We start from the raw sequence: 57671 nt of genomic DNA, 5'->3' as shown, positions 1-57671 counted from the left end.
GCAGCGCGTAAAAATTTCCGCCGATACGGAAGATGCCGATTTCCCGTCCCTCCACCTGCACGACGGCGAATCCTCCTTCCGGCACCTCTTCCTCGGCCAGCACATCATGGACGGCCACGTGATCCCTCCTTTGCTGGACTATTTCATCCGGCCGGTCTTCAGACAGACATCGGACTCGACCTTTCAGAGCGGCTTGCGGTCTTGGGGCGTCATCCACTGTATAAAATCCAGCTGGCCTCATGGCATATTGCTGGTTGCTGAATAATTGAATTCGTATCGGACATTGGATCCGCTATTGGACGGTTTTATCGAGTTTTGGAATCGTGTCGGACATTGGATCCGCTATTTGGCGATTTTATCGAGTTTTGGAGTCGTATCGGACATTGGATCCGCTATTTGGCGATTTTATCGAGTTTTGGAGTCGTATCGGACATTGGATCCGCTATTTGACGATTCCGTATCGGCATTGAAATAGAAACATGAAAATAACGGATCGTATGTCCGATAGCCTCCCCTTAGAGGCCAGATGGGCGGAAATAACGGATCGTATGTCCGATCCGAGATGCATCAGGAGCTTGACGCGATCACCTGGCCCCTACAATCCATACAGCCTCTTCGCATTGCCGTAGAAAATCTTGCGTCGCGCCTCCGGAGACAGCTTGCGCAAAATCATGTCCGGAGCGTCGAAATCCCAATGAGGGTAGTCGCTGGAATAGAGCAGCATATTCTCCGCATCGAACATTTCGAACAGCTCGGCCAGATGCTTCGGATTGTCCGGCTCCTCGATCGGCTGCGTGGTCAGAAAGCAATGGTCGCGGACATATTCGCTCGGAAGCCGCTTCAGCCATGGGACGGTGGAGCGAAGCGCCTTGTAGTTCTTGTCGAGACGCCACAGCAGCGGAGGCAGCCAGCCGACGCCGCCCTCGACGAGCACGAGCCTCAGCCCCGGATACTTCACGAACACGCCCTCGCAGACAAAGCTGACGAGATGGGCCATGAACGTCTGCGACAAATTCGTGTGCCACTCCAAGTACCGAGAAGGGTAGCCGGCGGCTGTAGGCGCCGTCGAGCTGCCGCCTCCTTCCGCTCCGGGATGGACGGCGAGAGGCAGGCCGCTGCGCTCCGCCGCTTCATAGATGGGATGATAGTTCCGCTGACCGAGAGGGGAACGGGCGGCGCTGGAAATGATCACCTCGACGATGTCCGGGTGGCCTCCGACCCGGTCGATTTCCCGCGCCGCCAGCAGCGGATCGAGCGTGGATACCGCCATCGCTCCCTTGAAGGCCGGATGCTTGCCAAGCCACTCCGCGATCAGGTAGTCGTTGTACGCCGAACAGACCGCCGCCGCGTAGTCCGGATCATGCGTCGAGGAAATGTTGTAGACGACTCCGGTCAGGATGGCCGCCTCGACATTGTACGGCTCGATCAGCTGCCGGATCATCAGCTCCGGATCGGACCCGGCCTTGCTGCCGTCGGCAGGAATGGAATCCTTCTTCATGACTCCTATCGGCGAATAATAACCGGAGCCGGAATAACCGATCCCGCTGCCCGCCACGCGGGATCGCCATGGCTCAGCCAAATAGGGCAGCAGAGCCGAATCCGCCTGCTCGTTATGGACATCCGCGTCGATGAGCGGGAGCTTTTCGTTCACGTTCACCCTCATCCTCCTCCTTTGAACGTCATGGCCTGCCACGCTTGTTCCGGCATTCAAGCCATGACGGATGCTGGCATGCGGTCCTGGTCATTCATCATCCGTGCATGCTGCTGCCGAGCATCCATCCGGCTTGCTCGACGAATGCGCATGACGCAGCCAATGTGTCCAGCCCGTCCGGATAGGCACCTTGCCTCCAGATGTGTCCACCACAACCCTGAAGGGCAATATGCCTTTCATTTATGTCATCGAGCTTTACGCCTTAAATCGTTGATGACACAGATCTTTACGCCACAGATCCTTTACGCCCTAGATCTTTACCATATAGATCCTTCACGCTCTCAGCGTCACTTCCCGCCGTAAGTCCGGGTATAAGCCTTCTCATACATGGCGAGCAGCTCGTCGGAGCCGAGCTTCTTGCACTGAGCGACGAACTGGTCGTAGCTCTCGTCGGTGATCGGCGTTTTGCCGGTCACGAATTCGGTCAGCTTCTGCTCCAGGTATTTGCTCAGGCTGCTCAGCTTGGATTTCTCCAGCTCCAGCTCCTCCTCCGTCTTGACGGCCTGCTTGGGAGCCGGAAGGACGAATTTCTCATACCGGGCGTTGATGTCCTTGGACTTGTCGCTCAGCCCCCGCTCCCAGGCGGCCCTGGATTTGGCGTTGTCGAGCGTAATCATGTCGTACCAGACGCCCCAGTCCTTGCGCAGAGTCGTGAACGGCGACGCCCCGAAGTCCTTGTTGTACATGGGAACGCCGTTCTCCATCGTGTAGGTTTTGCCCTCGATCCCGAGCGACAGATAGTTCGAGCCTTCCTCGCCGACGAGGTAGTCGAGGAACTTGACCGCACGCTCCTTGTCCTTGACCTTAGCCGAGATTGCGCGGCCGACGCCGCCGACGACCGGACGGGAGAACTGATAGTTCTTCACGCCGTCCGCGGCGAAGGAGGGAATCGCATCCAGCTCGTAGCCGGCCGTGCCCGCCTTGACGGCTTTGTCCGTCAGCGTCTCCAGGTCGGCTTTCCAGAAGTAGGTGACGAGCGACTTGCCTGTCAGAATCCGCTCCTCCCATTGGGCGTCCGTAAGCAGCGAATACTCCGGATCGAGCAGCTTTTCGCTGTAGAGCTTGTTCAGGAACAGGATCATGTCCTTGTAGCCCTTCTGATAAGGGGCGAACGCATACTTGCCGGTCTCGGGATCCAGGTTGTAGAAGCCGTGGATGCCCGTGAAAATCCGGCCGAATACCGTATACAAGCCCGTGTCCCCGACGATCGCGTTGGAGATGAGAGGATAGCTTTTCGGCTCCTTCTCCTTGAGGGCCTTGAGATAGCGGTAGAATTCGTCCAGCGTTTCGGGAGCCTTCAGCTGGTATTTGTCCATGAGGTCCTTGCGGCTGTACCAGATGAAGTTGAAGCCCTTGCCCTCCGCATCTCCCTCCAGCACCGGCACGGTGTAGATGCCGCCGTCGGCGCCCGTGGCCACCGCCTTGGCCTCGGGGTACTTGTCGTAGAAGGCCTTGAGATTCGGCGCCTTGTCGAGATAGTCCTTGAGGTTGAGGAACACCTTGTCCGGACCGTTGTCCCGGCCCTCCTGCGTGCTGACTTGGATGAAGTCGGTCACGGAGCCCGTCGCGATCATGATCTGCTTTTTCTCCGCGAGCCCTTCCTGGCTGACGACCTGGAACTCCGGCTTCACCCCGGTCTTGGCTTCGATTTCCTTGAAAATCTCCCAGTCCGGACGCACCTTGCCCTCGACCCGGTCATAAACGAGCCATGAATAGGTGATCGGCTTGCCGTCCCCCTTGCCTCCTTCTCCGCTCTCTCCTCCGTTGCTGCAGCCGGCTGCGACCGCTCCCGCTAGCGCCAGCATCATCCATGTTTTCGCCGCTCTCTTCTTTCGGATGTCCATGTTCATGAGCCTCCCTTTAAGGTTCCATATAAGACCGGTCTCCTCAGCCCTTCACGCCGCCGATCATGGCGCCTTGCACGAAATATTTCTGGATAAAGGGATACACGCACAAGATGGGCAGCGTCGCGATGACAATCATGGCGTACTTGAGCGTCTCCAGATGCGTCAGGTCGCCCTCCCCCTGCACGGTTTCGCCTGCGATGAGGATATTGCGCAGCATGATCTGCAGCGGATACAGGCTGCGGTCGTTCAGATAGATCAGCGCATCGAAAAAGGAGTTCCATTGGTTGACGGCGGTGAACAGCCCGATCGTCGCCATCACGGGCATGGACAGCGGCAGCACGACCCGCAGCAGCACCTGCAGCGGATTGCAGCCGTCGATCGTCGCGGCGTCCTCCAGCTCCTCGGGCAGCGCCTCGAAGAAGGTGCGCATGATGAACAAATACCAGGTGCTGACGAGCGAAGGCAGCACGATCGCCCAGATCGAATCCAGCAGGCCCAGCTTCTGCACGACGAGGAACGTCGGAATCATGCCTCCGCCGAACAGCAGCGTGAATGCGGCCATGAGCAGGATCGGCTTTCTTCCCGGCAGCCATTTCTTGGAGAGGGGATAGGCCATCCCCGCCGTCACGAGCAGCGTCAGCGCGACCTGCACGGCCGAATAGCGGATCGTGTTCCAATAGCTGATCCACACGTCGCGGTTGCCGACCAGCTGATCGTACGCCGCCGTCGTGATGCCCTTGGGCCAGAGCAGCACTTCGCCGCTCGCCACCAGCGCGTTGCTGGAGATCGACGCCGAGATGACGTAGATCATCGGATAGACCATGACGGCCATCAGCAGCAGCATGAACAGGATATTGGCGGCGTCGAACAGCCGGGAGCCGAAGCTTTCCTTGATTTTCACGGGGTGCAGCCTCCTTTCACCATAGGCTGGTGCCGGAATGCTTGCGCACGATCCGGTTGGCGGTCACGACAAGAACGAGTCCGATGACGGACTGGAACAGGCCGACCGCCGTCGCGAAGCTGAAGTCGGCGTCGAGAATGCCCCGCCGGTAGACGAAGGTGTTGATGACGTCCGAGGTTTCGTAATTCATGGAGTTGTAAAGGAGCAGAATCTTCTGGAAGCCGATCTCCATGAAGTGGCCGAGCGTCAGGACGAACAGCACGATCATGACCGGCACCATCCCGACAAGCGTAATATGCCGGACCTGCCGGAACCGGCTCGCGCCATCCATCTTGGCCGCTTCATACAGCGTCGGATCGATGCCCGATATGGCGGCGAGGTACAGAATCGTGCCCCAGCCGATCTTCTGCCAGATCTCGGAGCCGACATAGATCGTCCGGAACCAGCCCGGCTCGCCGAGGAACATGATCGGCTCCAGGCCGAACAGCCGCTCCAGCGCATGGTTGACGACTCCGGTCGACGGGGACAGGAAGGTGACGAGGATGCCCGCGATGACGACGGTCGACAGAAAATGCGGCATGTAGCTGATGCTCTGCACGAGCCGCTTGAACCAGGTGATGCGGATTTCATGGAACAGGATCGCCAGGATGATCGGAGCGGGAAAATGGAAGAGCAAATCGTATACATTGAGCAGGACCGTGTTGCGGATCAGCTTCCAGGCATCCGGCGTCACATAGAAGAACTCGGCAAAATGCTTGAAGCCGACGAACTTGCTGCCAAGAATGCCTTTGCCGACCGAGTAGTCCTGGAAGGCGATGATGATGCCGTACATGGGGACGTATTTGAAAAGAATGTAGTACAGGATGCCGGGAAGCATCAGCAGGTAAAGCGCCCTGTGCTTCCTCAGTGCCGGCAGCAGCCGGCGGCCGCTCGTCAACATGACCACCTCCTCGTGGATTCCGGAAGATGGCTCCACTATACGAAGCGGATCGCGGTGCCGTAAAGCATGCATCCTTGCGGCTTGTAGCCGTTTCCGCCATGCCCGTCGGGAAGGGAATCGGCAGCGTTGGCGGCGCAAAAAAGGACCCTCGGGGAAAAAACGGACCCTCAGGCGCCTGTACGGGCGCCGGGGCGGGAGGAGCGGTATTGCGCGGGCGTGACGCCCTCGTATTTGCGGAACACGCGAATGAAGGAATGGCGTCCCCAATAACCGACCTTGCCCGCGATGTCGTCGATCCGCAGGTCGGTGGACAGCAGCAGCTCCTTTGCTTTCTTCAATCGGTACATCGCCAGATACTCCACGTACTTCTCCCCGACCTCTTCCTTGAACAAGCGGCTGAAATGTCCGGCGGACATGCCCAGCTGGCAGGCGAAATAATCCAGGGAGAGCTCCTCGTCGTAATGCTCATGGATATAGTCCAGCACCGCGGCGAACTTCTTGGCCTTGCGATCCTCGCAAGGCTTAGGGAAGAGCACTCCGTGGATGAGCGTGAAGCATTTGCGGAGCTCGTCTCCAGTCATGCAGCGGCCCAGCTGCTCGTACAGCCCCGCATGGACATGGCCGGCAACGTCCCGTTCGGACGTCGAGGCGCGGATCCAGGCGTTCAGCAGATCGGCGCAGAGCGACTTCATCCGCACGGCCGTCATTCCCCCGACGGCTCCCTCGCCGATCAGAGAATAGGCGGCTTCGAGCAGTCCGTCGTAATCCTTGCTGCCGCACAGATTCGTCACCCGATTGAGCTCCTTGACGGGAAGGAATGCACGCGCGGCCCAGGCCGATTCGGCTCCGGATTCCGGGACGGCGCAAATTTCCACATCCGTGCCGAGACTTCTCTGCTGCAGGGAATCGATCGCCTGCCTGCACGAAGCCGGCAGCTCCTCGACCGTCGCGGCATCGCAGCCGACTCCGATCGTCGCGGTGTAGTAAGCGGCATGATGCAGGAGCGCGGCCCGGATTCTGCCGGCGCATTCGGCCGGAGAGATTCCCCCGGGAGCGGATTCGGCGACGCATGCCAGCAGTCCGGAAGGAAGCTCGGCGAGCCGAATCGGAGGAGGCAGCAGCTCCAGGATCCGTTCCTTCAGCTCCGTCATGAGAATGCGTCGGGACTGCCCGGAGAGCGGCATCTCCGGATAGGCTCCGTAATGGATCTCGATGCAGAACACGGTCATGGCCGTCCCCGAATCCCTGTCCGGCAGCAGGCCCAATTCTTCGGCCTCGTCCTCCGGAGCTCTGCCTTCGCCAAGCAGCAGCCGGGCCAGAAGATGCTCGCGCAGCATCGGCAGCAAGCCGTCCATCCGCTTGGACAGCTGCCGGTTCTCCGAGACGATCAGCCGGGAGTAGTCACGGATGGCATCGAGCTCGCTCCCTCTCGCCAGCCGCCAGCCGCTTGCCGGCTCCAAGGCTCGCTGCATTCCGAAGCTTTCCCGGATTTCCCGGATCGGCCGGTAGCTCCTCCGGCTCAGATGGTAGGATGCCAGGCCGCCCACGACGAGGAAGAACAGCAGGAACATCCAGCTGACGATCCGGATTGCGGTGACCGGCTTCATGAGCGCCGGCATGTCCACTACGCTCAGGTAGGCGAAGCCGTTGTCCAGCTTGGAAGGAACGAGCGAAATGCCTTTGTCCTCCGCCATGCGGAAGGAGGAGCCGGGATAGACGAGCGAGGACAGCCTGAGCGCCTCTCCGCGGTCCAGACCGCTTTGGCCGATGACCTCCCCTTCACGGTTCAGCAGCATCGTTCCCGCCGCCCACGGCTCCGGGATGCGCAGCAGCTCGCCGAATGCCCGCTGATTGAGCTGCACGACCAGATAGGCTTCAGGCGAGTCGGTATTGAAAGGATAGCTGATGACGGCGGACTGCTGCTCGGTGCCGGTCAGGACAAAGTCGAGCATCTTGCGTCCTTTGAGCCCTGCCGCCAGCTCATGCCGCATCCCGTCGCCCAGCGGGTAGCGCATGGTGAAATAATAGGATTTTCCGGTGTAGGCATCGGGATCGATCACCATGTCTTCCTTGGCCATGTACAGATAGACACGGGAAGCGAGAGGATCGGCCTCGACCTTGCCGAGCTGCTGCCTCAGGGAATGGATCATCTCGGAGCGCTCGCGGTCCTCCAAGGAACCGCCGGCGGTCCGGAGCAGCCCGGACAGACCGGAGCCGGACAGCATGCCGAGCATGTTGGCTCGCAGCGACTGGAAAGAAGCGTCCGTCTGATCGGATACGCGGGACACCATGACATCGCTCAGCTTGCGGGCGTCGTTCTCGATCAGGCGCACCGCCAGCACCTGGGCAAGCGCGCAGGCCGCGATGGCCGGAACGAGGATGAGCGCGAAGTAGCTGGCGAAGTACCTGCGGAATAGCGAGATGCGGAACGAGTGCTTGCCGGGAGAGGATGCCATAGCCTATACCACCTTTTTGGAAGGGTAGGTACCGCCTGTAACGGGACTTGGACAAGGACAGCGGGCGGATCGATGATGAGTAGTGATGGATGGTGACGGATCGATTGACGGATGGATAGACGGATTGCTGGTGATTGGTGATTGGTGATTGATGATTGGTGATGGATGATTGGTGATGGATGGATTGTTGAAAGACTGATGCAGGATTGATGAGTGACCTTGGACGGATGAAGGACGGATGACTTCGCATGGAGAGAATCAGACAGCAAGACAAGGAAAATTTATTTCCATACTAACACAATTTACTAAAATTTTATTTTATTTCTTTCGGATTAGAACCGGGTTGACGGTCTCGGCAAAAATGGAACGCCCCGTTCTGATCGCCCGCCTCTTTTCCTCTCCCGATGAACGTAGGGTAGAGGATGGAAACGCCTGACAGCTGCTGCTTCCAGCCGTTTTAAGTCAAGGACATGCCGCATCCCGTCGGGATCGAGCTGCCGCCATCAGTTGTTTGCTGCGCGTCAGTTCTAAGCTTTCACCGGAGCTGATTTAGGCTGTGGCACAGGGCTTCGCAGATTAGTTTATCGATAAAAAGCTTGGTTCTATCGTTCTCTTTTCCCGGAATCGGACATACGTTCCGCTATTTGTCCCTAGAAGTCCCTTTCGGCCTTGTATCGGACATACGATCCGTTATTTTGGATTCTTTATCATGAACGCAATAGGAATTGATAGAATAAGGGATCCTATGTCCGTTTCGCATCCCAAACTCCGCTTGTCCTCCAAATAGCGGATCCTATGTCCGATAACTCCTGGCCTATATGGATCCTACATCAAAAAGACCCCCTCGAATGGAGGCGGTCGCGGAAAGCGCCAAAGCGGAAGGTTCCTGCAAGGCGGATTGATGCAGGGATTTCGGAATGGCGCGGCGGGTCAGCATTACGGATCCTTGTTGCGGTTAGCGATAAGGTAAAGGGATTACTGATTCTGCTGCGGATCGGCATTGTAGTGCATTGCTGCGGATCGGCCTTACGGTTTGGATGTTGACTATCGTTGCTCTTCTCGGTCTTAAGGCCTCGCCTCAGACCGGGAACGAACTGGAATTGATAGAGCCTTGGCTCGCAGCCCCGTCCACATCAAGAGGGAGGGAAGAAGGAATAACCAGAACGTGCGGCCCGGCTCGGGGGAGAAACCAAAGGCTTCCGCCATCGGAAGGGAATGAATGTTGTACGCAAGGAAAATCATCCCGTTGAATCCCATCATTCCAGGAGAGCAGCCCATGGCAAACAGCAGAACCGTTCCCGGCAAGGACAATCACGTGGATAGCGAAAGACAACCAAATATCGCGTCTCATAGTTCCCCCTCCGCTTCAACAATTCCCTGTTAAAGGAAGCGATTCCAATTTATTATGAAACCTGGCTTTCACCCTAGAACTCTTTCGGAAAAAGCGGCTTCCATCTGTAACATTTTCCTGGCATCCCCCGTCAGAGGAGGATGAAAAGGGCGGCCTGCCGCCGCCAATTCATGACATGACAGGAGAGATGCATCGATGAACAAACATCCTAAAGGCAAGACAGCCTTGCTGTCCGCAGCCATTCTGTCCCTTACGGCCGCTTCGGTCATTCCCATGGCCTCCGCCGCAGCCGCCTCCGTGCCGGCCACGGCTGTTCCGATCAACGCTCCGATCAGCTCCCCGCAGCCTGAAGAGCAGCAGCCCGTCGCGGCCTTCGCGCCCGTGACCGGCAAGGTCAAGGAAATCGCCGACTTCGGCAAGACGGGAGACAAGCTCGTCACGGTCGTGAGCGAAGGCGACTCCATCACCAACTTCGTCGTCAGCAAGGACACCTACCAGTCCGGAACCGATCTGGTGAAGAGCGGCGCCGAGCTGACCGTCTTCTACGACACCCGCAAGCCGGCCATCTTGATCTATCCGCCGCAATACCCGGCCGAGGTCATCGTTCCCGCAGCCGACGGCGCTTCCTCTTGGAAGGTCGATCAGTTCACCACGAGCAAGGAAGGCGCTGAAGGCCTGCTCAGCCTGGACAAGATGCTCCTGATCCGTCCGTCCGACCAGACGAAGATCATTCTGGAAGACGGAACGCCGTTCACCGGCGAGCTGTCCGGCCGCTCCCTCGCGGTCAAATACGGCATCAGCACGAAGAGCATTCCTGCCCAGGCTGCGCCGGAAGAGATCGTCGTCCTCTTTGAGGAAGCCGTGCCTCCGATCGGCCAAGCGCCCGGAGACGGCGCAGATCCGGAAGCTCCTATCGACGTGACCGACAAAACCATCGTCGTGGAGGGCAAGATCCTGAAGGGATCTGCCGCCTACACGGACGCCGAAGGCACGGTAATGGTTCCGCTTCGTCCGATCGCTGAAGCGCTCAAGTACAAGCTTGTCTGGGACGCCAAAACCAAGTCGACCCTGATCGGCCCTGGGAGCAGCCTCCAGATCGGCAAAGACTATTACGTCTACAACCGCACCGCTCCGATCGAGCTCGGAACGGCTCCGGCTCTCGTGAAGGGAAGCACGTATGTGCCGCTGTCCTATTTTACGGAAGTCCTTCGCATGAACAACGCTTATGTGTTTGAGGACAGCATTGTCATCGACAACGGCGAGAAGATGCAATAACAGCAGCTCGGCAAGACTCCGTTCGTCTCGTTCATTCCGGTTGAAAATGGCGGCGTCCTGCTTCCGCGAAGAATGAAACGCAGATGAAGTGTTTAAAGGAAAGCCTCCCGTCAGAAGAAACTGACGGGAGGCTTTCCTTTTTTTGGAGTCCGCTTCCGGATCGGACGGCGACGCTCGCGCAGCGGGTCAGACGGTTGTCAGTTGACTATCCCTCAGGCAGGCAGCACAAGCAAAGAGGAGGCGCCGATGACGACGACCTCCTCTTTCCGACTCTTCTTAATCCTTCGACCGAATTCTCAGTCTCGCTGCGGAACCCCTTCAAAAGGATCCGCTAAGGGAAGCAGACTCAATGCGTATACGTGTAATGAACCGAATCGTATTGCGGTCCCGACTTCTCATAGGTGAACCACAGCTCGATCGACTGCCCTGCGGCCACCCCTTGGATCGTATGCGTCCAGTTGGTTCCGCTTTGGACCATGCGCACGTTCTGCTGGTTGGCCCCGTTGATCGTGTAATGGACATCGACGTAAGCCGCCGCCGTCTTGGGTGCGAACACAAGGGCTTCCGACGTGCCCGACTTGGTCACTGTCGCCGTATAATCGGCGGCTGTATAAGTCAGGACATTGCTGGCCGATGCGAACTGCAGCCAGTTGATATTGAACTGCGGACCGCTGATGTAGACGCGGAGCGTCTGAGGCCCTGCGGCCAGCTGAACCTGCGCCGATACGGTCGTCCAGGTCTGCCAGCCGCCTGTATTCGGCACCGTTACCGTCGCCAGCGTCGTACTGCCGGAGCGCAGCTGGAATTGTCCCGTCGCATTGGGACTCGCCACTCTTGCCTGCAGCGTATACGTTCCGGCCTGGGCGACGTTGACGCTGTAATCCATCCAATCTCCAGTATCAAGATAACCGACGCTCAGTCCGCCTCCGGTATCGGTTGTCGCCTCCGTCTGCACGCCGCTCATGGCCGCGTAGCTCTCGGCTTCGATCTTGCCCGGAATCGCTCCCGCTGACGGAGCCGGCGTCGGGGTCGGCGTCGCCGTCGGGGTTGGCGTCGGAGTCGCCGTTGGGGTCGGGGTTGGCGTCGGGGTTGGCGTCGGTGTCGTTCCGCCGGCCCCTTCCGTCGCCGAGCCGTTCGCAGGCACCGACATCGTCTTGCCGTCGGAGAAGGTGACTGTGATCGCGGAGCTGCCTGCATTGTAAGCCGTATACGTGCGGACGCCGTTCTTCACGAATACGGCGTAGAGCGGCGTATTGGCCGTCACGGTTCGGTCCTGGACGCCTATTGCATCCAGATTGTAGATCCAGTGGTACGCGAACGCCTTGGAGTTGCCCGCCTCGGCGGAGAGGGCGCTGCCGCGCGCGTTCCAGAAGCTTTTCGCTTCGGCCGGATTCGAGATCGCTCTGTACATATAGATCAGGTCTTCCCACGCGTCGAAGTTCGTGCCGCCGTTCTCGGATACAAGCGCATTGTAGTTCTTCGCGGCGTAATCCGGGTATTGGGTCAGATACAGCGACGCTCCCGTGAACGGCAGCCAGTTGATGCCGTGCACCTCCTCCGGGTTGCCGGTCCACCAGGTGCCGTCGCCTACCGTCTTGCCGCCCCAGACCATGCTGGCGGTAGAGCGGGTGAAGCCGGCCGGCCGGTTGCTGCCCGTGACGTCGAACCAGTATTCATTGATCGCGTTCATCTCGGTCGCGTACAGGGAGATGCCCGTATCGCGGATCGCGGTGTCGCCCGTCGCTTGGCCCCACAGAATCATGCCCGCCCAGGCGTTCATGCCCTCGGAGGACGATTCGTTGTTGTTGCCGTCCCCGAACCGCGCATGGCCGGAAGCCCACGAATGGCCGGCATAGGGATCGAAGTTCCTCAGGTAAGGGAACATCGTGTCCGTGCGGCTGCTGCTGGCGATGTCGCGGATCAGCAGGTTGACCATTGGTCCCCAGGCGGCGGCCCAGGCTTTGTCCGTCCGGGCGATTTCCGCAGCTGCCTTGATGAAATAGCCGTAGTGGAAATGATGGTCGTTGAGCTCATTGTTGGAACCGTAGCTGGCCGGATAGCCGATGACGGTTCCCCAGTTGCGGTTGTAATAGAAGACATTGCCGCTCTTGAGGTTGCCGGCGGCGTCGCTCGACTTGAACCAGCCCTGGAGAATGGTCTTGATCGAACTGCGGAACTTGTTCGCCGCCGTCGTGTCGCCGATCTGGTCGGCGATCGGAGCGAGCGAGGCCAGCTTGCCGAGCGTCTTGCCGACCCAGTAGGTGTCGGCGTCCCCGCTGTACGTCTCGGCTTCCGCCTGGTCCACGTACTGCTGGAGCAGCGCACGGTCGTAGGAGCCTTTGTCCGGCAGCGAAGGCAGCACGCCATTGAAGTTCATGACGGTCTGGAAAGAGCTCCCTTCCCCCGTCTTCATGAGGCCGCGCACCGAATTGTACGTGTAGGAGAGCAGCGGGCTCGAGCTGTTCTTCCATTGATGCGGGTAAAGGGCGAAGATCGTGCCCGTCTGCGTGCCCTGCTTGGCCTGCGTCGTGAAGGCGAAGGTCGACGTCACCTTGCTCGTCGAAGCGTTGTACGCATACGACACTTGAGTTCCCGTCACATGCGAGTAGGCGTACTGGGCGTATTTGTTCAGAGTCGCCTGCGTGTTGTCAGGAAGGACGGCCACCGAGAAATACGAGCTGCCGTTGTTCGTCAGAGTTTTGCCGCCGATGCCGCTCCAGGTGCTGCCGCTCGCGCCGAACAGCCCGTAATGCGCGCCCGCGACCGTGATGCCGAGAACCGGAGTGCTTGCGCTGCCGGACCAGACGGTCGGAGCGTCGTAAAAGTCCACCTTCGGACTGCCGCCCGCATACGTGAAGTACACATACGGAGAACCATGTCCGTAAGTGACGTTCATTTCGTTCGCGCCGCTCTTGTATTGGGCCTTCACGAACCAGTCGCTGAAGCCGTCGACCTTGGCGTCGGGGAAGCTCGAGACGGCCGTATGCCCGACCGTGAAGTCGTGGATATCGTTGATCCAGCCGCAGACGCAGCTGGAGTTGGCCGTGATCCGGTTGCCCGGATAATAGATGCGGATGCCTCCGGAGCCGTTTTTCATCGCCAGCGGATGCGGATATTGGGCTTCGGCATAGGTGTCCCAAGCAAGGTTGCTCCACCAGTCATTGGTAGGCATCGCTCCCGTGACGTTGGCCGTCTTGAAGATATTCGACTGGGTGTCCACCGCTCCGGCCGGCAGTACGGTGGAATACGAGCCGGAGCCGAGCGCGACTTCGCCGGTGAAGGCCGTCGCCTTGCCAGCCGGCAGCAAGGACAGGATAAGGGCCAGCATGAGCAGGCCCGCCGTCATTTTCTTCATTTTGTTCCTCCTCGAAATTTGATAACGCTTTCAAAAAACGAATTCGTCTATCCAGCTCCTTTCCCATCCATGCATTCATACAGGGACAACCCCGTATAGGATCATCGTACCAACACCGTACCGGCCGTTAAAGGCACCTTTTTTCGGGTTTGTTCCCTTTTTTTCACTTATTCGCGAAAATAAACGACGACGGCTTTTGCCGCCTGCCGGCCGTTGCTGTCGTTCGGGTCGGAATCATCCCGAAAATAAAAAAAAACCCGGCAGCATTCGGCCGGGGGCTTGCGCGCTCTTAGGCGGACGGTCCTCAAGCGGAACCGGCCGCCCGGTTGCCGGCCGGCAGAGCGGCGATCATCGTAAAGATGAACATGGTGCCGTCTCCGACCTGGGAGGTCGCGTAAATGGTTCCGCCCATCAGCTCGACCAGAGTCTTGCTGATGGACAGGCCGAGACCGGTCCCTTCCTGCTTGGAAGCGAACGGCGTCTGGAGCTGGATGAACGGCTGGAACAGCTCGTCCATCTTTTCCTGGGGGATGCCGATTCCCGAATCCTCCACGACGAACTCGAGCTGAACGGTTTGCTCCGTCTCGTCCCGCTTGTTCACATAGATCTTGACGCCGCCCGATTCGGTGAACTTGATCGCGTTGCCGATCAGGTTGATCAGGATTTGCCGTAGGCGGTTCGAATCGCCTTCCAGCACCGCAGGAACGGACGGGTCCAGATAGGATTCCAGGCTCAGGTTTTTTTCCAGAGCGAGCCCCCGGAACAGATCCAGCGTTTCTCCCAGACATTCCTCCACCTCGAACGGCCGGTAGTCCAGCTCCATCTTGCCGGATTCCATCTTGGAATACTCCAGGATCTGATTGACGACGGACAGCAGCCCTCGTCCGCTCCTATGGATAATCTCGGCCGTGCGGCGGTCCTGAGGCTTGAGCTCCGCCTCCAGCAGCATCTCGGACATGGACAGGATGCCGTTCATCGGCGTCCGGATCTCATGGCTGATCATGGAGAGGAACCCGGACTTGATCCGCAGGGCGACCTCCGCCTTTTCCTTCAGTTCAGTCAGCGCCCGATTGCTCGCCTCCAGCTCGGACGTCCGCTGCTGCAGCTGGTCGCTCTTGATCTGGAGCTCCTTGCGCGCCTTGTACAGGCTGACGAAGCCGTCGATCTTGCTGCGCAGGATATCGGGCTGGAACGGCTTGGTCAAGTAATCGATGGCTCCGGCCGAATAGGCTTTCATATAATCCTGCAGCTCGGAGTTGAGAGCCGTGAGGAAGATGATCGGGATGTCCTGCGATTTCTTTCTCATCTTGATGCGCCGGGCCGTCTCGAATCCGTTCATGTCCGGCATGAGCACGTCCATGATGATCAGCGCGACCTCGTTCTCCAGCAAGGCTTTGAGCGCAAGCAAACCGGAAGACGCTCCAAGTAGCTGATAAGGCTTGTCGGCCAACAGCGCCGCAATCGACGTATACTCGTCCGGACGGTCGTCCACAAGCAGAATGTTAACGGGATAGTCCATCCCAGCCCACCTGTCTTTCGTTATCGTTAGTTGATCAGCCACGACTTGAGCATCGTGACCAGTTGAGTCGTGTTGATCGGCTTGGGAATATAATCGGATGCGCCCGCATCCAGGCATTTGATCCGGTCCTCTTCCATGGCCCGCGCCGTCAGCGCGATGATGACCAGGCTGTCGTAGGCCGGAATGGCGCGAATCGCCCTCATCGTCTCATAACCGTCCATCTCCGGCATCATGATGTCCATGAATACGAGATCGACGTTCTCCATCCCTTGCAGCATGGCGAGTGCTTCCTTGCCGTTCTGCGCGAACTGGATATCCATGTTGTAGCCCTCCAGCACGCTGGACAAGGCGAAAATATTTCTCATGTCGTCGTCGACGAGCAGGATCCGCCTTCCCTCGAAGGCAGCCTCCGGGTTATGCAGCTTCTCGATGATCCGCTGCTTGTCCGGCGGCAGGTCCGCCGTGCGGCGATGCAGGTAGAGGGCGGTCTCGTCGTACAGCCGCTCCATCGACCTGACGTTCTTGATGACGATGCTCTCGGCATAATGCTTGAGCTTCTGCTCATCCTGCTTGCCAAGCTCCTTGCCGGTGTAGATCGTGACGGGAAGCGTCTGGAGCTTGCGGTTGGTCTTCACCTGCTCCAGCAGGTCGAAGCCCGATATATCGGCAAGGCCCAGATCCAGCACCATGCAGTCGAAATGCTGGACGGCCAGCTGCTCCATCGCTTCCCGGCCCGTGCCGACCGCGGTGATCCGGACGTCGGGATGAGCGATGTAGGCGACCAGGCTCTTGCGCAGGTCCGCATTGTCCTCGACGATCAGCAGGCTCTTGACCCTGCGTCGGATATACGACTCGATGTCGAGAAACGCGGCTTCCAGCTCCTCCGGGCCGTTCGGCTTCTTCCAGAAGGAAAGCGCGCCGAGGCTGAGCGTCTGCTGATTGCGGTCCTCCGTCGAGATGACGTGGACGGGAATATGCCGCAGCTCCGGCCGGCTCTTCAGCCTGCTGATGATCGACCATCCGTCCAGGACAGGAAGATCGGTGTCGAGCAGAATGGCATCCGGCTTGTAGGCATGGGCGAGCGCGAGGCCCTGGTCCCCCTGGAAGGCGACGATCGCCTTGAAGCCGCGCCGGCGGGCGATCTCCAGCAGGATGGCCGCGAAGTCGGCGTCATCCTCGATGATCAGGAGCACCGTATCGCCTTGCTGCAGATCGTCCCGGTCGTCTTCCATCTCGGAGAATTGGAGCAGCTTCGGATTGGAGATGGAAATGTCCGGAACGAACGATTCCATGAACTTGCCTTGGCCGGACCTCTCCGATTCGGATGCGATGGAGATCGGCTCCGCCTCCTTGCTTGCCGCGGCTTCCGGCAGCCTGACCGGAATAATCAGGCTGAAGATGCTTCCTTGTCCGGCCGTCGAGGAGGCTTCGATCCGCCCTCCCAGCAGGCCCGCCAGCTCTCGGCTGATCGTCAGGCCAAGGCCCGTCCCGCCGTACTTGCGGCTCGTCGTGCCGTCCGCCTGCTGAAAGGCCTCGAAGATGGCCTCCAGCTTGGATGCGGGAATCCCGATCCCCGTATCCGCGACGGCGAATACGATTTCTTCCTGCCCGGCTCCCGGCGATGCCGCGCTGCCGGAACCGATATGAAGGGAAACGGAGCCTTCCTCCGTGAATTTGAGGGCATTGGACAGCAGGTTGCGGACGATCTGCTGGACCCGATGTCCATCCGTCAGGATAGAAGCCGGCAAGCTGCGGTCCATCCGGATGTCGAAGGCGATGGATTTCTTCTGCGCCTGCAGCTCGAACATGCGGTACAGCTGGTCGGCGATGCCGTGAATTCCGGTGTCTTCGATGACAGGAGTCATCTTGCCCGTCTCCAGCTTGGCCAGATCGAGAATTTCGTCGATCAGCTGCAGGAGATCCTTGCCGGACGAGTAGATCGTATGGATGTATTCCAGCTGCTTGGTCCGCAGATTGCCTTCCTTGTTCTCGGCCAATATTTGAGACAGGATGAGGAGGCTGTTGAGCGGCGTGCGCAGCTCGTGGGAAACGTTGGCCAAAAACTCCGATTTGTGCTGGGCGGCCAAATAAATTTCGTCCGCCTGGGCCTTGATTTCGATCTTTTGGCGTTCGGTCAGCCCCATCTGCTCTTGCAGCGAATGATTGGACAGCTCCAACTCCTCGGCTTGGACCTTGAGCTCGTCGGTCTGGGCCTGCAGCTCCTCCGATTGGGCCAGCAGCTCGTCGGTCTGGGCTTGCAGCTCTTCCGTCTGAGCCTGCAGCTCCTCCGTCTGAAGCTGAAGCTCCTGCTTCTGGCGCTCCGTCAGCTCCATCTGCTCCCTGAGCCCTTCGTTCGACAGGCGAAGCTCCTCCGCCTGATCCTTCAGTTCGTCGGCCTGACGCTCGATTTCCTCCTTCTGGGCAAGCGCCATCGCGCCGGCTTCCTTCAGCTGCTCCGTTTGCGCGAGCAGCTCTTCCGCCTGCAGCCGCAGCTGCTCGGCCTGCGCCTGCTCCTCCAGGAACTGGCTCTCGATCTGTTCCTTCTGCCGGGCCGTCATTTCCGTCTCGAGCCGCAGCTGGCCATTGGTCTGCTCGAGCTGCACCGACTGGAGATGGAGCTCGTCCGCCTGGGCTTTGAGCTCCTCCTTCTGATGCTGCAGCTCTTCCGTCTGGGCTTGCAGCTCCTCTGTCTGGGCTTCAAGCTCTTCCTTCTGGTTCTGCGTTTCGCGCAGCAGCCCGTCGATTCTCGCCACATCCGCCAGCGTATTGATCAGCACGCCCATGTTGCGGCTGACGCGATCGATCAGCTGCCGCTCCTTGCCGGCGAATTCCCGGAAAGAGGCCAGCTCCAGGACAGCGACGGCCTCTCCCTCGTAAAGGACGGGCACGATCAGCAGGCTGGAAGGCACAGCGGCTCCCAGAGCCGACTGGATGCGGATATACCCTTCGGGAATATGCCGCAGCTCCAGCGGAGCCTTGTCCAAGGCGCATTGCCCCACCAGGCCCTGTCCCGGCTGAATCGGCTCCCTCGGCAGCTCGGCGGCATCATGGGCATAACCGGCGGCGAAATGAAACTTCGCGTCGCGTCTTACATACAGGGAGCCGTAGCTGGCATCGACCGCTGCAGCCAGCTTGCCGATGAAAATCCGGGAAGCCGCCTCCACCTCAATGGACCCTTGCAGCAGAATGGCCATTTCCGACACGCTCGCATTGATCCATGCCTGCTCCTCCGCCTCCAGCCGCATGGAGCGTTCCTGCTCCGTCTTGCGGAACAGGGTGTCCGCCAGGGAACGGAACGTCGCGGCCAGGGAGCTGAACTCGCCGGCCGCCTCTGCCGGAGCGGCCTCCTCCACCTTCTCTCCGTCCTCCATCCTCTGCGCGATTCCGGCGATCTGCGCCATGCCGCTCTGCATGCTGCGCACCGCTCCTATAGAAATGAAGCACACAGCGGCGATGCCGGCTGCAGCGAGCGCCGTAGAAAGAATAGCCCATGAGGAGTCCAACGCAATCCACGATATAACCACAAAATAGGATAGAAGTAGAATAGTGACGGCAACGCCTGTCCAAATTTTCCTCTGAATGCTCATCTATTCACCTCTGCCGAATTAGTCCACTGGAATCAATTCATTATACTTCTCCTCGTATTCGTTTGATAGGCGCAGATAGGGCAGCCACTAAAAACCTCTACCCGCCAGCGGCTGGATAGAGGTTGCCTTGCCTAAAAAAAGCGGAAAGACGGCCATGATCTCCCCATGGAAACGATGGAAAGGGAGTGCAGGTTGCGCGGAGGCAAGGAGAAATCGGGTGCCGAAAGCAACCTTCCGGCTCTGCTTGAAGGTTCCCGACGAAATGGCGCTTGACCGCAAGCGCGGGAAAAGGGGCCGCTCTTGATCATCCCCTTCATCCGCGATCTTTGCTTCAGGGCTGCCGGCGAATTCCGTGCGTCTCTGCGGATGAAGTCGATCTGAGAAGCATAAAAAGCTTCATCCCGCAGCGGCGGGATGAAGCTTTTTTGAAGGATTTGGATTTCTGCGGAAAGAAAGGATCTTCTTCTTCTTCAAGCCTTTAGCTGAGCGAGCCCAAAGCTTCCTTTGTGAACGTCTGCAGCTCATCCGTGCGGCCGTCGCGAATTTTCTCCGCCCATGCCGGATCGCCCAGCAGCGCGCGGCCGACGGCGACCAGATCGAACTCGCCCTTCTCGAAGCGTTCGATCAGGCTGTCGATTCCTTGCGCCTCGCCGCCTTTGCCTTCAGCGAACAGGCTCGTGAACTCGGAATCAAGGCCGACAGAACCGACCGTAATCGTAGGCTTGCCGGTGATTTTCTTGGTCCAGCCCGCCAGGTTCAGGTCGGAGCCGGCGAACTCGGGCTCCCAGAAGCGGCGCGTGGAGCAGTGGAAGATGTCGACGCCCGCAGCGGACAGCGGGGCGAGGAATTTCTCGAGGTCCTCCGGAGTCGGGGCGAGCTTGGCCGCATAGTCCACCGGCTTCCACTGCGAGAAGCGGAACACGATCGGGAAGTCGGGACCGACAGCCGCGCGGACCGCCTCGATGACTTCGACCGCGAAGCGGGTGCGTCCGACCAGATCGCCGCCGTATTCGTCGGTGCGCTTGTTCGTCGTCTCCCAGAAGAACTGGTCGATCAGATACCCGTGCGCTCCATGGATCTCCACGCCGTCGAAGCCGATGCGCTTGGCGTCGGCGGCCGCTTGGGCGTAGCCTTGCACAAGCTCGCGGATTTCTTCCGTCGTCAGCGGCTCCGATACGGGCTGGCCGGTGAGGCCGAGACCGGAAGGACCGATCGGGGCAGCGTCGGATTCCGGGAACTTCTCCCTCTCGCGGGCGGTGCCCACATGCCAGATTTGCGGAATGATCTTGCCGCCGGCTTCATGCACCTCGCGGACGACGCGCTCCCAGCCTGCCAGCGCTTCCTCCCCATAGAAGTGGGGCACGTCGCGGTCGGCAGCGGCCGCAGGATGGTTGATGACCGTTCCTTCGGTGATGATCAAGCCGACGCTGCGCTCGGCACGGCGACGGTAATAACCGGCCACGTCAGGGCCGGGAACGCCTTTCGGCGAGAAGCTGCGGGTCATTGGGGCCATTACGATCCGCGTATCTAGGTTCAGCTTGCCGCCTTCGAAAGGCTGGAAAAGCGCTGCTGCAGTTTTGGACAGAGTCATCTTGGTCTCTCCTCCTGTGTGATGCGTTATATATCTACAATCATGAATATATAGATTAACTCGACGAAATGCAAGCCCTTTGCCGAGCTTGATCGCTTCAGTTCTTTATACCCTGAAGATCCGACGCGAAACCGGCCAGGAAATTCTCGATTCCCTGCTCGTTGCGCCTGTAGTATGTCCACTGGCCGTAACGGCGCGACTCCAGCAGCCCCGCCTTTTGCATGGAGGACAGATAAGAGGAGATGACGGACTGGGTCAGCCCGGCCTTTTCCTGGATGCTGCCTACGCAGACGCTGCCCGGAAATTCGTTCTGCACCTCGCAAGGCTGAGCGCTGAACTGCTTGTCAGGCTCCCTGAGCCAGCAGAGAATATTCAGGCGGGTCTCGTTGGAGAGAGCCTTCAGCACGGCAAGCTTATCGTCTTGGTTCATCGCCCACACCCATTTCTACCCGATAGTTTGCCTCCATTATAACAGAAGAATTCATCGAAGAAGAGCGAACCTTCCTTGCCGTTCATTCGTCCCGGCTTGCGGGCTTTGCCGGACCGCCGCGGCCCATGAGAAAAATGATAACCACATTAGTATTTATTCAGACTGCGCTTATCGCTTGCTTCTCCGTGCTAAAATTTGACGGGCGGAGGAACTGCCAGCATTCGCCAATTCCGCAAGGGCCCGGCATGTCCATGCAAGCCGGCCCTATATTCGCTAAGGGGGAATTCCCGTTTATGAGATCCATCGATGAACTTGAACATACAGCACGCGTGCATACGGTCATTGAAGTGGTAAAGGAGGTGCTGGACGATTCCGTCCTGACCGACGACTTCATCGCCGGCCTGCAGCGTCTGAGCTTCGACGAGCTGGGCAAGTTCGTGCTCCGCCTCGTCACGACCCGCACGCTCGACCAGGCTTGGGCTCCGCATCTTCAGGAACAGGCCGGAGAAGGCAGTCCCTTGAACTACGCCTGATTCAAAGGAACCGGTCCCAGAGCGCCAGCTGGCCGGCATAACCTTGCGGGGCCAGCTCCTCCTTGGGAACGAACCGCAGCGCGGCGGAGTTGATCCGGTAATGTCCTCCCTGCTTGCTGCCCGTTTCGCCGAGCAGGTGGCCGAGACAAGAACCGCTCAGCCTCGCCTTGAGCCGGATCCGGGGCGGCGACGTCGAGAGATCCGCTTCGCGCCGCAGCAGCCCTTCGTGCAAAGGCCGGCGGAATGCCGGCCAGCCGTCCCCGGCGTCGAATTGATCCATCGTCGAAAATAAGGGATCGCCTCCGACGGCATCGACATAGATGCCGTCTTCCTTGTTGTTCCAATACGGATTGTCATACGGAGGCTCCTGCGCGCCATGGCGGATGACCTCGTACTGCAGCGGGCTGAGCCGCCTCCGGAGCTCTCCGTCGGGCAGCAGCGCAGGCCAATGCTTCGCGGCATGCTCGTCTCTTCCCGAGGCCTGGCGGTACAGCCGGTAATGGCCGAAGCTCTTCCGGTGGTAGTCCTGATGCTCCTCTTCCGCCGGGTAGAAAGGACCGGCCGGCACGATCTCCGTCACGATCCGGCCCTTGAAGCGGCGGCTCGACTGCAGCTCCCTGCGGGATGCCTCGGCGAGCCGCCGCTGCTCGTCGTCATGGTAGAAGATCGCCGACCGGTACGAGGCGCCCCGGTCCTGGAACTGGCCGCCTGCGTCGGTCGGATCGATCTGCCGCCAGAAGATGTCCAGCAGCCGCACATACGGGAACAGATCCGGGTCGAATACGATCCGGACCGCTTCCGCATGCCCGGTCGTCTCCGATGCGACGGCATCGTAGGTCGGATTGTCCGTATGCCCGCCGGTGTAGCCCGACAGGATCGACTCGATGCCGGGCAGATCCTCGAACGGCTGCACCATGCACCAGAAGCAGCCGCCCGCGAAGGTGGCCTGCTTCAGCCCTGGCGCAGGGACAGAATCGGTCATGCTCTTCCTCTCCGCGCGTGCGGCTTCCCGCTCTCCCTGGCTGCCGGCGCCTTCGCGTTTCTCTTCTTGGCTCAATGCGCTTGCCCCCTCTTGATCCGCCTGGCGCCGCATATGCGGCATGACGCCGGCCCGGGCTACCAGCCGGCCACGGTGCCGTCGGTGCGGAAGTCGGTGCCGCCGCACAGCACCCCGGTTGCCGGATCGCGCAGAATGATCTGCCCCCGTCCGAAGGAGCCGAAGCCCGACTCCAGCGTGATCCGGTGGCCCATCCGCTCCAGAGCCTGGGCAGCCGCCAGCGGGAAATGCGGCTCCAGCGACACGGACAGGTCCTTGTGCCATTGCCAGCGCGGCGCGTCGAGCGCGGCCTGCGGATGGAGGGCGAAGTCGACCATGTTCATGACGGCCTGGACATGGCCCTGGGGCTGCATGTAGCCGCCCATGACGCCGAACGGGCCGACCGCCTCCCCGCCCCGGGTCAGGAAGCCCGGGATGATCGTATGGTACGTTTTTTTGCCGGGCTGAAGCGCGTTGGCATGAGCAGGATCCAGCGAGAAGTCGCTGCCCCGGTTCTGCAGCGCGATGCCGGTTCCCGGGACGACGAGGCCGGAGCCGAAGCCCATGTAGTTGCTCTGGATAAAGGAGACCATATTGCCTTCGCCGTCGGCGGCCGCCAGATAGACGGTGCCTCCCGAGGAAGGCTCTCCCGCCTCCGGCATCCGCGCTTGCGGCCCGATCAGCCCCCGCCGCAGATCGCTGTAGGAAGCCGACAGCAGATCCTGGACCGCGACATTCATATGGGCCGGATCGGTGATGAACTTGAGCCCGTCGGCAAACGCGAGCTTCGTCGCCTCGATCTGCCGGTGCAGGGCTCCGGGAGCGAGCAGGCTGTCCGGGGCGAACTCCATTCCGCCCAAGATATTGAGCGCCAGCAGCGCGACAAGCCCCTGGCCGTTCGGCGGAATCTCCCACACCTCATAGCCGCGATACTTGACATGGATGGGGTCGACCCATTCCGGCCGGAACGCGGCCAGATCCTCCGCGGTCAGGAATCCGCCCTCTTCCCGCACATATGCGGCCATGCGTTCCGCGAGCTCGCCGCGGTAGAAGCTGCCTGCGCCCGATCCGCCGATCGCGGCCAACGTCCGGGCATGTCCCGGCGAGCGCCACAGCTCGCCCGCCGCCGGAGTCTTGCCGCCCGGAGCGAACGTATCGCACCAGGAGCGGGAGGCGTCCTCCGTCAGCCTGTCCCGGTAGATGCGGGCGGCGCGTTCCCAGTAATAGGCCGCGGTCGGGGACACCGGGAAGCCTTCCTCCGCATAACGGATCGCCGGCTCCAGCGCCTCAATCAGCGGCAGTCTGCCGAAGCGGCGCGACAGCTCGCCCCATGCGGCCGGGGCTCCGGGCACCGTGACGGGGACGGCGCCGAACCTCGGCATCTCCGAGTGGCCCCGCTCCTTCACGGCGTCGATCGAGATCGACGCCGGCGCCGGGCCGCTGCTGTTCAGGCCATGCAGGCGGCCTTCCGTCCACACCAAGGCGAAGGCGTCGCCGCCGATGCCGTTGGAGCAAGGCTCCACGACCGTCAGCGCCGCAGCCGAAGCGATAGCGGCGTCGATGGCGTTGCCGCCCTTTTTCAATATATCGAGGCCGGCCTGCGCGGCAAGCGGCTGCGAGGTGGCGACCATTCCATGGCGCGCGTACGCAGGAAGACGATAGGAAGGATGCGGATGATAGAGCGGATCAAAGGTCATGTGGATGGGTAAGCCTCCTGGGCGGAATGCAAGATGTTCGGCTGGGAAAGCCGATTGAATACGGGTGCAGTCGGTCCATCTCGGTGTCGGCGGCAAGCCGCGTCCCATTCATGTACATGCTAGTGCTTCACGTTCAAGCTAGTGCCCGAGACGGTGAGTACCGCCGGGATCGGCCAGCAGGACGGCCGCCAGCAGCGACAGGATCGAAAACAGGATCAGCATCATTCCCAACCCACTTCCACTCCAGCTGCCGAATTTCCTTCTCCGGAATAATAAAAGCCCGACACCGGCGATGAAAACCGGGACGGCAACCCAGGCAAACGACGCATCCATCCTGCTCACGGCCTCCTCCATGCTTCGGCTCGTGGAGATTCTCCAGTCCGCTGCTCGTACTGCTCTTCCGTTCCGACGTAGAAATCGACGACTGCGGGCAGCCCGACCTGCTCCCCGCCCGCTTCCGAACGAGAGCCTCCATGCGTTCCCCCGCCATGGATGAGCGCGGCGCCGGCTGGAGCGGGCTTGACGCTGCCGTCGGCAGCCCTGTAATAGAGCTTTATGCTTCCAGGCTCCATCGGGCTGGATGTCCGCAGCCATCCGGCCGAGTCGATGGGATAGACGCAGTCCCCGTGCTGGCGTTCCAGAGGCGGGCTGCCCTGCTGGCCGAAGACGACGACCACCCAGCCCGCATACCCTTCCGGCACGATGTAGCGATGTCCGGAAGCCGGCTTCAACAGGAGCACATACAGGATGAATAAGACCAGGAGCACCGTCAGCGCCCCCAAGAACCGGTTGCTCTTCAAGCTGCTTCTCATGCCGCGGCCTCCTTTCCTCATTCAATCGTTGGTTGTTGGAATAATTGGTAGACGCCTTGACGGCCCCAGTTGTTTCGGCTTCATATGGCCGCGCTTGGCTTCCGCGTTCTCTGGTTCTCTTGTTCTCGGTCATCTTGACCTTGCACCCGGATTCCGATATGGTGGATAAAACCGATATCCCATCTGCTGTGACCAAGGCCAGCATGCCCCGCCGTTCGCCGTCCAGAGAGGAAACCCCCAGGCTGCAAGGTTTCCCGCATCGAACCCCGGCATCCCCACCTTGCGAGCTGCATCCGTGCCTGTCCGCAGGCCCGGCGCCGGCTTTCTGCCGTTATCCGACTCAAGGGCTTCCTGCCGCCAGTCCGGCCGGAGCCGAACTCAGGGTGGTACCGCGACGCATTCGTCCCTGGACGGATGCGTCTTTTTTGTTTTATGCGGCCATCATCTCATGACGAGCGCTGCTTTTTGTTTGTACAGGCCATTTATCCGTTGACGAATCTGGGCTTCATGCCATCCGGCATCATCCATCGACATCGCTCGACATCACTCAAGGAGGGGTACTTCATGCTTCAAAGCAACCTGCTTCTGTCCACCCTGCGCGACACTCCCGGCGAAGCCGAGGCTGCCAGCCACCGGCTGCTGCTGCGTGCCGGCTTCATCCGGCAGACCGCCGCCGGCATCTACTCTTATCTGCCGCTGGGACGCAAAGTTCTCCGCAAGGCGGAGCAGATCATCCGTGAGGAAATGGAGAAGGCAGGCGCCCAGGAGGTTCTCCTGCCCGCGCTGCAGCCTGCGGAACTGTGGCGGGAGTCCGGCCGCTATGACGCCTATGGTCCGGAGCTGATGCGCATGCGCGACCGCCATGACCGGGAGTTCGCGCTCGGTCCGACGCATGAGGAGATCGTCACCTCTCTCGTCCGGGACGAGGTATCCTCGTATCGGAGGCTTCCGCTGACGGTCTATCAGATCCAGACCAAGTTCCGGGACGAGCGCCGCCCCCGGTTCGGCCTGCTGCGCGGGAGGGAGTTCCTGATGAAGGATGCCTATTCCTTCGATACGACCCCAGAGGGGCTGGATCATTCCTACCAAACGATGTTCGAGGCGTACAACCGGATCTTCAGCCGTCTCGGCTTGGACTTCCGTCCTGTCGAAGCCGATGCCGGAACGATCGGCGGCGACGGAGGCACGCATGAATTCATGGCGCTGGCCTCGATCGGAGAGGATACGATCGCTTCCTGCACCTGCTGCGGGTATGCCGCCAATCTCGAGAAAGCCGAGCCCGGACGGAAATTTGCGGACAACGCCGGGCCGGGCCGTCTGCTCGGGAACGGCAGCCGCGCGACGGGTGCACCGGCATCCGCCTCCATGGCATCGGAGCCTGAAAAAATCCATACTCCCGGCGTTAAAACGATCGGACAGCTGACCGCGTATCTGGGACTGCCTTCCTCGCAGATTCTCAAAACCGTGCTGTTCGAGGCCGACGGAAGAATCGTGGCCGTCGTTGTCCGCGGCGACCATGAGATCAACGAGCTCAAGGTCAAAAATTTCCTTGGAGCGGATTCCGTTTCGCTTGCCGAGGCTGGCGCGGTCATGCGGACGACGGGCGCACCCGTAGGATTCGCCGGTCCTGTCGGGCTGGATATTCCCGTTTATGCCGATCATGACGCGGCTGCCGTAACGGACGGAGTCGCCGGCGCGAACGAAGAGGACTTCCATGTCCGCGGCGTTCATGCGGAAAGGCATCTGGGGGCAGCGGTTGTCGGCGATTTCCGCAATGCGCAGGCAGGCGACCTTTGCCCGAAATGCCGGGAAGGCTCGCTCGTGTTCCATCGCGGCATCGAGATCGGCCAAGTATTCAAGCTCGGCACGAAATACAGCGAGAAGCTGGGGGCGGCCTTCCTCGACGCCGAGGGCAAGACGCATCCGATGATCATGGGCTGCTACGGCATCGGCGTCTCCCGCCTTCTGTCGGCAGCCGTGGAGCAATCCCACGACGAGAACGGCATTGTATGGCCGGCAGCGCTGGCTCCGTTCCACGTCCATGTCATTCCGGTGTCGGTAAAGGACGAAATCCAAATGGCTCTCGTGGACAAGCTTCGCCTCCAATTGGAGGAGGCTGGCGCGGAGGTGCTGGTCGACGACCGCGACGAGCGGCCCGGCGTCAAGTTCAAGGATGCCGATCTCATCGGCATTCCGGCGCGCATCGTCGTCGGCCGGGATGCGGCGGACGGCAAAGTGGAGTTCGTCCGGCGCGGCAGCGCGGACAAGGCGAGCCTGACCGCGGAAGAAGCGGCGCAGCGGGTGCTGGAGATGGTGCAAGCCCTGCGGACTGGAAGTTAGCTCCGGGAGCGGGCCGCTTCCGGATAGACGGAATGACCGGTATTTTGCGCCGGCTCTATTCCGAATTCGAACATTAAAATAGCAAAAGGCAGCCGTCGGGAGCTGCCTTTTTTTCTATTCCTGCAGCATTTTAACGAGGAAATAATAGGAATTGCCGGGAGGATAGTCCTTGATTTCGCCCACGACCTCGTATCCGAGCTTCTCGTAGAATTCTCTCGCCTGGAATGAGAATGTAGTCACCTTTGATCTCGACGCTCCCATCTGCCTGGCAAGTGTCTCAGCTTGAGCGAGCAGGTCCGATCCGGTTCCTTGCCCTCGAACCCCCTCCTCCAGCCAAAAATACCCAATCTCCAGCCATCCCCAAATCACCTGGGCTGTCAGCCCGCCTCTCCAGTTCCCCTCTTCGTCTGTAAGCATGATATGCAGCGGCTGAACGGCTCCCTCCTTCCTCTTCTCCCGGTGGTGCAAGGACTGCTCGTTGTTGAACTCCTTCAGCTTGACAGTCAGAAAATCGTAAAACTCCGGGTTTCCACCCAGCGAAACTTCCGTTCGGCATTCCATTTCCTGATCCTCCCTGGATGAATAGTCAGCCTCAGATATCTGCTATTGAAAGGCAAATCAAATTAATGAATTCGACGAGTTCAAGCATCACATATTTATTGACATATAGTTCTTCCCTTCAACAAAACCAAGACTTTCATACATCTGCTTAGCCATATCAGAAGAATGGAGCAGGATTTTTCTAATACCTTGTATCTTCAAATCTTCTGCTGCTTCACGAACAAGCTTTGATCCTATGCCTTGACGACGGTAGGCTGGAGTTGTGAAGACATTGGTCATATATGCATCCAATCCAGAAGGATTGTCAAATCGCGGTGCAAATCTACACAAGCAAAAACACGCTGTGGATATAACTACTCCATCATCAGCAGCGACCCATGCAAGGAGTGATTGGTCTGATAATGAGGATTCAAAGTAATTTCTAAATAATTCATCCATACTGCTGTTGTCCTCATGGCAGAGCAATATCTTGCGAAATTCAATTAGCTGCGGTATGTCGGCTGGAACAGCTTTTCGAAACAGCAGGATAGATTCCTCCCTGACTAAAATTTGAATTTCAAATATTAACCACTAGATAAATTATTATACAAAAGAATAGAACGCATCCACTAGATATTCTCGTGAAGCAGGAGAAACATGTCTTCACTGAGCAGCACTCGAGCAACCAAACAAGCCCGCTTCCGGACAACCGGAAACGGGCTTTCTGTCGTTACATTCCTCTATGCAATCCGCATGCGAATCTGTCCCGCCGCCTTAAAGTCATCCTTGCTTCCCTGCTGCCGATAGGCTTGCCGGCTCTCCCATGCGCTCGTGCAGGAAATCGACCACATGCATGACCTTCATGGCGGCCGGGTCCCCGTGCTTCTGCACCCCGAGCTTCATCTGCAGCAGGCAGCCGGGATTGCTCGTGAGCAGGTAGGCCGCTTCGGTGGCGTTGGCATGCTCCATCTTGTGCTCCAGAATCTGCCCCGCCATTTCCGGCTGTGTGACGTTGTAGATGCCCGCGGAGCCGCAGCAGCGGTCGGCTTCCTTCATCTCGACGAACGAGGCTCCCGCCACCTGGCGGATCAGCTGCCTCGGCGCTCCCGAGCTTCTCATGCCGTTGCGGAGATGGCAGGAGTCCTGGTACGTGACACGTACGCCGCCGCTCTGCTCCGTGAAGGCCGGCAGCCTTCCGCTGCCGAGCAGCAGCTGGCTGACATCGACGACGCGGGAAGCGAACTCGACGGCGAGCTCCGCATACTCTTCATCTCCATGCATCAGATGGCCGTATTCCGCCAGCTGCGCGCCGCAGCCGCCGGCGTTGGAGACGATATGCCGGATTCCCGCGTCCCTGAAGGCGTCCAGGTTGGACCGGGCGAGCCCTCTCGCCTGGTCCAGCTCCCCGCTGTGAGCATGCAAGGCGCCGCAGCACACCTGATTGTCCGGGATGACGACCTCGAAGCCGGCCTCCGCCAGCAGCTCCGCCGTGCGGACGTTCGTTTCGCTGAACAGCACATCCATGATGCAGCCCCGGAAAAGGGCGACGCGTGCGATCGGCTCGCCCTTGGCGGGAACGACCGTGCCGATGCGGTCTACGACGCCCTTTCCCGAAGCCTCGGGAAGAATCCGCTCCATCTCCCGCATGGCCGGCGGGAACAGCTTCATGATGCCCGTACCGCGCGCGACCTGCCGGAGACCCGACTTTTGGTAAAAGGACAGCGATCGGCCGAGCCACTTCAGGCGCGAGCGATGCGGCAGCACGTCCTTGAAGAAGAGCCTCCGCACGCCCTTTGCCGGCAGGCTGTGATCCGCGTGATCCTCGATTGCGTCCCTGGCCTGCTCCAGCAGCTGCCCGTATTTGACGTCGGCAGGACAGGCGGGCTCGCAAGCCCGGCAGCCGAGACAATGGTTCATCTGCTCGGCGAACGCCTTGTCCGGCTCCATGATGCCGTCGGCGACGGCCTTCATGAGCGCGATCCGGCCGCGGGGCGACTCCGGCTCCAGCCCCGTCTCCCGGAAGGTCGGACAAGCAGGCAGGCAGAAGCCGCAGCGCATGCAGTTGGTCAGCTGGTCGTAGTCCAGCTTGGCCAGCACCGTTCTCGACACCGGATTGGCATGCCGCACATCCGGCTTGCCGAGCAGGCTGCCCGGTCCCGAATGCGGCTGTGCCGCCAATCCGAGGCCTCCATTTCCTCTATCAGCCACGGTCGATCACCACCCTTTTGCGAGTTTCTCCGGCAAACATCTTTCCGGGATTGAGCAGATGATGGGGGTCGAATGCATCCTTGATGCCTTTCATGACGGCGATGCCGCTCGCCCCGACCTTCCATTCCAGGAACGGCGCCTTCACGACGCCGACTCCATGCTCGCCGGTAATGGTGCCGCCAAGCTCGATCGCCGCCTCGAATATTTCCGCGAAAGCCTGCTCGACCCGGTGAACCTCCTCCGCATCCCTGGCGTCTGTCGTCGCGGTCGGATGCAGGTTGCCGTCTCCCGCATGCCCGAAGGTCGCGATCGAGACGCCGTACTTGTCCGCGATCTCCCGGATGCGCAGCACCATGTCCGCGATGCGGGAGCGGGGAACGGTCGCATCCTCGAGAATTGTCGTCGGCCGCAGCCTCGCCAATGCCGTGAACGCGCTGCGCCTCGCTGCGACAAGCTTTTCCGCCTCCTCGCGAGTCTGGGCGACTTCGACCCGGTCGGCCTTTTCGGCTTCGCAGATGAGCCTGATGGCCTCCATGTCGCGCTCGACCGCCTCGGGATCGCCGTCCTGCTCGATGAGCAGGATCGCTTCCATATCCCGCGGCAAGCCGAGACGGGCGAAATCATCGACGACCCGGATCGTCGGATTGTCGAGAATTTCCAGCGTGGCCGGGATGATCTTGTTCTCGATGATCCGCGAGACGGTCCGGGCCGCGCCGTACAAGTCCTTGTACATCGCGAGCATCGTCTTTTTGCCGGCGGGCGGGGGCACGAGCTTCAAGGTCGCTTCCGTAATGATGGCGAGCGTGCCCTCCGAGCCGACGAGCAGCTTCGTCAAGTCGTAGCCGGCCACATCCTTCATGAGCTTGCCGCCGGTGCGAAGAATCTCTCCATTGGCCAGAACGGCCTCGAGGCCGAGCACGTAATCCTTGGTCGTTCCGTATTTCAGCCCGCGCAGGCCTCCCGAGCACTCGCTGATGTTGCCGCCGATCGTCGAAATCTTCATGCTGCTGGGATCCGGCGGGTAGAAGAGCCCGAGCGATTCGATATGCTCGGTGAACGCCGCGGTAATCATGCCCGGCTGCACCGTTGCCGTCAGATTGTCCATGTCGACCTCCAGCAGCCGGTTCATCCGGTGCATGACCATGACGATGCCTCCCTGCACAGGAACCGTCCCCCCGCACAGGTTGGAGCCGGAGCCACGGGACACGACCGGCACGCGGTACTCCGCAAGCACCTTCATGATCTCGGACACCTGAGCCGTCGAGTCCGGGTAGACGACCCCGTCCGGCAAGCTCTGGAGCATGGGCGTGCCGTCATAGGAATGGGCGACCTTCGCCTCCGGATCGTCCTTGAAATGCTTCTCTCCTACGATATCCCGCAGCCGTCTCGCCATGGCCGGATCCAGCATGTGCATTTCCCCTTCCCATCTGTAAAAAGCTTAGCGTTCAAACCGTATGGGCACCTGACTATGCCTATTATCATCAGGTCATCTGATGACTTTGAAAATCATTATATGCTATACTGATTTCATTGTATAGAATGTTTTTGGATGCAACGGGAGGTCGCGATGAAAATCACCCAAGCCAAAGGCCATGAGCTTGTAGCCGAACATATGCTGGAACAGATCCGCTCGGGCGCCTGGCAGCCGGGTCAGCGGCTGCCCTCCGTCGTGGAGCTCGCGGAATCGTACGGCGTCGGCCGTTCCACGATCCGCGAGGCGGCCAGCGCGCTCAAGGCGACCGGCTGGCTGGATGTGCGCCAGGGCGGCGGCACCTTCGTCAAGGCGGTATTGCCAAGTGATCCTAAGCAAGGCGCGGACCAGATGTTCCACAATGCGGGCTCTCTGACCGAGCTGCTGGAAGTCCGCAAGGTGCTGGAGATCGGGGCTGTGTCGCTCGCCTCCGCAAGGCGCGCCCCGGACGATCTGGCGCGGCTGCGCGAGATTCTCGCCTCGATGGAGAGCAGCCTCGAAGCCGGCGACACCGAGTCCGGCGAGCGCGCCGACACCGAGTTCCACATGGCCATCGTAGCCGCTTCGGGCAATACCCTGCTCGCGCAGATGATGGAATCCCTCGCCGAGCGCTTCGCCTCTTCCATCTCCCAGACCCGCGAGCTGTGGTTCTACCGCGAGAGAGGCACCGCCCAGCGGCTGCTCGGCGAGCACCGGCGCATCTACGATGCCATCGAGGCCGGAGACGCCAAGCTTGCGGAGCATGTGCTCGGCGAGCACCTGAACAAGGTGATCGAAGTGCTGCAGGGCATCAAGGGCCGGCTCTGAGCCTCTCGGCTCGGCTCGGACATAGGCTCTTTTTGCAGTCCAATGGGGAAGCGGCAGCTCTGCCACTATGGCAGCTCGAGTTCATTTGTCATGAAGCCGATTGGCGCGCGATCTCTCTGCATGTTGCAGCTGCGGATCTCTCTGCTTGTTGCAGCTGCGGCTCGTCAGGTTCTGCCCTTCTACTAACAAGATGTTGTTCGGCGCGAATTTCACTGCATGTTGCCGCTGCGGCTCGTCAGGTTTCTGCCCTTCTACGATTAGACTGGTATTCCATCGGCAAGAAATGGTAGAACCCCTACCCTCATGCAGCTGCTATCGGACATACGATCCGTTATTTGGCCGCTGTGAAGCCATTTCCACATTTATCGGACATACGTTCCGCTATTCCTCTCCGCAATATTTTTATCTCAATAATAGTTCACAAATAACGGATCCTATGTCCGATAATCAACCAATTCCTATGAATTCCCTCAAATAGCGGATCCTATGTCCGATACCCTGTTGATAGAGGCGATTGACTGCACATATTCGCCGTTACATAGCTTAAAAACCAGCGTAGCCAGAATCGTCGTGCTCCCGAAAGCGCTGGTTTTGTAACCAACTTGGAAGAAGGCTTCCAAGTCGATGATGTTGCATTGCCACAGCCGCCGGTCCCGCTGGCATCGTCTCCTTCTATCCTGCCCTGTCATTCGTTGACCGCCTTGCTCCACGTCTGCCCTCCCGGCTGGCGCCTTGCATCCGTCCCTGCCGTTCCTGCCCTCCCGGTTGACCGCCTTGCTCCACGTCTGCCCTCCCGTCTGCCCTCCCGGCTGGCGCCTTGCATCCGTTCCTGCCCTCCCGGTTGACCGCCTTGCTCCACGTCTTCCCTCCCGGCTGGCCCCTTGCATCCGTTCCTCCCCTCCCGGTTGACCGCCTTGCTCCACGTCTGCCCTCCCGGCTGGCCGCCTTGCATCCGTGCCTGCCCTATCCCCCGGCTGGCCGTCCTTCGATCCCGTTCATTCCCTTCATCCCGTTGGATCCCGTTCCACCGGCAGAAAAATCGAGAAAACGCTTCCCTTTCCCTCCTCGGATTCCACCTTCATGTATCCGCCCTGCTCCGTCAGGATTTTGCGGGCCAGGTAAAGTCCGATTCCGATGCCCTCCGTATCGGCGGAAGAGGCTCCCCTAAAGAAGCGCTGAAAGATTTTCGGCCGCTCCTGCTCGGGAACGCCCCGTCCGCTGTCGGCGACATCGATGCGGACGAACAGCTCGTACAGCTCGATCGAGATGCCGATCCTGCCGCCTGCAGGCGTGTATTTGACCGCATTGTCCAGCACATTGCGGATGGCCTCGCCGGTCCACTTCGCGTCATAGCTCAGCTCCACATCCTGCCGTCCGGCGAATTGCATCTCTACTTTCTTGAGATCCGCAGCGGGATAGACCGTCTTCATCGCCGCCATGACCGCATCGGAGATCGCCCCTCGTTCGGGCCGGATCTCGATAAGGCCGCTCTCCAGTCGGGACAGCTGCACGAGACTGTCCGTCAGCCAGGCCAGCTTTTCCGTCTGATCCCGGATCACGCGGGTGAATTCCGCTCTTTTTTCCGGGGACAGCCGCCCATCCTCCAGCAGCCCCCCGTACATGCCCAGATTGGCGAGCGGAGCGCGGAGCTGATGCGTGATGTCGGTGATCAGCGATTTGATCTCTCTGCCCTCGGCCTCGGATCTGCTCTTCTGGCTGCTCAGAATGCGGGACAGCTTCAGCACCTGATCCTGCAGCTTGGACAGCATGCTGTCCTCGGCCGCCGGGAACGCCTCCGGTCCGCCGCCGTCGATGAGGCTCTGCACCGTGGAGGACAGCCGCTCCAGAATGGCCATCATGCGGCTGCGCATCGTCATCAGATACCAAAGGAACAGTCCCAGCTGCGCCAGTACGAAGACGGCGCTCCCCTGCCAGACGGCCGAGTCCGCCCGGACATGATGCAGAAAGGCAAAAAACGCGCCGCAAGCGAGCGCGAATAATGCCGATGCCAACGTCAATATGGTGGTGAAGGCCATTCAATCCCCCCAAGTGTAGCCGATGCCGAAGACCGTCTTTACATAGACCGGATGCTTCGGATCGTCCTCGATCTTGTTGCGCAGCCGCTTGATATTGACGCTCAAAGTATTCTCGTCCACAAAGCTGCCGTCCAGATCCCACAGCCTTTCCAAAATCGCCTCGCGGGTCATCACCCGGCTGCGGTTCTGCAGAAGCGCCTCCAGCAGCTTGAATTCGCCTGCCGAGAGCTTCAGCTCCTCTCCCCGCTTGAATACTTTCCGCTTGGCGAGGTGTACGGTCAGCTCCTTGCAGACGATAGGCTGGCCGCCCCCCTCTTCTCCCCCGCGCCTCCGGAGCACGGCCTTCACCCGCTCATGCAGCACCGCCATGCTGAACGGCTTGGCCATGTAGTCGTCGGCCCCGAGCTTGAAGCCCAGCACCATGTCCGCTTCCGTATCGTCGGCCGTAAGGAAAATGACCGGCGTGTCCGATTGCTGCCGGATGCGCTCGCATAGCTCCGTACCCGCCCGGTCGGGAAGATGGACATCCAGCAGGATCAGATCCGGCCGATAGCTGTGGAAGGCAGCCAGGCCCTCCTCGTAAGAGTATGCCGAAACCGCTTCATGCCCGCTGCCGCCAAGCGCGTAGGCAAGGCCTTGATTGAGCACGCGGTCGTCCTCTACGATCAGAATGGTCGCCATGCTTCACCTCGATGCCGGATCCCGCAGACGCTCGACGATGCTGAGCTTGCCGGAGCGCCGGAAAGCAAGCAGCGGTACGAGCCAGCAGGCTCCCAGAATAAGTCCGTAGGCGATGGCCAGCGGAACGGCCGGGAAGGCAAATACCGCATAATCCGCCTCCTGGCTGAACAGCTTGAACGCCCCGTAACTGATCAGCGTTCCCAGCGTCGAGATCAGCAGCAGCGAAATTCCGGCATATCCGGTTCCTTCCAGGAGCAGCAGCCTGCGGAGCTGCCTCCGGGTCATGCCGATGCTTTCCATGACGGCGAATTCCTGCCTGCGCACGATGATGCTCGTCATCATCGTGCTGGCGAAGTTCAGGATGCCGATGCTGGCCAGAATGAGCGTCACCGCGCCGCCGAGAATGTAGAACATCCGCTTGGACGAATTCAGCTGCTTCGCCCAATCCAGCTTGGACGAGAGCTTGAGCTCGCCGTCGCCCGCGATCAACGCTTCCAGCTGCTGCTGAAGCTGCGGATGCTGCTTCGCCGCTGCCTGGACAGCGAGCTTGTAGCCGATCGGCTCCCGGCCCAGCCACTGCTCCATCGCCTTCTTGCTGATATAGATGTTCGGAGCGTATCCGCTGAACGGCACCTGCCCGTCCGGCGGCATGACTCCTCCAAGCTCGAATTCCTTCTCCGGGCCGCCCCCCGGCTCGCCCAGCTTGAACTTACCGCCGAGCGGCAGCTCCGGGGAGCCGGAGAGCGCGATCTCGCCGGCTTCAAAACGCTCCATATCGATCGGCGTCCCCGCCTTCTTGCTCAGCTCCTCGACCGTACGGGAATCCAGGCCGACCGCAAACCCGGCAAACCCTTCCTTGCTCGTCGACAGCTCCTCGTCGGAAGGACGCTCGAAGCCGTTCCTGCGGGCAAGCTCATCCATGTAGCGGCCGAAAACTTCGGGCGAGTAGGGCATATAAGCTCTCTCCGAGTAGCTCGCGCGCACATCCGTCACGCCTTTCATGCCCTTTATCTGCTGAACGAGCTCTTTGCTCAGCTTCGGCTTCGGCTCGCCTTGATATTCAAATCCAAGCGTTTTGTTTTCCAGCTCGAAGTCGTTCTTGACGTAGGTTTTGATGAAGTTGTCCGTATTCATGCTGAGAACGAGCAGATTGACCGTGAGGAAGGTCGTCATTCCCAGAAAGAGCGAGAGGAAAACGGTCGCGGCCCGCTTGCGGTCGCGGAACAGATTGCGCAGAGCCATCCGATGCAGCCTGGCTCCGCCCTTGCCGCGCTTGCGGGCCGGGCCTGCATACTTGGCCGCCTCGACAGGCGACACCTTGCCCGCGATGCGGGCCGGCTTGCGGCTGGCGAACCAGGCCGTCAGCCAGGCGAACAATGCGGCGCCGATGAAAATGAGCGGATGGAAGGAAATCTCGACGCCGGTCTCCAGAGACAGCGATCCCAGCGCCAGCGGCACTGCGGCAAAGGAGGTCAGGGCGCCGGCCGCTAGACCGATCGGGATGCCGATCAGCGCCAGCCGGTTGGACTGTCCCCGGACGAGCGTCTTGATCTGCCTTTGCGTCGCTCCGATCGTCTTGAGCAGCCCGTATTGCTTCGTATCCATCGATACGGAAACGTACAGCACATTATAGATGAGAAGATGACCGCTGACCATGACAAGCAGGACGATGCCTGCGATGCCGGCATAGGTCGACCAGGCCGTCCCGGAATCGGAAGAGGAGGCGACCGGATGCAGCTGCTGGTCCGGGCCCAGCCGCAATTGCGGCTCCAGCTCGGCCAGTGCGGCTTGGACGCCGGATTCGTCCTTGAAGGTCATGGATGCCGTCGACGGAACCTCTCCCTCGAATGCCGCCGCTCCCGCCGCCTCCCTTGCGAACGCCTCGCTGACGATGACGGTCCCCGGCTTGCCTGCCAGATGGGGATAATCGTCATACCAGCCCTTCAGGCGGAACTTCTCGGCGCGCGGAGCCGCCAGCCCGCCTTTCCCGGCTTGCGCCCGGTAGGTCAAGGACAGCTCCATGCCCGCCTTCGGCTCGGCGATGCCGAGCTCATCGAGCATCCAGGCCGGAACGACGACCTCGCTGCGCTCCTCCGGATAACCGCCCGCGCGGCCTCCGAGCAGCGGAGCCTTCATGGCGTTCCATTCCGTCCGGTCGTACCAGCCGAAGACCGCTTGCCTGGAGTCGGATGGGGACCCGGCTGCCGGAATCCACTCGGCCACATCCTTGGAGATGCCGATGTCTCGGATCTTGTCCGAGCTGCCCAGCAGCGCCAGCTGATCGGCAGTCGGATCGGACAGCTGCGCCTGGGCGGCGGTTCCGAGCATCTTCTGCTCCTGGACATCGAAGGACTTCACGAAGCTCATGCCGATGCTGAAGACGGAAGTGATCAGCCAGGTCGTCAAAATGATCGCCAGAACGACATAGCGGTTTCTTCCGGCATTGTTCTTCAGGCTTTTGGAGATCAGCTTCTTCATCGCGGCTTGGTTTGTATTGGGAAGCATCATCGCGCGTGGCCTCCGGCGACCTTGCCGTCCCGAATTCGGATGACCGTGTCGGCGAGCTGAGCGATCTCCTCGCTGTGGGTGATCATGACGATCGTCTGGTTGAACTGCTTGCTCGTCACCTTGAGCAGGCCGACGACCTCCTGGCTTGTCCGGCTGTCGAGATTGCCTGTCGGCTCATCCGCCAAAATGATCGACGGCTTCGTCGCAAGCGCGCGGGCGATCGCAACCCGCTGCTGCTGGCCGCCGGACAGCTGGCCGGGCAGGCTGTCCAGCTTGGCCGCAAGTCCAAGCGTCTTCACGATGTAGTCCAAATACTCCTTGTCCGGCTTGTTCCCGTCCAGCTCGACCGGCAGCACGATATTCTCGTACACATTGAGGATCGGAATCAGATTGAACTGCTGGAACACAAAGCCGATCCGGCGCCGGCGGAAGACGGTCCTCTCCTCATCCCCCATGTCGAACAGGGATTTTCCATCCACGACGACTTGTCCTCCGGAAGGGATGTCCAAGCCCCCGAGCATGTGGAGCAGCGTCGACTTGCCGCTGCCGGAGCTGCCGACAATGGCGACGAATTCCCCTTCGGCCGCCTCCATGGAAACTCCGTCCAGCGCCTTCACCTGATTGGGCTCGGCCCCGTATATTTTCGTCAGTTCGATCGTTCTGAGCTGTGCCATCTTCAAATCACTCCAAAAAGATTAGGATGAAATCAAGTACACTCCCGATGATAACCCTCTCTTCTTACATTCTCGTGACAGCCGATCCAGCCTGCGGCGGAAACGAAAGACCGCTCCCCCGTTCCCGACCGCCCGGCCTGTCCACATAGGTGCTATCCGCATAGATGCTTTCCTCATAGGGCCTTTCCGCATAGGTGCTATCCGCATAGATGTTCGAGCATGGGTCGCTTGCATCCCGGTCGGCCTTGGTCTATTATAGACATAATATATCCATAATAATGAACGCTTCACGCAAGGAGGCACCGCGCATGCAATTTTCCAAAAGCACAGGGTACGCCCTCCACACTCTCATCCACTTGGCCCAGGCGGAGCGCGGCCGGTATGTAGGAATCAAGGAGCTGGCCTCCAAGCAAGGCTTGCCGGAGAGCTATCTGTCCAAGATCATGTCCAAGCTTCGTCAGGACGGCATCGTCCGCGCCGTTACGGGAGCAAGCGGCGGCTACGAGCTCGCCCGTCCCGGAAGCGAGATCACCTTCTACGATGTCATCTCCGTGGTGGAGGGACGGCAGCAGATGTACGAATGCCATTCCGCCAACGACCATCAGCATGAGCTTTTCACCGAAGCCCATGCGTCCGGATGCGAATGCCTGGTGAAAAAGGTCATGGACGGCGCGGAGCGCCAGATGCTGGACTATCTGAAGCAGCATACGATCCAGGGAGTTCTGGATGCGGCCTCTTTCTCTTGCAGCGCAGAGCACCGTGCCTGAACAGGCATGAGCTGCATCTAAGAACGGGAATGAAAAGCGTTGGATCGGCTGCAGGCGCATCTATGTGTCGGCATTGGATGGCGTTGGATCGGCTGCAGGCGCATCTATGTGTCGGCATTGGATGGCGATGGATCGGCTGCAGGGCAGAGGCTGCTGGCTGCGGCGGGGATTGGGCATCAAGCCGCGAGGCTTCTTGCGCCGTTATTATGGATATAAAAGATCCAGAAAGGTTGGGATTGACTTGGCAGAACGGTTGGACAGCATCATTATCGGAGGCGGACCGGCAGGCATGAGCGCCGCTCTCGTTCTGGGCAGAGCCCGCAAAAATGTGCTCGTGATCGACGAGGAGCGCCCGCGCAACCGGGTCACCCATGCAACCAACGGATTTCTGACGCGCGACGGCATCAGTCCCGGAGAATTCAGGAAGGTCGCACGGGAGCAGATCGCAGCTTACCCGTCGGTCCGCTTCATCCGCGATCAAGCGGTCGGGATCGCGGGCAGCGACGGCGACTTCCGGATGACGACCCTCAACGGCGGCAGCTACCGGAGCAAAAAGCTGCTGTTCGCCTCAGGCAAGAAGGATCTGCCCATGAATATTCCCGGGCTGGAAGACGTATACGGCCGCAGCGCCTTCGTCTGCCCCTTCTGCGACGGCTGGGAGCTGCGCGACAAGCCGCTCGCGCTGATCGTCAATGGCCCTCAAGCGCTCCACTTCGCCAAGCTCGTGTCCAACTGGTCGCGCCATATCGCCATCTGCACGAATGGACCGGATGAGCTGGCCGATGAACAGCGGGAGCAGCTGGCCGCGCGCGGAATTCCTTTGTATGCTTCCCCTATCGGGCAAATTGAATCCAGCGACGGCCTCGTCACGAATGTCCTTCTGGAGGACGGCACCTCCGTGGCTTGCAGCGGAATCTTCTTCGGCGCCAAGCTCGCGCCCGGCTCCGATCTGCCCGTCGCGCTTGGCTGCAGCCTCAATGAGCAGGGAGTGCTGGACGTGGATGTGCTGGGCAAAACAAACATCCCCGGCGTATTCGGGGCCGGAGACGCGGCCACGCCGATGAATCAGGCCATTGTCGCCGCCTCGATGGGCTCCGTCGCAGCTGCAGGCATCGTCTCCGAGCTGGCGGAAGAGGAATGGGCAAGCCGAATCTAAAAACAGCCAATCGCTTCGCCGCTATCGCGCAAAAAATCGTGGATGAAAACGAACAGCCAGTCCGACGCCTCCCATCGTCGGACAAGGCCAAAAAGGGTTCCCGGGCAGAAATCCGCCTCGGGAACCCTTTGCTTTTTTTCCTTGCCTGTCACCGTCTCGTATCGATCGGCTTCAAATGCGCCTCGATCTGCTCCCGCCGCTCCTCCAGGAAAGGAGGCAGCGCGAGACTTTCGCCGAGCTCGGACAGCTCCTCGTCGGTGTCGAAGCCCGGTCCGTCCGTCGCCAGCTCGAACAGAATGCCGTTCGGCTCCCGGAAGTAGAGCGAGCGGAAGTAGAAGCGGTCCACAAAGCCGGAATTCGGGAAGCCCGCGCTCTGGATGCGGCCCACCCAAGCCCGCAGCTCCTCCTCGTCCTCTACGCGGAAAGCGACGTGGTGGACGCCGCCGCGGCCAAGCCGCTCGCGCTCCAGGTCATAACGCTCCTCCACATGCACCTCCGCCCCGCTGCCGCCCTCGCCCGTCTCCAGCACGATGACGTCAGGCTGGCCTTCCTCGTAAGCAGGGAATGCGCCTTTGCGGCGGAAGCCCATCAGCTCCGTCAGCACGGCGACGGTCGGCTGCGCATTGGCGACCGTGAGCTGCACCGGGCCGAGCCCGGTTATGCCGTATTCCTGCGGAACGGGGCTCAGCTCCCAAGGCGTGCCTGCAGCCACTCCGGCTCCGTGCTCGTCGGAGACAAGCACGAGCCGCTGCCCCTCCGGGTCGCGGAACGCCAGCGTGGCGCGGCCGGCTCGCTCCCGCACCTCGTCGCGGTCGACGCCGTGCTCATCGAGGCGCTTCGCCCAGTACTCCAGCGCCTCGTCGCTGCGCACCCGCAGCGACAAGGACGAGATGCTGCTCGTGCCGGGACGGTTCCTGCCTGCCATCGGCATCTCGAAGAACGTCAGCTCCGTTCCCGGATTTCCCTTTTCATCCCCGTAGAACAAATGGTACATGCTGGTGTCGTCCTGATTGACGGTCTTCTTGACCAGCCTCATGCCAAGCACCCGAGTATAAAAATCATAGTTCAGCGAAGCCTTGGCGGTAAAAGCGGAAAAATGGTGAAGGCCTTTCAATGCTGCAGCCATCGTTGTTGCCTCCTTCTATCCTTCTATCCTTCTATCCTTCTATGGAAGCCGATGCTCATCCGTTCGCAAACTGAACATCACTCGGCCGCATGAACAATCCGCTGCTCCAGCTCAGCCCTGGAGAAAATGCTTGGCGAACCAAGCCGCCGCCGCTTCCACCTCGGTGCGCGTCAGCTGGTGGCCGTAATTCTCCCAGCGGAGGTCGACGTCGGCTCCGGCTCCCGCGAGCAGCGACTCCAGCTCCTCCGTCTCATGCGGCGGACAGATCCGGTCGTTCGTGCCGGCTCCGATGAACACCGGCAGTCCGTTCAGCTCCGGCAGCTTCAAGCCGCGGCGCGGGACCATGGGATGATGGAGCGCCGCCCCGCGGAAGGAAACGGCCTCATGGAAAATCAGGCTGGCTGCGATATTCGCCCCGTTGGAATAGCCTGCGGCAATCATATTGGAGCGGTCGAGTCCGTACTTGGCGGCTGCCTCGTCCAGGAAATCCCTCAGCTCGCCCGTGCGGCGCACAAGATCCTCCTCGTCGAAGATGCCCTCCGCCAGCCGCCGGAAGAAGCGGGGCATCCCGTTCTCCAGCACGCTGCCGCGAACCGACAGCACGGCCGACTCCGGAGAGATCAGCTCCGCCAGCGGCAGCAGATCATGCTCCGTGCCTCCTGTTCCATGAAACAATACCAGCGTCGGGATGTCTTTGCTGCGGCCTTCCTTGTATACATGGACCATGCTCATGATTATTCCTCCCCCAGGCTGCGCACCGTGATCGGCAGCAAGCCGGCTTCGATCTGTCCCCGATGCGGCTCGTACCAGTCCGGCAGCATCAGCTTGGCGCCGAGCTGGTCCTCCGCCTCGTCCACCGCGAATCCCGGCGGATCGGTCGCGATCTCGAACAGGATGCCGCCACTCTCCCGGAAGTACACCGCGTTGAAATACTGGCGGTCGATGACCGGCGTCGGCTGGAAGCCTCCAGCCGACGCAGCCGCTCTCCACTGCTCGTGCTCGGCGAAGTCCTTCGCGCGCCAGGCGATATGATGCACCGTTCCCGCGCCTCCGCTGCCATATTCGACATCCTCGAGCGGCACGTCGACGATGTTGCCGAGCTCGCCTTCGCCGATGAAGCGGGCGAAGCCGCCGGACTCGCCGGCCGCCTTGAGGCCGAGCGTGTCGGTCAGAGCCCGGCGCGTCGCGGCCGAATTCGTGCTGTACAGAAGCGCTCCGCCGAAGCCTTTTACGGCTTTGTCCGAAGGCACGCCGCCAAAGCTCCAGCTGTTCTCGGGTCCTTGCTCGCGCTCGACGATTTCCAGCAGCATTCCTTCGCGGTCCGCGAACTGCAGCAGTTCTTCTCCGAAGCGGACGGCCTTCGACGTATCGACGCCGAAGCGTGCCAGCCGCTCTTCCCAGAAGCCCATCGAGCCTGGAGGCACCGCCAGAGTCGTCATGCCGACCTGGCCGCCGCCGACGCGGCCTTTGCGCGAGCCCGGATGAGGGAAGAAGGTCAGGATCGTGCCGGGGCTGCCATGCTCGTCGCCGAAGTAGAGGTGGTACACTTCAGGAGCGTCGAAGTTGATCGTTTTCTTGACCATGCGAAGGCCGAGCACGCCGGCGTAGAAGTCCACGATTCCTTGCGGATCGGTAGCGAAAGCGGTGATATGGTGGATGCCCTTGGTTGCGAGTGTCATCGTATATTCCTCCCATTTATCTTAAAGTTAAAGTATTGGACCTGCGAAGGCGGTTTATTCCATGTTAAAAGTCAATGTGCCGGTGGCGGCGGGATTCTATCCCTTCTCCGCCCCGCGTCCGAGCTTCTTCAGCAGCGAGGCCGCCAGCTCCTTCTCCTCCGAATCGAGCCCGGCCGTCAGCGAGTGGATCAGCGAGGCATGCTGAGGAAAAATGGAATCGAACAGCCGCCTTCCCTGGTCGGTCAGCTCGGCGAACGTCACTCTCCGGTCATCCTCGCATGGGATGCGCTTCAGCAGCTCCTTCTTCTCCAGCTTGTCGATGTTGTAGGTCACGCTGCCGCTCGTCACGAGAATCTTCTCCCCGATCTGCTGCAGAGGCACGCGGCCCTTCGTGTACAGCACTTCCAGCACGGTGAATTCGGACGGCGACAAGCCGTATTTCTTCATATCCTTGATCGCCAGATCCATGATCGTCCGGTAGGCCTTGGACAGGACGACGAACAGCTTGAGCGATGCCGCCTGGTCCTCTGGTTCCTTCGTCGTTTCCGTCATGATCGTCGCCCCTTGAATGTCTTTAATTTAATTATCTTGAATTAAAGATAAATCATTCCGAAGCCGTTGTCAACCTCTTTCCGCGGACAAATTTATATACGACATATGACTCTCAGCCGCTCCTTGAGCACATAGCCTTTCTTGCTGTATGCACATGGAATAGGGGACCGCAATTGTCGATGAATTTTCATTGCCGGAATGCTCGGCATGCGGTACGGAGACTTGGGCCTGATCTCCAGAGGGTTTTCTTTGAAGAAACCCGTTTATTTCGGTACTGATTGGCGAGACTTGGGCCTGATCTCCAGGATGATGAAAGACGGAGCAGCCCCCCCGGGGCTTTCCGGCTAGTCGGACAACAGGCCCGTTATTCCGGAGCCGCAGTTGTGTTCCCTCTCAATCGGACATAGGTTCCGTTATTTTGAGGCAGCAGCGTTATTCCCCCTTTTTTCGGGCATAGGTTCTGCTATTCTGGAGCCACGGCGTCCATCCGAATTTCTATCGGACATAGGTTCCGTTATTTCGGCAAAATGACGGCATTTCAGTCTTTATCGGACATAGGTTCCGTTATTTATGAATTTTTATTTGGATAGCGTTAGACAAGATGAGAATAACGGATCGTATGTCCGATAGAAAGCCTATTGGCTGTATATCAACAAATTAACGGATCGTATGTCCGATAGCCATGTAAAGCGGCCTTTCAAAGCCTTCACCGCTTAGGCCGGAGCCTTTTTGAAGCCGCGTTTCATCTTCATCGTCATCGTCATCTTCATCGTCATCTCATCGTCATCGTCATCGTAGTTGTCATCGTAATTGACATGGCCACGGTCATCGCTAGGGTCATCGTCTGCGCCGGCCCCGCCTACACTCCCTCCACCTGCTGAACACTTCCTTCCGCACCACCCAAAACACCATTTACCGCTATACCTCTCAGCCCGGCCAGCCCGGCCAGCCCTGTCCATGCGCCTGCCAATGGCGGGATCTTGAAGATTCCTTATCCTGTCTTCCGGCTACTGGCTGTCTTTGAACCGTCGCTCTTCTACTGGACTAATTGCTCCAAATCCGGCTGCAGCTTGGTCCGCAGAACATACAGCATGAAGGCGCCAGCAAGGAACGCCACAGCGTCGGCAATGACGAGCGACCAGACGACCCCGTGAAAGCCGTTCATTCGATTGGCGATATACAACACCGGAATCAAAGTAACGCCTTGAATAATGGACATCACAATCGCGGCGGTACCCTGCGCAGTTGCTTGGAAGATTCCCGTGAACAACGCGGTCGCTCCCGAAATGAACAGGGATAGGAACGTCACATGTAAAATGTAGCTGCCCATTTCAATCAATTGAGGGTCGTTCGTAAATAATCCGATCAAGGAGTCGGAGGTAAGAAAGACGACGACGCCGAACATGGCTGCCAACGCCACGATCGCTTTGATTGTGAATCCAATGGTATCCTTCATTCGCAATTTATTCGCTGTAAAAGAAAACGCGATCAACGGCACGACTCCCTCGCATAGGCCCATCAGAATAAACTCGGGAAGCTGCAATAAACGGGAGGAGATTCCATACGCCGCCAGGGCCTGATCCCCGTATTCGACAAGATAATGGTTCAAGATGAGCGACATTGCACCCAGAAAGACGCTCATCACAAAGACGGGAATACCGATTTTGAATACTTGGCCCAGAATGTCTTTTGTAGCCTTGAACCATCTGACGGATACGGTTAAAAATGGGCTCTTCTTTCCCATATGGAGGGCGTAGAATGCACTCGCAGCCATGTTCGCTACGACCGTGGCAGCTGCAACGCCGATCACTCCCCAATGGAAGACGAAGATAGCTAGCGCATCGAGAATAATATTCACGGCAACACTGAGAATCATACCGATCATCGACGTGATTGCCGCACCCTCCGAGCGCACGATATTTTCCAGCGTGAAGCACAATACGACGAAGGGGGAGCCGATAAGCATCATCGTGACATAGTCCTTCGTGAAGCCGAAGGAGCCCGGCGTCGCCCCCAGGCCATGAACGATGGGCTCGATCAGCGGAAGGCCGACGGCCATCACGATAAGACCGAGACCAAGACTGCTGTAAAAGGCGAATGAAGACACACGCTTGGCATCCTCATATTTTTTCTCACCCAGCAAACGGGAGATGAAGGTGCCGCTGCCCATGCCGATCAAGCTGCCAAGCGCCATAATGATCGCGAATAACGGCAAGGTCAGGGCGAGAGCGGTCAGCATGGCCGTATTGTGGAGGGTGCCGAGGAAATAGGCATTCAAGACGGAGTAGATGACGCTCATGGACATGCCCAGCATCATTGGCACAGCGAAGTGGGCTACGGCCTTTGCGACCGGTGCTTTTTCAAAGTAATGGAGGTTATCTGCATCCATGCGGTTCACGGCTTTCTTCATTTAATTTTGGTCATCCAAGGATGTCGATCTATTCCCTCGTTCTTTACGAATTTGGCGCAGCAAAAAATAAACCCGGAACAACGACGACTTGGCGGGTTTGTTGCGAGTCTATTCGAAAGACTCCGGAGCGAGGCTGCGAGCTGAGGAGCGAGGATTGTGCTTGAAAAGAGCTGCTGTCCCGGTGAAGTCCTTGGGGCGCAAGGACTTCGCCAGCCAGCTTGCCGTCATCATCAAGTTCATCTTATCGGTCTACCTTACCCTCCCCATCATGTGGTTGTTCAGGGACTGAAGGGCGCGAACTGTCCGCATCGTTGGGCCAAGCATGGCGTCTATTGAAACCAAACCCGGGAAATCCGCCTCCGAAACGGCCATCTCCGAATCCGCCGCGCCTACTGCGCATATTGCCGCGCATGGACATCAATTCCTCAAACTGTTCGTCTCCCATCCGCATCCTTGCCGCTGCCATCCACTCCGACAGTCCATCCCTCTCCTCATCCGTGCCCAGCTCTGCTTCAAGGGCGGCTATGATGCGGTCGAGATACTCGCCAAAGGCCAGCCGCTCCTCGGACGACAGACAGGAAAACACGCCGCCGACGTCCTGTTCAGGCTCCTCTTCCTCTCGACCCTTTTCGGTCAGATGGATCAGCATGACGCGCCGATCCGCTTCAGAGGGGTTGCGGGTGATGTAACCGCCTTTCTCAAGCTTCGCAAGCAGCTCGTTCAATGACGAGACGCGGATGCCAAGCAAATAAGACAAATCCTTTGTGCTGATTCCGTCTTTCATTCTAAGAACAGCCAGTATTCTGCCTTGCCCGCGGCTTGTATCCGCCATCGGTCCGCCTGCGGCGAATGTTTTGAGCTGTTGCTTGCGCAATAGCCATTGCAGCCTGGAGAGTTTTTCAAATAGCTCCGTCATGCTGATTACCTCCATATCATTTTCAGGCATATGTTCTAACTGTACCTGTTGAATTTATCATACCGGTACCTGTTGAATTTATCAAGCTTTTTTTACAGGTACCGTAAGATTTTTTCTTGAAGCTCAAGCCTTCGTCCAATGAAACCAAAAGCTGCAGGCTAAAGCCCGGCATCGAGCCGGAATTTTTACATACCAAAAAAAATGGAACCGCAGCGACAGCTGGCGCGGTTCCATAATTGTGTTCAACGTTCCGTTTCCCCACCGCAATGGAAGCCTTAACGCCGAGAGTGCCGCCCCAAGGAAATGGGCGCATAAGGCTGCGACGTCGTTCCAGCCCTGACGTCTAGCTGCCCAACACGCGCTTGCCGAACAGGAACCGCCCTTTCCAATACTCGTTGAAGTCGTCCACGACGACGCCCGGATCCCCGTATGTTTGGACGATTTTCCCGTTGCCTGCGTAGATGCCGACATGCCCGACCACCTTGTTGCTGTCGTAGCGCCCCGGCGTGTAAAAGAACATCAAGTCTCCGGGCTGAAGCTCGGACTCGCTGACGGTCCTCCCCACTTGGGATTGCTCCCGCGATGTGCGGGGCAGCTCGACGCCGAACTTGTCATAGACGTATTGGGTGAAGGAAGAGCAATCGAATTTCTTCGTCGAGGCATAGCTGCCCGAGCCGAAATCATACGGGGTGCCGAGGAAACGCTTGGCCAGCTGCAGCAGCTCCTGCGCGCTTCCCGTGGAGAACGGCAGCAGGGAGCCGCCGCTGCGGAGGCCGGTCGGATCCGTCATCTGCATGGTGATGCCTCTTTGCGTATTGGACTTCGGAGAATCCTGAAGCGGAGAGACGGTCAGCTCCCTCGTCTTGGCGTTCCAGCGGACCGGCGTCTCGAGCAGCGCTGTCAGCGAATCCGATGAAAGGCAAGGCTGGCCGCCGATAGAGCGCGGAGCATCCGGCAAGTCGACCGTCCGGCTGCCGGATACCGCGTTGACGTCGCCCATTCGGACCTTGTAAGCCGCGTCCGTATCTCCGATCGCATAACCGTCGCGCATGGAATGCACCTTCATATTCACGGCCCGTGCGGCATGCTCCAGCGGAATCCATACCTTGCCGTCCGCTTCCGTCATCGGGACCTGGTAGACGCTTTGCTTGCCTACCTTGATTGTACCGGCGCCCAGCTGCTGCTGCATGTTCTGCATGCGCATATTCACATCATTGTAAGGCCTCTCTCCCGCCGTGCCGCAGCCTCCTGCCAAGCTGGCCGCCGCGGCCAGCACGAAGGCCGGCTTCAAGCTTTTCCGCATCCATTTTCTTTGTGCCATTTATGTCCGCTCCCTATACTCTGGAATGCAGCCGCAGCCCTGACCGCCGATCCGGTCGCAACGCTGCAGCTCCGATCTGTTCTTAGGGTGGATTCGGAAGTTGGAATTATACGCAGAGGGATGGAATTTTTATGAAGTAGAGGTAAACTAAAGAGGATTTATAAAATATGGTTTCATTATTTGAAACTAAAGTTCTCGAATCAAGCTGAACCCCGCTTTCTCTTTCATTCCGATCCGCACCATTCACTTGTTAAGGAGGCCAACCTTTCATGGGGTACTCATTTCACGGCATTGATCATGTGCAGCTTGCCGCTCCAGCCGGCAGAGAAGCCGAAGCACGCTCCTTTTTCGGGGATATGCTGGGCTGGCCCGAGCTGCCCAAGCCCGCTGCACTGCAGAGCCGGGGCGGGGTCTGGTTTCAATGCGGACCGCATCAGGTCCATATCGGCGTGCAAAAGGATTTCGTTCCTGCCGCGAAAGCCCATCCCGCCTTCGGCGTGAACGGGCTGGATGCCTTGCGGCTTCGGCTGGAGGCAAGCGGAATCGCCGTCCAAGAGGACGAGACGCGCGCCGAAGAAGGAATCGGACGCTTCTATTGCAGCGATCCCTTCGGCAATCGGCTGGAGTTCATGGAAAGGCTCTGATTCCCATTGCCATCTCCCGAGGACGGCTCATGCTTCAAGCTGAAAGGAACGGAGCCGGATTCGGGCTTGCTTGATAGATTGGGAAGCTGAAAACCGTCCTATCTACATATGGACTTCATCAAGGATCGAGGTGAAAGGCTCATGGGGTTCCTGCTCCTCCTTTGTGTCATGGGAACGGCATCCTGCACGCTCGCCGCGGCCAAGCTGCTCGGAAAGATTCCCGGAGTCCCCAAAGCGGCTTCGATCGGGTTATCGATCATGCTTTCAGGCGTCTTCGCTTGCAGCTGGCTGGCCGGCTTCCTCCGCTCGCTTACGCCGATGCCTTAGGCGCCCCTCCCTCCCGACATTCAAGTCATGCCGTGCCTTTGCCCGTTCATCCTCCGTTCCATCCAGCCCGCGACCATGAAAAAGCCGCCTTCTCCATCGCTGATGGAGAAAGCGGCTTGCTTCGCGTTCCAAGCCTACGAAGCCGGAAGATCCGATATGCCCGTATTGGCTTTGACCAGCACCTCGTCATACTTGGCTGCGTTCGTCTTGGACGAGAGGAACGTTCCGAGGAACGCCCCGATGAAGCCGAGCGGGATGGAGATGATGCCGGGATTCGTCAGGTCGATGAGCGGCGTGCCGACGAGAATGGCTTTGCCTGCGACGGGGTTCCAGACGTTCGGGCTGATCATGACGAGGAACAGGGCCGAGATCAGGCCGGTCAGCATGCCCGTGATGGCTCCCGCCGTATTGAACCGCTTCCAGAACACCGTGAACAGGATGACCGGCAGATTCGCGCTCGCCGCGACGGCGAAGGCCAGCGAGACGAGGAAGGCGACATTGAGCTTCTGGGCGAACAGAGCCAGGATGATGGAGACGACGGCGACGCCGACGGAAGCCAGCTTGGCCATGCGCACCTGATCCTTTTCCTTGGCTTGGCCTTTGCGCAGGATATGATTGTAGAAGTCATGGGAGAAGGCCGAGGCGGCCGACAGGACCAGTCCGGCGACAACCGCCAGGATTGTGGCGAAGGCGACGGCGGATATGAAGGCGAACAGGAACTCTCCGCCGAGCGCCTTGGCCAGCAGCGGAGCGGCCATGTTGCCGGCGGCGTTGGCTTTCACGATCGTCTCCTCGCCGACAAAGGCGGCTGCGCCGAAGCCGAGGAACAGCGTCATGATGTAGAAGATGCCGATGATCCACGTCGCCGTCACGACGGACTTGCGCGCGGTCGGAGCGTCCTTGACCGTGAAGAAGCGGATCAGGATATGCGGCAGGCCGGCCGTGCCGAGCACGAGCGCCAGGTTGAGCGAGATCGTGTCGAGGCCGTTCTTGAACTTGTTGCCGGGGTTCAGGAACGCCTCCTTCAAGCCTGTCGCGCTCTTCATCTCCGTGAACATATGGCCGATGTTGAAGTCGAATTTGGCGAATACGATGAGGGAGATGATCAGCGTGCCGGCCATGAGCAGGACGCATTTGATGATCTGCACCCAGCTCGTGGCCGTCATGCCGCCGAAGACGACATATACGGTCATCAGCACGCCGACGATCAGGACCGAGGTGGTGTAGTCCAGGCTCGGAATGAGCAGGGCGATCAGGCCGCCTGCGCCTACGAGCTGGGCGATCATGTAGAAGATCGAGATGACGATGGAGTTCAGTGCCGCCACGCCGCGGATCTGCGGCTGATTGAAGCGCGCGGCAATCATGTCGGCCATCGTATAGCGGCCCAGGTTGCGCAAAGGCTCTGCGACGAGATAGAGCACGACCAGATAGGCGACAAGGAAGCCGATGCTGTAGAAGAAGCCGTCGAAGCCGAACAGCGCGATCATGCCGGCGATGCCGAGGAAGGAAGCGGCCGACATGTAGTCGCCGGCGATGGCCAGTCCGTTCTGCCAGCCGGTCAAGCCGCCGCCGGCGGTATAGAATTCGCTCGCGGTCTTGGATTTCTTGGAAGCGTAATAAGTGATGACAAGGGTGCCGAGCACAATGAGCAGGAACAGCAGGAACGCCGTGTTCATGAAGTTTTCCGCCCTTTCTCATGGACTTGGCCGCTGCGGGCGACCTCGGCCTTGATGCCTTCGACCATCTCGTCGAACTTGGCCGCCTTGCGGCTGTAGACGGTGCAGAGCGTCCAGGTCATGATGAACTGCGCCGTGCCGAGCAGCCATGCCCAGGAGACCGGCCCGAGCGCGGGCTCGTTGAGCACCTTGGAGTAGGAGGTCAGGATGGGCAGGGTAAAGTAGAAGGCGAGGAAAAAGAGAGTCATCGGGAGCAGGAATTGCTTTTTCTTCCGCAACAAGGCACGAAACGAATCCGAACGGGCTACGTCGCTGTAGGTCAGCGGAGCTTTGGCCACTTGGCATCCTCCTCTTATGAAAACGCTTTATTTCTACTATACACGCCAAGTCTCCGCCTCCGGAGCTTTGCGCCGCGAAATGTTGATTCGGCCTCCTGAATGGAGGAAATGCGGTTGCGAACGGTCGGATGCGAAATCAGGGATGAGCGCCCGCATTCCCGCTCCGGCCGCCTGGATCGACGCATTTCATGGATCGAACAAAAAGCTCCGCTTCCGGCGAGGAAGCAGAGCGAAGGCCTTGCTTTGCTGAAATGGAAGTTGCCGTCCGGTTCCCGGCCTCGCCCGGCCCGTACCGTTCCCTGGCCGAATGCCGAGCCGCGCTCATCCGCCCTCCTCCAGCAGCCGCAGCATTTCCTTGGCGGCGGAACGGGACACCGGGATGCGGATCTCCTCCGCATGCTTGAGCACCGCATTGTAGGCTCCGTTGAACCAGGGCTGGATTTCACGGATATAGTCCAGGTTGACGAGATAGCTCCGGTGCGGCCGAAAAAAACCGGCGCCGAGGCGCTCCTCCAGCTCCTGCAGCGTCTGGCGCGCCGTATACTCGTTCCCGTCGGCCATCCGGATCCGGGTCAGCTTCTCTTCCTTGACGGCGAACAGCAGGGAGCGGCCGTCGAGCACGACCATCTTCCCCCCGTCCTCGATCAGCAGACGGATCCGCCGCGCGGCAGCGGGACCAGCGGAAGCCGGAAGCGGCGGAGACGTCGCGGCAGACGGTGTCCCGGCCGGCATTCCTGCTCCTGCCCGCCCGGCGTCCGCTCCGGCGGGAGAGGACGCCAGGCCCATGCCGCCAGGCCTGACCTCCTCTCCCGCCGCGGAAACAGCGGCTGCAGCCGCGGCCAGCTTGCTTCCCGCTTCCGCAGCGGGAACGGCCGCATGTCCCGCTCCCGCCGCGGCTGCGCCGGCCTCTCCCCCTCCCGCCGGCTGCTCGAGCATGCCCTTCTGCTTGCGCTCGCGCAGCCGCCTCAACGCCCGCCGAAGCCTCTCCTCATCGTAGGGCTTCAACAAATAATCCACCGCCTCGACTCCGAACGCATCGACCGCATAGTGGTCGTATGCCGTCGTGAAGACGAAGAGCGGCGGGTTGCCAGCCTCCATCAAGGCGCGAGCCGCCTGCAGGCCGGTCATTTCCGGCATCTCCACATCGAGGAAGACGGCATCCGGCCGCCCGGCAAGGACGGCCTCCATCGCTTCCTTGCCGCTGCAGGCCGGCTCCAGCAGCTCCAGGTCCGGCTCCTTGGACAGCATATAGACAAGCTCCTCGCGGGCCAGCCTCTCATCCTCGGCGATCAGCACGGTCAGCTTCATCCGATTCTCCTCTCCAGCGGCAAGCGGAAGGCCACCCGGCATCCGCCCGCAGGCAAATTCTCATAGACAAGGGCGGATTCGGTTCCGAAAAGCCGGATCAGCCTCTGATTCACGTTGTAGACGCCGAGGCCGTTGCCCCTGGGATCGGCGGTCTGCAAAGGGGCCGCGCCGAGCTTGGGCAGCGCCGCCCCGTCGATGCCGCCGCCGTTGTCCTCCACGGCAATGGACAGGCAGCCAGGCTCCCGCCGAAGCGTCACCTTGACGATTCCGCCGCTTCTGACGCTGCGCAAGCCGTGCTGGATGCTGTTCTCCACGAGCGGCTGCAGCGTCGAAGGCGGAATCTGGATTCCGGCCTCATCCGGACAGACGTCGCATTCCAGCCTCATCTGATCCCCGAAGCGGACCCGCAAGATGTTGAGGTAGATTCCAAGCTGCTCAAGCTCCTGCTCCAGCGGAATCAGCGGCGATTGGGCCGTCCGCAGGCTCGCTCTCATGAATTGGGCCAGCTGGTAGGTGAGCCCCTTGGCCGCTTCCGGCTGCGTGCGGATGAGCGTGACGATCGAATTCAGCGTGTTGAAGAGGAAATGGGGATGGATCTGCGCCTGCAGAGCGCGCAGCTCCGCTTCCTTCGTCAGCACCTCCAGCTCCGCCGCCCGCGCCAGCGTCAGCTGGCTTGAGATCAGCCGGCTGAGTCCTGCGGCGAACTCCTCCTCCACCCTGCGGATGAGACGGCGGTTGCGGTAATACAGCTGCAGCATGCCGACCGTCCGCCCCGATTGCTGATAAGGGATCAGGATGACGGCGCCAGGCTCGCGGTCGGCGCGCCGCTTCAATCCGTCCTTGCGGCGGGAGCCCGGAACGGCCGCTCTCCCCCGCTTCGACGCCAGCGTCTGCAGGGCCGATTCTTCCTCCTCCCGGCGCAGCTCGGCGACGACCGTGCCGCCTGTGCGGACAGCCTGCACGCATAACGGCGATCCGGTCGGATGCAGCGGCTCGAACCTGCGGGAGCCGGAGCCGGTGTAAGCAAGAATCGAAGCCGTATCCGCCACGGCGACGGCATCGGCCGGCAGCGCCAGCGCAAGCACGCGGGCAGCGGCTGACGCCCTCTCCACCGTGAGCTCCTGCTCCAGATGGGGCAGCACCGTTCCCGCCACGGCGAGCGCGCGCTGCGTCTCCAGCGCGCCTGACCGCTCCTGCTCCTTCAGCGCGACCTGGATCATTGCGACGAAGAGGGCGATGCCAAGGCTGCTGGACAGCACCATCGGCATGCCGATGCTGTTGACGAGAGCGACCGCCTCGGGCGAGGAGGTCGTATAGATGAGGATGACGCCCATCTGGAGAATGGGGGCGAATACGCCGATGAAAAAGGCCTTGATCGGAGCGATGATCCTCTCTTCGTAGAAGAAGCGGGCGACAAGCCCTGCCAGCAGGCCGATCAGCGGCGTGGAGACGAGGTAGGCGCCGCCGGCCAGCCCTCCGAGCGCCGCAGCATGCAGCCCGGCGATGAGTCCCGCTCCGGCGCCGACGTAGGCGCCGCCGAGCAGGCCGGCCAGCACGACGCCAATCAGAGCCGAGTGGGCCAGCAGCTGGCCGGGCTCAAGCCGGCTGATCCAGAAGGCGGCCTGCATGCCGTCCGTTCCGGCGACGACGCCGGAGTACGTGCCGGCAATGCCGATAAGACCGAACATCAGCGTGAACAGCAGGCCTGTCCGGATCGTCACCGCGCGATCCAGCAGCATGCGGAAGAGCGGAAGCCGAGTCATGATGAACATCACAATCAGCAGCATGCCCATCCGCTCGATGAGCACCCGGGTATAGGGCTCCATGGCTCCACTCCTTCGCTTCGGCAAATTTGACAGCGCTATCAAAGAAAAAATGGGAAGATGAGTCCATTTTATCCCGCCCCGCAATCATTTGCCTAGTTATTTTGTGCATGGAGGTTGAAGAAGACAACATGTGGAATCCTATCTATGGCAATCCATGAGAAACCGGAACGAAGCCGTTCAGGTACACTGCTTTCAGGAGCAAAATATCCAGCACGAGAGAGGATGAGCGGAATGGCCAAGCTGTACCCTTACCTGCATTCGGAGGACGCGAGAGCGCAGGCGGAATTCTATACGGAGGCTCTTGGAGGCGAAATCCTGTCCGTCATGACTCACGGCGAAATGCCGGGCGCCAAGGACGACAGCCTCAAGGACAAGGTTCTCCATCTGGCGCTCGTCGCCGCAGGCGTGACGATCTTCCTATCGGACTCTTTCCGTCCCGTCCATCCCGGCACCAATCTCAATCTGTCGCTTGAATTCGCCGACGGGGAAGAGGCGCGCCAAGCCTTCGCCAAACTGGCGGAAGGCGGAACGATCGGGCATGCGCTGGAACCGGCTTTCTGGGGAACGCTCTTCGGGCAGGTGACGGACAAATACGGCATTCTCTGGATGATTACGACCGAAGCCTCTCAGGCCGGCTGATCCATGCGAAAGCTTGCTTATATCAAAAAAGCCCGGGATCACCCGGGCTTTTCACGCTTGCTTCGGCCACCTGACCCTCTGGATCGATGACGCGGGATCATTCAGCTGTCTGATGATTCATGAATTTGACTTGCGGCGGCCTATGCTGGCGAGTCAGCCTTCCTGTCCGCCGCCCGGCATGCCCCGCTTCATGCTTCCGGCGAGCTCCGCCCGCACCCGCTTGGGGAACTTGGCCACTACGAGCTGATAGCTCTCCTGGAGCATCTGCCGGACGGTATCGCCGGGAACGTTGCCATTCAGCACGACCGTGTTCCAGTGCCGCTTGTTCATATGGTATCCCGGAAGCACCGAATCCGGGTAGCTTTCCCGCTGCAGCCAGGCTTCGTCCGGATCGGTCTTCAGGTTCACGCTCTCCCATCCGGCATGCCTCCCGAAGAGGGCGAACATCTTGTCCTTCACGTACAGCACCTGCATATCGGGGTCGAAAGGGGTTTTCACGCTGGCTCCCGGGTAGCCTAGGCCAAGCTTGATCAGCTTTTCATGGTTCACTGCGCTTTCCTCCCCCTCCAGTCGTTCTCGCGATCATTCCCCTACGATGGCTTCCGCCTCGATCTCGATCAGAAGCCGCGGATCGATGAGAGCTTTCACTTCGACCATCGTCGCAGCCGGCTGCACGTCCCCGAAAAATTCCCCGTGGGCTCTGCCTGCTTCCTCCCAGCGGGAAATATCCGTGACGTACATCCTCGTCCGGACGACATCCGACAGGCTTCCGCCGAGCTCCTGGACGGCATCGCCGATGATGCCGAGCACGGCCACGGCTTGTTCGTACAGATCGCCCTCGCCGATCACTTCCCCGTCCTTCATCGCCGTCGTGCCGGCCACCTCGATCCGGTTGCCCGCCCGCACGGCCCGGCAATAGCCGACGTTCGATTCCCATGGCGACCCGGTAAACACTTTTTTCCGCTCCATAGCCGAATCCATCTCCTTCCCCGTTCCTCTCGCGGGAGAAGCTGCCCCCTCGCCGCGGCTGAGCAAATCTTCTGCCGGGTTGAGCTCCACTTCGGATCTCCCCTTCGGATCTCCCCTTCCTGTCCTGGCCGCCTCGCGTGCCCCTTCCGGATCCGGAGCCGTCCGCCATTTGCTTCATTATACGCGCAGCCATGCTCCGCTCCAATCCCAGCCGCAGGATTTTTCCGGCTTGCAGGCGACTTCATGGCCTTATTCCTGCCGCTGAGCGCCGGAGTCCCCGAAGCTCCTTGGCGGAAGCGGCGACGTCGGTTGGCCCCGGAACGAAAAAAGATCCCCGAAGGGATCTGGAGAGTTCCTATTGCATGGAAGCCGGCCCGAAGCCGCGTCGTCACCTGTTGACCGTTACGGTGATCGTCTCGCTGGAAGCGGCCCCTGCCGCGTTCACGAACTCCGCCCGGTACACATACATGCCTTTGGGACGTCCGGAAATGTCCGTGAAGGCCGACTGGGCCGCCGGCGTCGCCGCTTTCAGCGCCTGGGTATCGATCAGCATGCCGTTCTCATACAGGCGGTACTCGGCTGCGTTCGTTCCCCACCACATGTTGGCGGTCACGCGGTAGGCTCCGTCGCCGTCCCAGTTGTCATGGGAAAGCACCGGCTTGCCGGGATTCGCGTCGGTCACCTGTACGGTCAGCGGAGCGCTGCGCGCCGTTCCCTTGGCGTTGATCAGCTCGGCCGTGTAGACATACGTGCCGTTGGATTTTCCCGAAATCTCCGCCGCGGACGATTGGGCGGAAGGCGTTGCATCGGCCAGCACGACGGTGCGGATCAGCTTGCCGTTTTCGTACAGCTTGTAGATGCTGCCGTTGTTGCCCCACCACATGTTCATCGTGATCTTGTAGCTGCCGTCGCGCAAGCCGTTGACATGCCCGTTGTTGTCGCTGAGCACCGGAGTTCCCGGAGCCCCCTTGGCCGAAGCGGCGCCCTCGGTTACGTTGAAGGCGGTCGTCTGCTCGGCCGTATTGCCGGCCGCGTCCTTCACGATATAGCGTACGGCGTGCGCGCCGAGACCCAGATCGGCCGCGAGCAGCTGCGTTCCGCTAGCCAGCGCTTGTCCGTCCAGCAGCAGCTCGGAGGAGACGATGCCGGAGAGGGCATCCGTTGCCTGCAGCTCGAACCTCAGCGTATCCGTGAAGGCCGCATCGGTCACAGGTCCTCCCGATTGCGTCAGAACGGCGTCCGGGACGGTCTTATCTATGCGGACCGTCAGCTCCCGTTCCGATTCCCTGTTGCCGGCGGCGTCGATGGAATAATAACGAAGCGTATTCGCGCCCTCGCCCGCAAGCAGGATCGGAGCTCCATAGACGGTGTCGCCGCTTCCATTGAGGCTGTAGAACGTCTTCAGGCTGCCGGCACGGTCATCCGCCGCTTCAAGAGCAACCGTCACGTCGGCCTGATGCCAGCCTGCGGCATTCGGCTCGCCCGACAGCGAAGCGGTCGTTGCCGGCGCGGCCGTATCGGCCGGCAGGGCGATATCCTGAGCGCCGCGCAGCTTCAGCTGGTAGACGCCCTTGAACACAGAGGAAACGCCCTGCAGCTGAACCAGGTCGCCGTCATGATACGGGAAGCTGTCCTGGCTGAGACCGGTGCGGACATCGGCCCGCACGCGTACGGAAGCCCCGTCCTTCACGGCATCGAATTCAACCGAGCC

Annotated in this window: 46 protein-coding genes (2 of these 46 only partly in view); 9 read left to right on the top strand and 37 right to left on the bottom strand. The window is 60.1% G+C overall.

The annotated features are described in order from the left end of the window. The 6 genes from CIC07_RS04230 to CIC07_RS04205 form a co-directional block, all read right to left on the bottom strand. A protein-coding gene (locus tag CIC07_RS04230; RefSeq protein ID WP_076358683.1) for a Rieske (2Fe-2S) protein crosses the window boundary here: on the bottom strand, positions 1 to 118 show its beginning. It extends 242 nt beyond the left edge of the window; the window shows 118 of its 360 coding nt (coding positions 1-118); its start codon is at positions 116 to 118; the stop codon falls past the left edge of the window. Positions 119 to 595: 477 nt separating this feature from the next. Next, entirely contained in the window at positions 596 to 1657 is a 1062-nt protein-coding gene (locus CIC07_RS04225) for an amidohydrolase family protein (RefSeq protein WP_094248336.1), read from the bottom strand. 341 nt (positions 1658 to 1998) lie between these two features. Next, positions 1999 to 3555 carry an extracellular solute-binding protein gene (locus CIC07_RS04220; RefSeq protein ID WP_234993034.1) on the bottom strand — a complete coding sequence of 519 codons (1557 nt, stop codon included), beginning with the start codon at positions 3553 to 3555 and terminating at the stop codon, positions 1999 to 2001. 43 nt (positions 3556 to 3598) lie between these two features. Beyond that, positions 3599 to 4459, bottom strand: coding sequence for a carbohydrate ABC transporter permease (locus tag CIC07_RS04215; RefSeq protein ID WP_076358681.1), 861 nt, complete (start codon positions 4457 to 4459; stop codon positions 3599 to 3601). A gap of 16 nt (positions 4460 to 4475) precedes the next feature. Beyond that, complete coding sequence (locus CIC07_RS04210) at positions 4476 to 5399, bottom strand: ABC transporter permease (RefSeq protein ID WP_076358680.1); 924 nt, start codon at positions 5397 to 5399, stop codon at positions 4476 to 4478. Positions 5400 to 5566: 167 nt separating this feature from the next. Then, positions 5567 to 7855: a helix-turn-helix domain-containing protein gene (locus tag CIC07_RS04205; protein ID WP_076358679.1), complete on the bottom strand. Its 2289-nt coding sequence runs from the start codon at positions 7853 to 7855 to the stop codon at positions 5567 to 5569. A gap of 1546 nt (positions 7856 to 9401) precedes the next feature. Here CIC07_RS04205 and CIC07_RS04200 point away from each other — a divergent pair. Next, a complete protein-coding gene (locus CIC07_RS04200; protein WP_076358678.1) occupies positions 9402 to 10481 on the top strand; it encodes a copper amine oxidase N-terminal domain-containing protein in 1080 nt (359 codons plus the stop codon). A gap of 346 nt (positions 10482 to 10827) precedes the next feature. Here CIC07_RS04200 and CIC07_RS04195 read toward each other — a convergent pair whose 3' ends face one another. The 5 genes from CIC07_RS04195 to CIC07_RS04175 form a co-directional block, all read right to left on the bottom strand. Beyond that, positions 10828 to 13836, bottom strand: a complete 3009-nt coding sequence (locus CIC07_RS04195; RefSeq protein WP_076358677.1) for a glycosyl hydrolase — start codon at positions 13834 to 13836, stop codon at positions 10828 to 10830. A 304-nt stretch (positions 13837 to 14140) separates the two neighbouring features. Further along, positions 14141 to 15355: an ATP-binding response regulator gene (locus CIC07_RS04190; RefSeq protein WP_076358676.1), complete on the bottom strand. Its 1215-nt coding sequence runs from the start codon at positions 15353 to 15355 to the stop codon at positions 14141 to 14143. A 26-nt stretch (positions 15356 to 15381) separates the two neighbouring features. Further along, positions 15382 to 18768, bottom strand: a complete 3387-nt coding sequence (locus CIC07_RS04185; RefSeq protein ID WP_083688528.1) for a response regulator — start codon at positions 18766 to 18768, stop codon at positions 15382 to 15384. Positions 18769 to 19420: 652 nt separating this feature from the next. After that, positions 19421 to 20533 carry an NADH:flavin oxidoreductase gene (locus CIC07_RS04180; RefSeq protein WP_076358675.1) on the bottom strand — a complete coding sequence of 371 codons (1113 nt, stop codon included), beginning with the start codon at positions 20531 to 20533 and terminating at the stop codon, positions 19421 to 19423. A 97-nt stretch (positions 20534 to 20630) separates the two neighbouring features. Next, positions 20631 to 20963: an ArsR/SmtB family transcription factor gene (locus tag CIC07_RS04175; protein WP_076358674.1), complete on the bottom strand. Its 333-nt coding sequence runs from the start codon at positions 20961 to 20963 to the stop codon at positions 20631 to 20633. 293 nt (positions 20964 to 21256) lie between these two features. On the opposite strand from CIC07_RS04175, the gene CIC07_RS04170 reads away from it, so the two are divergent. Next, positions 21257 to 21496, top strand: a complete 240-nt coding sequence (locus tag CIC07_RS04170) for a hypothetical protein (protein WP_076358673.1) — start codon at positions 21257 to 21259, stop codon at positions 21494 to 21496. Between the two features lies 1 nt (position 21497). On the opposite strand, the gene msrA is transcribed toward CIC07_RS04170, so the two are convergent. From msrA to CIC07_RS04150, 4 genes are all read right to left on the bottom strand, one after another. After that, positions 21498 to 22478 (bottom strand): peptide-methionine (S)-S-oxide reductase MsrA, encoded by a 981-nt coding sequence (gene msrA, locus CIC07_RS04165; RefSeq protein WP_076358855.1) that lies wholly within the window; start codon positions 22476 to 22478, stop codon positions 21498 to 21500. Between the two features lie 134 nt (positions 22479 to 22612). Further along, a complete protein-coding gene (locus tag CIC07_RS04160; RefSeq protein WP_076358672.1) occupies positions 22613 to 24229 on the bottom strand; it encodes a gamma-glutamyltransferase family protein in 1617 nt (538 codons plus the stop codon). 138 nt (positions 24230 to 24367) lie between these two features. Beyond that, positions 24368 to 24562 (bottom strand): hypothetical protein, encoded by a 195-nt coding sequence (locus CIC07_RS04155; protein WP_076358671.1) that lies wholly within the window; start codon positions 24560 to 24562, stop codon positions 24368 to 24370. Between the two features lie 5 nt (positions 24563 to 24567). Next, positions 24568 to 25041, bottom strand: coding sequence for a DUF6843 domain-containing protein (locus CIC07_RS04150; RefSeq protein ID WP_076358670.1), 474 nt, complete (start codon positions 25039 to 25041; stop codon positions 24568 to 24570). 564 nt (positions 25042 to 25605) lie between these two features. Between CIC07_RS04150 and CIC07_RS04145 the strand changes: the two genes are divergently transcribed. Continuing rightward, positions 25606 to 27381 (top strand): proline--tRNA ligase, encoded by a 1776-nt coding sequence (locus tag CIC07_RS04145; RefSeq protein ID WP_076358669.1) that lies wholly within the window; start codon positions 25606 to 25608, stop codon positions 27379 to 27381. A 114-nt stretch (positions 27382 to 27495) separates the two neighbouring features. Here the strand turns inward: CIC07_RS04145 and CIC07_RS04140 are convergent, their stop codons facing one another. The 4 genes from CIC07_RS04140 to CIC07_RS04125 all read right to left on the bottom strand — a co-directional run bounded on the left by CIC07_RS04140 (position 27496) and on the right by CIC07_RS04125 (position 31537). Beyond that, positions 27496 to 27942, bottom strand: a complete 447-nt coding sequence (locus tag CIC07_RS04140; RefSeq protein WP_076358668.1) for a GNAT family N-acetyltransferase — start codon at positions 27940 to 27942, stop codon at positions 27496 to 27498. Between the two features lie 87 nt (positions 27943 to 28029). After that, positions 28030 to 28407 carry a GNAT family N-acetyltransferase gene (locus CIC07_RS04135; RefSeq protein ID WP_076358667.1) on the bottom strand — a complete coding sequence of 126 codons (378 nt, stop codon included), beginning with the start codon at positions 28405 to 28407 and terminating at the stop codon, positions 28030 to 28032. A gap of 294 nt (positions 28408 to 28701) precedes the next feature. Beyond that, positions 28702 to 29979, bottom strand: a complete 1278-nt coding sequence (locus CIC07_RS04130) for a (Fe-S)-binding protein (protein ID WP_083688565.1) — start codon at positions 29977 to 29979, stop codon at positions 28702 to 28704. A gap of 142 nt (positions 29980 to 30121) precedes the next feature. After that, positions 30122 to 31537, bottom strand: coding sequence for an FAD-linked oxidase C-terminal domain-containing protein (locus CIC07_RS04125; protein WP_076358666.1), 1416 nt, complete (start codon positions 31535 to 31537; stop codon positions 30122 to 30124). A gap of 159 nt (positions 31538 to 31696) precedes the next feature. Here CIC07_RS04125 and CIC07_RS04120 point away from each other — a divergent pair, with 159 nt between their 5' ends. Beyond that, positions 31697 to 32407, top strand: a complete 711-nt coding sequence (locus CIC07_RS04120; protein ID WP_076358665.1) for a FadR/GntR family transcriptional regulator — start codon at positions 31697 to 31699, stop codon at positions 32405 to 32407. Positions 32408 to 33411: 1004 nt separating this feature from the next. On the opposite strand, the gene CIC07_RS04115 is transcribed toward CIC07_RS04120, so the two are convergent. Genes CIC07_RS04115 through CIC07_RS04100 form a run of 4 tightly spaced genes read right to left on the bottom strand, consistent with a single transcriptional unit; the run spans position 33412 to position 38306 of the window. After that, a complete protein-coding gene (locus CIC07_RS04115; protein WP_094248335.1) occupies positions 33412 to 34443 on the bottom strand; it encodes a sensor histidine kinase in 1032 nt (343 codons plus the stop codon). Beyond that, complete coding sequence (locus CIC07_RS04110; protein WP_076358663.1) at positions 34444 to 35124, bottom strand: response regulator transcription factor; 681 nt, start codon at positions 35122 to 35124, stop codon at positions 34444 to 34446. 3 nt (positions 35125 to 35127) lie between these two features. After that, a complete protein-coding gene (locus CIC07_RS04105; protein ID WP_076358662.1) occupies positions 35128 to 37632 on the bottom strand; it encodes an ABC transporter permease in 2505 nt (834 codons plus the stop codon). After that, on the bottom strand, positions 37629 to 38306 hold the full coding sequence (locus tag CIC07_RS04100; protein ID WP_076358661.1) for an ABC transporter ATP-binding protein: 678 nt from the start codon (positions 38304 to 38306) through the stop codon (positions 37629 to 37631). Before CIC07_RS04100 ends, CIC07_RS04105 begins: the two co-directional genes overlap by 4 nt. A 308-nt stretch (positions 38307 to 38614) precedes the next feature. On the opposite strand from CIC07_RS04100, the gene CIC07_RS04095 reads away from it, so the two are divergent. Beyond that, the gene (locus CIC07_RS04095) at positions 38615 to 39073 is read left to right on the top strand and encodes an RrF2 family transcriptional regulator (protein ID WP_076358660.1); all 459 of its coding nucleotides are present in this window, start codon (positions 38615 to 38617) and stop codon (positions 39071 to 39073) included. 241 nt (positions 39074 to 39314) lie between these two features. Then, positions 39315 to 40229 carry an NAD(P)/FAD-dependent oxidoreductase gene (locus tag CIC07_RS04090; protein ID WP_076358659.1) on the top strand — a complete coding sequence of 305 codons (915 nt, stop codon included), beginning with the start codon at positions 39315 to 39317 and terminating at the stop codon, positions 40227 to 40229. A gap of 148 nt (positions 40230 to 40377) precedes the next feature. Here the strand turns inward: CIC07_RS04090 and CIC07_RS04085 are convergent, their stop codons facing one another. From CIC07_RS04085 to CIC07_RS04055, 7 genes are all read right to left on the bottom strand, one after another. Beyond that, a complete protein-coding gene (locus CIC07_RS04085) occupies positions 40378 to 41355 on the bottom strand; it encodes a ring-cleaving dioxygenase (protein WP_076358658.1) in 978 nt (325 codons plus the stop codon). A 111-nt stretch (positions 41356 to 41466) separates the two neighbouring features. Beyond that, the gene (locus CIC07_RS04080) at positions 41467 to 42081 is read right to left on the bottom strand and encodes an alpha/beta hydrolase (protein ID WP_175619210.1); all 615 of its coding nucleotides are present in this window, start codon (positions 42079 to 42081) and stop codon (positions 41467 to 41469) included. An 8-nt stretch (positions 42082 to 42089) separates the two neighbouring features. After that, positions 42090 to 43034, bottom strand: a complete 945-nt coding sequence (locus CIC07_RS04075) for a ring-cleaving dioxygenase (protein ID WP_076358656.1) — start codon at positions 43032 to 43034, stop codon at positions 42090 to 42092. Between the two features lie 96 nt (positions 43035 to 43130). Beyond that, positions 43131 to 43586 (bottom strand): MarR family winged helix-turn-helix transcriptional regulator, encoded by a 456-nt coding sequence (locus tag CIC07_RS04070; RefSeq protein ID WP_076358655.1) that lies wholly within the window; start codon positions 43584 to 43586, stop codon positions 43131 to 43133. A 1036-nt stretch (positions 43587 to 44622) separates the two neighbouring features. Beyond that, positions 44623 to 45975 (bottom strand): MATE family efflux transporter, encoded by a 1353-nt coding sequence (locus tag CIC07_RS04065; RefSeq protein WP_076358852.1) that lies wholly within the window; start codon positions 45973 to 45975, stop codon positions 44623 to 44625. A 262-nt stretch (positions 45976 to 46237) separates the two neighbouring features. Next, the gene (locus tag CIC07_RS04060) at positions 46238 to 46912 is read right to left on the bottom strand and encodes a MarR family winged helix-turn-helix transcriptional regulator (protein WP_076358653.1); all 675 of its coding nucleotides are present in this window, start codon (positions 46910 to 46912) and stop codon (positions 46238 to 46240) included. A 343-nt stretch (positions 46913 to 47255) separates the two neighbouring features. Beyond that, entirely contained in the window at positions 47256 to 48233 is a 978-nt protein-coding gene (locus CIC07_RS04055) for a C40 family peptidase (RefSeq protein WP_076358652.1), read from the bottom strand. Positions 48234 to 48502: 269 nt separating this feature from the next. Here CIC07_RS04055 and CIC07_RS04050 point away from each other — a divergent pair, with 269 nt between their 5' ends. Together CIC07_RS04050 and CIC07_RS04045 are read left to right on the top strand one after the other, a co-directional pair. Further along, positions 48503 to 48877: a VOC family protein gene (locus CIC07_RS04050; RefSeq protein WP_076358651.1), complete on the top strand. Its 375-nt coding sequence runs from the start codon at positions 48503 to 48505 to the stop codon at positions 48875 to 48877. Positions 48878 to 49018: 141 nt separating this feature from the next. Continuing rightward, positions 49019 to 49204, top strand: coding sequence for a hypothetical protein (locus CIC07_RS04045; RefSeq protein ID WP_094248334.1), 186 nt, complete (start codon positions 49019 to 49021; stop codon positions 49202 to 49204). Between the two features lie 134 nt (positions 49205 to 49338). Here the strand turns inward: CIC07_RS04045 and CIC07_RS04040 are convergent, their stop codons facing one another. From CIC07_RS04040 to CIC07_RS04025, 4 genes are all read right to left on the bottom strand, one after another. Further along, positions 49339 to 50880, bottom strand: a complete 1542-nt coding sequence (locus CIC07_RS04040) for a solute symporter family protein (protein WP_076358649.1) — start codon at positions 50878 to 50880, stop codon at positions 49339 to 49341. Continuing rightward, entirely contained in the window at positions 50877 to 51218 is a 342-nt protein-coding gene (locus CIC07_RS04035) for a DUF485 domain-containing protein (RefSeq protein WP_076358648.1), read from the bottom strand. The genes CIC07_RS04040 and CIC07_RS04035 overlap by 4 nt, the downstream gene beginning before the upstream one ends. 321 nt (positions 51219 to 51539) lie before the next feature. Beyond that, positions 51540 to 52526, bottom strand: coding sequence for a LytR/AlgR family response regulator transcription factor (locus tag CIC07_RS25305; protein WP_076358647.1), 987 nt, complete (start codon positions 52524 to 52526; stop codon positions 51540 to 51542). Continuing rightward, positions 52523 to 54352: a LytS/YhcK type 5TM receptor domain-containing protein gene (locus CIC07_RS04025; protein WP_076358646.1), complete on the bottom strand. Its 1830-nt coding sequence runs from the start codon at positions 54350 to 54352 to the stop codon at positions 52523 to 52525. Before CIC07_RS04025 ends, CIC07_RS25305 begins: the two co-directional genes overlap by 4 nt. Positions 54353 to 54583: 231 nt before the next feature. On the opposite strand from CIC07_RS04025, the gene CIC07_RS04020 reads away from it, so the two are divergent. Continuing rightward, positions 54584 to 54991 carry a VOC family protein gene (locus CIC07_RS04020; protein WP_076358645.1) on the top strand — a complete coding sequence of 136 codons (408 nt, stop codon included), beginning with the start codon at positions 54584 to 54586 and terminating at the stop codon, positions 54989 to 54991. Positions 54992 to 55144: 153 nt separating this feature from the next. Here CIC07_RS04020 and CIC07_RS04015 read toward each other — a convergent pair whose 3' ends face one another. The 3 genes from CIC07_RS04015 to CIC07_RS04005 all read right to left on the bottom strand — a co-directional run. Then, on the bottom strand, positions 55145 to 55540 hold the full coding sequence (locus CIC07_RS04015) for an MmcQ/YjbR family DNA-binding protein (protein ID WP_083688520.1): 396 nt from the start codon (positions 55538 to 55540) through the stop codon (positions 55145 to 55147). A 33-nt stretch (positions 55541 to 55573) separates the two neighbouring features. Next, on the bottom strand, positions 55574 to 55960 hold the full coding sequence (locus tag CIC07_RS04010; protein ID WP_076358851.1) for a RidA family protein: 387 nt from the start codon (positions 55958 to 55960) through the stop codon (positions 55574 to 55576). Positions 55961 to 56348: 388 nt separating this feature from the next. Continuing rightward, positions 56349 to 57671, bottom strand: the end of a protein-coding gene (locus CIC07_RS04005) for an OmpL47-type beta-barrel domain-containing protein (RefSeq protein ID WP_076358643.1). It continues 2109 nt past the right edge of the window; only the last 1323 of its 3432 coding nucleotides appear in the window; its start codon lies off the right edge, out of view; its stop codon occupies positions 56349 to 56351.

This window comes from Paenibacillus sp. RUD330, assembly GCF_002243345.2.
GTDB lineage: Bacteria > Bacillota > Bacilli > Paenibacillales > Paenibacillaceae > Paenibacillus_O.
This window is presented reverse-complemented; position numbering and strand designations above follow the sequence as displayed.

Bases quoted from the DNA above. Each gene is read 5' to 3' on its own strand.
- CIC07_RS04220 (WP_234993034.1), bottom strand. From the start codon at position 3,555: ATGGACATCCGAAAGAAGAGAGCGGCGAAAACATGGATGATGCTGGCG.
- CIC07_RS04210 (WP_076358680.1), bottom strand. From the start codon at position 5,399: ATGTTGACGAGCGGCCGCCGGCTGCTGCCGGCACTGAGGAAGCACAGG.
- CIC07_RS04205 (WP_076358679.1), bottom strand. From the start codon at position 7,855: ATGGCATCCTCTCCCGGCAAGCACTCGTTCCGCATCTCGCTATTCCGC.
- CIC07_RS04200 (WP_076358678.1), top strand. From the start codon at position 9,402: ATGAACAAACATCCTAAAGGCAAGACAGCCTTGCTGTCCGCAGCCATT.
- CIC07_RS04195 (WP_076358677.1), bottom strand. From the start codon at position 13,836: ATGAAGAAAATGACGGCGGGCCTGCTCATGCTGGCCCTTATCCTGTCC.
- CIC07_RS04190 (WP_076358676.1), bottom strand. From the start codon at position 15,355: ATGGACTATCCCGTTAACATTCTGCTTGTGGACGACCGTCCGGACGAG.
- CIC07_RS04185 (WP_083688528.1), bottom strand. From the start codon at position 18,768: ATGCAGAGCGGCATGGCGCAGATCGCCGGAATCGCGCAGAGGATGGAG.
- CIC07_RS04180 (WP_076358675.1), bottom strand. From the start codon at position 20,533: ATGACTCTGTCCAAAACTGCAGCAGCGCTTTTCCAGCCTTTCGAAGGC.
- CIC07_RS04175 (WP_076358674.1), bottom strand. From the start codon at position 20,963: ATGAACCAAGACGATAAGCTTGCCGTGCTGAAGGCTCTCTCCAACGAG.
- CIC07_RS04170 (WP_076358673.1), top strand. From the start codon at position 21,257: ATGAGATCCATCGATGAACTTGAACATACAGCACGCGTGCATACGGTC.
- msrA (WP_076358855.1), bottom strand. From the start codon at position 22,478: ATGACCGATTCTGTCCCTGCGCCAGGGCTGAAGCAGGCCACCTTCGCG.
- CIC07_RS04160 (WP_076358672.1), bottom strand. From the start codon at position 24,229: ATGACCTTTGATCCGCTCTATCATCCGCATCCTTCCTATCGTCTTCCT.
- CIC07_RS04155 (WP_076358671.1), bottom strand. From the start codon at position 24,562: ATGGATGCGTCGTTTGCCTGGGTTGCCGTCCCGGTTTTCATCGCCGGT.
- CIC07_RS04150 (WP_076358670.1), bottom strand. From the start codon at position 25,041: ATGAGAAGCAGCTTGAAGAGCAACCGGTTCTTGGGGGCGCTGACGGTG.
- CIC07_RS04145 (WP_076358669.1), top strand. From the start codon at position 25,606: ATGCTTCAAAGCAACCTGCTTCTGTCCACCCTGCGCGACACTCCCGGC.
- CIC07_RS04140 (WP_076358668.1), bottom strand. From the start codon at position 27,942: ATGGAATGCCGAACGGAAGTTTCGCTGGGTGGAAACCCGGAGTTTTAC.
- CIC07_RS04130 (WP_083688565.1), bottom strand. From the start codon at position 29,979: ATGCGCTGCGGCTTCTGCCTGCCTGCTTGTCCGACCTTCCGGGAGACG.
- CIC07_RS04125 (WP_076358666.1), bottom strand. From the start codon at position 31,537: ATGCTGGATCCGGCCATGGCGAGACGGCTGCGGGATATCGTAGGAGAG.
- CIC07_RS04120 (WP_076358665.1), top strand. From the start codon at position 31,697: ATGAAAATCACCCAAGCCAAAGGCCATGAGCTTGTAGCCGAACATATG.
- CIC07_RS04115 (WP_094248335.1), bottom strand. From the start codon at position 34,443: ATGGCCTTCACCACCATATTGACGTTGGCATCGGCATTATTCGCGCTC.
- CIC07_RS04110 (WP_076358663.1), bottom strand. From the start codon at position 35,124: ATGGCGACCATTCTGATCGTAGAGGACGACCGCGTGCTCAATCAAGGC.
- CIC07_RS04105 (WP_076358662.1), bottom strand. From the start codon at position 37,632: ATGATGCTTCCCAATACAAACCAAGCCGCGATGAAGAAGCTGATCTCC.
- CIC07_RS04100 (WP_076358661.1), bottom strand. From the start codon at position 38,306: ATGGCACAGCTCAGAACGATCGAACTGACGAAAATATACGGGGCCGAG.
- CIC07_RS04095 (WP_076358660.1), top strand. From the start codon at position 38,615: ATGCAATTTTCCAAAAGCACAGGGTACGCCCTCCACACTCTCATCCAC.
- CIC07_RS04085 (WP_076358658.1), bottom strand. From the start codon at position 41,355: ATGGCTGCAGCATTGAAAGGCCTTCACCATTTTTCCGCTTTTACCGCC.
- CIC07_RS04080 (WP_175619210.1), bottom strand. From the start codon at position 42,081: ATGGTCCATGTATACAAGGAAGGCCGCAGCAAAGACATCCCGACGCTG.
- CIC07_RS04075 (WP_076358656.1), bottom strand. From the start codon at position 43,034: ATGACACTCGCAACCAAGGGCATCCACCATATCACCGCTTTCGCTACC.
- CIC07_RS04070 (WP_076358655.1), bottom strand. From the start codon at position 43,586: ATGACGGAAACGACGAAGGAACCAGAGGACCAGGCGGCATCGCTCAAG.
- CIC07_RS04065 (WP_076358852.1), bottom strand. From the start codon at position 45,975: ATGGATGCAGATAACCTCCATTACTTTGAAAAAGCACCGGTCGCAAAG.
- CIC07_RS04060 (WP_076358653.1), bottom strand. From the start codon at position 46,912: ATGACGGAGCTATTTGAAAAACTCTCCAGGCTGCAATGGCTATTGCGC.
- CIC07_RS04055 (WP_076358652.1), bottom strand. From the start codon at position 48,233: ATGGCACAAAGAAAATGGATGCGGAAAAGCTTGAAGCCGGCCTTCGTG.
- CIC07_RS04050 (WP_076358651.1), top strand. From the start codon at position 48,503: ATGGGGTACTCATTTCACGGCATTGATCATGTGCAGCTTGCCGCTCCA.
- CIC07_RS04045 (WP_094248334.1), top strand. From the start codon at position 49,019: ATGGGGTTCCTGCTCCTCCTTTGTGTCATGGGAACGGCATCCTGCACG.
- CIC07_RS04040 (WP_076358649.1), bottom strand. From the start codon at position 50,880: ATGAACACGGCGTTCCTGCTGTTCCTGCTCATTGTGCTCGGCACCCTT.
- CIC07_RS25305 (WP_076358647.1), bottom strand. From the start codon at position 52,526: ATGAAGCTGACCGTGCTGATCGCCGAGGATGAGAGGCTGGCCCGCGAG.
- CIC07_RS04025 (WP_076358646.1), bottom strand. From the start codon at position 54,352: ATGGAGCCCTATACCCGGGTGCTCATCGAGCGGATGGGCATGCTGCTG.
- CIC07_RS04020 (WP_076358645.1), top strand. From the start codon at position 54,584: ATGGCCAAGCTGTACCCTTACCTGCATTCGGAGGACGCGAGAGCGCAG.
- CIC07_RS04010 (WP_076358851.1), bottom strand. From the start codon at position 55,960: ATGGAGCGGAAAAAAGTGTTTACCGGGTCGCCATGGGAATCGAACGTC.